Genomic DNA, 55,415 nt, shown 5'->3' with positions numbered 1-55,415 from the left:
CCAAGGGAACGACTGTGCTCGTTTTCGAGGACGTGCATTGGGCGGATAACGCGACGCTCGATCTCATCCGATATCTCGGCCGGCGCATCTCCGTGCTTCACGCCATGCTGGTGCTCAGCGCGCGCAGCGACGAACTGGTCGCCGACCATCCGCTCACGCATATAAGGGGCGACCTGCCGGCGGCATCACTGACCCGCATATCGTTGAAGCCGCTTTCGCCCCAGGGGGTCATGACCCTCGCCGAGCAGTCGGACCGCGCCGGCGCAGATCTTTACCAGATCACGGGGGGCAACCCCTTCTTCGTCTCCGAGCTTCTGGCGAGCAGCGAGGCGGAACCGGGACATGTTCCGGATTCGATACGCGACGCGGTGTGGTCGCGGCTGTCGCGCCTGACGGGCGGCGAGCGCGAGGTGCTGGAGATGATGAGCATCGAGCCGGGCAGCGTGGAGCCGTGGCTGATCCGCGCCCTTCTCGGCGCCAAGGCGGACGCGCTCGTCGACCGCTGCGTGGCCCGCGGATTGTTGCGGCGGGACGCTCTCGGCGCCCTGACCTTCCGCCACGAGCTTGCCAGGCAGGCGACGCTCGAGCGGCTGTCGCCCAGCCTTCAGCGGTCGCTTCATGGCAAGGTGGAGGCAGCGATAGCAGGGCTTCCGGCGGCGCAGGCAAGCGCCCAGCTTGCACGCCGGGTGCACCACGCCGCCGCCGCCGATAACGGGGCGCGGGTCCTCGACCTCGCGCCGCAGGCAGCAGAGCAGGCTGCGCGCCTGGGCGCGCATCGTGAAGCCGCCGCGCATTTGGCGACGGCGCTCCGATACATCGCGCAGGCGCCGCCGGCCGAGGCCGCTCAGCTTTACGAATCCTGGGCCTACGAGGCCGGACTGGCGCTGCAGGTCTATGACACGATCATCGAGGCGCGGCACAACGCTATTCAGATCTGGCGCGAACATGGCCGTCCAGACAAGGTCAGCCTCAACCTGCGCAGCCTTTCGAGGCTGCATTGGCGCCGCGGCGAGGGCGAGCAGGCGGAGCACTTCGCCAACGAGGCGGTGAGCGAGGTGGAGAACCTGCCGCCCGGGCCGGAACTGGCGATGGCCTACAGCACCTGCTCGCAGTTGCATATGCTGCACTATCGCTTCGACGAGGCGATTGAGTGGGGCCTGCGCGCGATCACCCTGGCCGACCGGCTGGGCGAGGTCGAAACGCGCGTCCATGCCTTGAACAATGTCGGCACGTCGCTTTTGTTCGACGACAGACCGGGCGGTCGCGAACGAATGGAGGAAAGCCTGGCGCTCGCGCTCGAGCACGGGTTCCACGACCATGCGGCGCGAGCCTACACCAACTATGCCGAATATGCGGTAGTGTCCAAGGACTTCGCGCTCGCCGAGCGGCTGCTCTCCGAAGGCATCGTGTTCGCCGCCCGGCATGACCTCGATTCGCCGGCGCAGTACCTGCTCGGCAGGCAGGCACAGCTTCGCATGGAACAGGGCCGCTTTCGCGACGCCGAGACCATAGCGCAGGGCGTGATGAAACTGGAACGCCTGCCGGTGGTCATGCACCTGCCGGCGCTCACCGTGCTTGGCAGGGTGCGCGTGCGGCTGGGCGAAGGAGGCGGCCCTGCCCTGTTGCAGCAGGCTCTGGAGGAGGGACTGCCGACCGGCGAACTGCAACGCATCGTGCCGGTCCGTATGGCGCTGACAGAGGCCGCCTGGCTTGCCGAGGACCGCGCGGCCGGCCACGAGCAGCTGACGGCGCTGGCCGCGATGGACCTCGCCAATTTCCGCCCTTCCGACCTCGGTGAACTGGCTGTCTGGTGGCGGCGATGCGGGATGGAGGAGCCGCTGCCGGCGCCGACGACACGCATTCCGTGGCGGCGCGCGGTCGAACTTGGCGGCGATCCGTCGACAGCGGCCAAGGAATGGGAGCGCCTGGGCCTCCCCTACGAGGCGGCGCTTGCGCTGATGCAGGTGCGGGGTGCCGATGCCCCGACGGCCTTGGCGAGCGCCGTGACAAGGCTGGAGGCGATCGAGGCGCGCCCCGCCGCGATGCTGGCACGCAAGCTGGCGCAGCGCCTGGGCATCGCCGGCCGGCTGCCGAAGATGCGCCGGGGGCCGTACACGGCCGCCCGCCAGCACCCGCTCGGCCTGACGCAGCACGAGCAGCAGGTGCTCGCGCTGATCGCGGAGGGCAAGAGCAACAAGGAGGTCGCCCGGACCCTGTCGCGATCGCCGCGCACGGTCGAGCACCAGGTTTCGGCAGTGCTCGGCAAATTCAACGCCGCCAACCGGATGGAAGTGCTGCTCAGGCTGCGCGGAGAGCCGTGGCTGCTCTCCACCGCCGCACCCTGATCCCGCGAAATTAGGATGGCGACAGCCGAAATTTGGGTGATCGTACCGATGTGCGCGAAGACGGCGGCGCGTAGGCTCAAGTCGGCTGATATCCCAGGCAGGGCGCCTGTCCGGGAGTTCGCTGAACCGAAGGGAGAGATAGCGATGACCAGACGTTTTAGCGCATTTGCATTTGCGCTGCTCGCTGCAACGGGTGGCGCGGCGGCATCGGAACTGGTGCCGGGCAGCGGCCACAGCATCCAGCTCGGCAGCTTCAGCGGCGCCGTCTATTACACGATCGAGCAGGACGGCTACCGGGTCGTCGCGACCATGGCTTCCGGGGCCGAGCAGCAGCCGGTCCGCGTCGTCTCCACGCTCGCGGCGGGCCAGCGCATGATGATCTCCGTGCCGCAGGCCGTCGGCCAACCGTCGATCGATTTCGAAATATTGCGCGACGGCAAGGCGCTGCTCGTCAGCGACCCGAACTTCGTTCCGGCCACCGCCGCGGAGAACGACCTGACGCTGGATAGCGCGGAGCCGGTCAAGACGTCCGCCACCGCGCCCTGAATCGGGCGGTCGGCACAGTTGGGGGCGCCCATTCCGTCGTCCTGGGTAGCTTGCTGCAGACGGTTGTCCTGGCTTCCGCTGTCCTGAGCTTCGCGGCCGGCGTAGGCGCGGCGGGGCAGGATGTCGCCGGAAAGTTCTACAGGGTCGTGGACGGCAAGGTCGATGCGCGGACCTATAACGGTTTCAGGCGTTATCATGCGGGCTGCGACCGCTGCCACGGCCCTGACGGCGTGGGGTCGACCTTCGCGCCGTCCCTGGTCAGCCGGCTGCCCGATATCGAATCCTTCCGGCGCGCCGTGCTCAGCGGTCGTGCCGACGGCGGCTCGGTGATGAAAGGCTTCGCCGGCGACCCCAACTTCGCGCCCTATGTGGACGATATCTATGCCTATCTGCAGGCCCGCGCCGACGGCTCGCTCGGCCGCGGCCGGCCTGGCAGACTGCAGCCGTAGAAAGCCGTTTCGCCGCGACTGCCACGCCCCGGCCGCGGCAGTGCGGACTATGCCGCCAATGCGCCCGACTTCTTGGCCGTCCAGGTGGCGATGTAGTCCATCAGGCCGGGGTTGAGGCAGTCATAGGGTTCGAGCCCGATCGACTTCAGCTGGCCGCGGATGCCGGCCATGCGGCTCGGGTCGACGCCGGATTCGATGATCGACGACACGAAGGCGGCAAAGCCCGGCGGCGACCAGCCGTCCTCCTCGAAGCGCTCCGGATGGATGAAGGACAGGCCCTTGAAGGGATGGTCGCGCTCGACCGGGCCGTACATGTGCACGCCGCAGCCGGTGCAGGCATGGCGCTGGATCAGCGCGGCCGGGTCGACCACCTTCAGCTTGTCGCCGTTCTCGGTGACGGTGACGTCGCCGGTGCCGGCAACGGCAACCACCGAGAAGATCGCGCCGTCCGGCTTCCAGCATTTGGTGCAGCCGCAGGCATGGTTGTGGGCGATCTGGCCCTTGACCTTCACCTTCACCGGATTGCTGGTGCAGAGGCAAACCAGCGTGCCGCCCGAGAAGCTCGCGCTTTCCTTCGGCAGGCCGTTGTCGATCGAGTGATGCAGTTTTTCCGCCATTCCTACTTCCTCCCATGTTGACCACAGAGGTCGCGGGCATGATGGCCCGCGGCCGGTGGCATTGCTTCAGTAAACCACGACGCTGCGGATCGACTTGCCCTCATGCATGAGGTCGAAGCCCTTGTTGATGTCGTCGAGCGTCAGCGTATGCGTGATCATCGGGTCGATCTGGATCTTCTTTTCCATGTACCAGTCGACGATCTTCGGCACGTCGGTGCGGCCGCGCGCGCCGCCGAAGGCGGTGCCCATCCAGCTGCGGCCGGTGACCAGCTGAAACGGCCTGGTCGCGATCTCCTGGCCGGCGCCGGCAACGCCGATGACGACCGACTTGCCCCAGCCGCGATGCGAGGCCTCCAGCGCCTGGCGCATCACCTTGGTGTTGCCGGTGCAGTCGAAGGTGTAGTCGGCGCCGCCGATCTGGTCGGCGCCGCGCTTGGTCATGTTGACCAGGTACGGCACGATGTCGCCGTCGATCTCCTTCGGATTGACGAAATGCGTCATGCCGAACTTCTCGCCCCAGGCCTTCTTGTCGTTGTTGACATCGACGCCGATGATCATGTCGGCGCCGGCAAGGCGAAGCCCCTGGATGACGTTCAAGCCGATGCCGCCGAGGCCGAAGACGACCGCCGTGGCGCCCTGCTCGACTCGTGCCGTGTTGATGACCGCGCCGATGCCGGTGGTCACGCCGCAGCCGATGTAGCAGATCTTGTCGAAGGGGGCGTCGGGATTGACCTTGGCGACCGCGATCTCGGGCAGCACGGTGAAGTTGGAGAAGGTCGAGCAGCCCATATAGTGAAACAGCTTTTCGCCATTGACCGAGAAGCGCGAGGTGCCGTCGGGCATCAGGCCTTGCCCTTGGGTGGCGCGGATGGCGGTGCACAGATTGGTCTTCCTCGACAGGCAGGACGGGCACTGCCGGCATTCGGGCGTGTAGAGCGGGATGACGTGGTCGCCCTTCCTGACCGAGGTCACGCCCTTGCCGACATCGACGACGATGCCGGCGCCCTCATGGCCGAGGATGGCCGGAAAGATGCCTTCCGGATCGGCGCCCGAGAGCGTGAACTCGTCGGTGTGGCAGATGCCGGTCGCCTTGACCTCGACCAGCACCTCGCCGTCGCGCGGGCCCTCGAGGTCCACCTCCATGATCTCCAGCGGCTTTCCGGCGCCAACGGCAACTGCGGCTCGCGTTTTCATGAGGCATTCCTCCCAAGGCAGTCGAAGAATTCCGTGCTCGGCGGGCTTGAGGCTCGCTCGCAACAAATGTCCGTTTTCTGGCCGTCGTGAGGTCGCGATAATCGAACGATCCACCTCATAAGTCTATTCTACCAAGGTACCCCGGCCCGCAACCGCGTCGAGGCAGCCGCGCTATGGACGCGGCGCTGATCTTGAAGATCAGTTCGGAGCTTTTTGCGCACGTTCGGGAAGCCGTGACCCGTTTGGTCGCCGATCTCCCTGGCACGGGCAAATTGGACTAAAGCAGAAGCGACGAGCCAGCCTGCAAGGTTTGATAAATCCAGCACTTCCGCTAAGTTCGCCACGGGCACCTTGGCTTGGCGCCGGTCCGACACGATCGGGCTTCTGCGCAAGAACGGGTATGGCTATCGATGACGAGCGCGGTGCCGAGCACTCTTGCGGCCTTTTTGTGCTTTCTTTTCCTGACCGCCAACATTTCCGGGGCGGCAGGCCAGGAAGAGGCGGGCAAACAACCGACGGCAACGGCCGGGGCTGAAAAAAAGATCACTGAAATCAAGATCGGCTACCTGCGGGCCTACGCCCCGCGACTGACGCTTTCCCTGCTCGACGTGCCGCCGCGTGACGAAGGCGTCGCGGGTGCCAATGTCGCTATCGGCGACAACAACACGACCGGGAAGTTCATCAATCAGAAGTTCAGCCTGGACGTTGCCGAGATAAAGCCGGAATCCGACGCGGTTCAGGCATTCGGCGACCTCATCGCCAAAGGCGATCGCTATGTGGTCGCCGACCTCTCGGCCAAGCAGTTGCTGTCGATCGCCGATATCGCACGCGACAAGGGCGTGCTGATCTTCAACATCGGCGCCACCGACGACAGGCTGCGCGAGGAGGACTGTCGCATAAACGTTTTCCATATCGCGCCGACGCGCAGCATGCTGGCCGACGCGCTGGCGCAGTATCTCATGGTGAAGAAATGGCCGAACTGGGTGCTGCTCTATGGTTCGCATGAGCAGGACCATCTCTATGCCGACGCGTTGCGCCGCGCGGCAACCCGTTTCGGCGGCCAGATCGTCGCCGAGAAGGAGTTCAAGGACACCGGCACAGCCAGGCGTACCGACACCGGCGCCACGCAGATCCAGCAGCAGATCTCCGTCTTCACGCAGGATCTGCCGGAGCACGATGTGGTGCTGGTCGCCGATGAGAGCGAGGTGTTCGGGACTTACGTCCCCTACCGCACCTGGACGCCGCGGCTTGTCGCAGGCACGGCCGGTCTCGTGGCATTGTCATGGCACCCCGCCAGCGAGCAATGGGGCGGCATCCAGATGCAAAGTCGCTTCCTGAGGACGATGGGCCGGCGAATGCTGTCCAAGGACATGTCGGCCTGGACGGCCGTGCGGGCCGTCGGCGAAGCCACCACGCGCACGAATGGCGACGATCCGAAAAAGATCAGCGATTACATCCGCTCGGACGATTTCTCGGTCGCCGCCTTCAAGGGACAGAAGCTGACCTTCCGCAAATGGAACCTCCAGCTTCGCCAGCCGATCCTGCTTGGCGATACCAAGTCGGTCGTCTCGACCTCGCCGCAAGAGGGCTATCTCCACCAGGTTTCCGAGCTCGACACGCTCGGCGTCGATCAGCCGGAGACGAAATGCGCCCTTAAGTAGAAAGCAATCGGGAGGAATTTCGGTGCAAGGACGAGCTTGTGCACTCGCCATTCTCGCGACCGGCTTCATGGCGGGTCCGGCGTGGGCCTATACGGCCTATGTCTCCAACGAGAAGGACAATACGATGACCGTCGTCGATACGGCGACCATGCAGGTGGTAAAGACCGTCGACGTCGGCCAAAGACCGCGCGGCATCACCATTTCGCACGACGGCAAGTTCATCTATCTGTGCGCCAGCGACGACAATATGATCCAAATCATCGACACCGCGACGCTGCAGGTCGTTGGCACGCTGCCCTCCGGCGACGATCCCGAATTGTTCGTGCTTTCGCCCGACGGCAAGACGCTCTACGTCGCCAATGAAAACGACAATCTGGTCACCGCGATCGACGTCGACAGCAAGGAAGTCAAGACCGAGATTCCGGTTGGCGTCGAACCGGAAGGCATGGCCGTCAGCCCGGACGGCAAGACCATGGTCAACACCTCGGAGACCACCAGCATGGCGCACTTCATCGACACCGAGAGCCATGAGGTAACCGACAACGTGCTGGTCGACACGCGCCCGCGCTTCGCCGCGTTCAAGCCCGACGGATCGCAGATCTGGGTAAGCGCCGAAGTCGGCGGCACCGTCAGCGTCATCGATAACGCCAAGCGCCAGGTCGTGAAGAAGATCAGGTTCGCGATTGCGGGATTGAGGGCAGAAACCATTCAGCCGGTAGGCATCGCCATCAGCGCCGACGGCAAGAAGGCCTATGTCGCGCTCGGCCCGGCGAACCATGTCGCGGTGATCAACACGCAAAGCTACGAGGTGGAAAAGTACATCCTCGTCGGCCAACGCGTCTGGCATCTGGACTTCACCCCCGATCAGAAAACACTGATCACCACGAACGGCAATTCCAACGACATCACTTTCATCGACACTGCGACCGACGAGCCGGTTCAGTCGGTCACCGTCGGCCAGCAACCCTGGGGCGTGGTCATATCGCCCCAATAGAGCGCAGTCGGGAAGCCGAGGACCTGCAACTGAAGCCAAAGGCAATCGAGCGCGCTAGATAAAGGGCACGGCCTGAAGGAGCCATCCATGCAGCATGTCAGGACGGGGGCAGCGGGAGATGAAGTGGCGGCGCTCGACGTCGCCGGCGTCAGCCATTCCTATGGTCCCAAGCGGGCGCTCAACGACGTCACTTTTTCGATCGCACCGGCGACTTTCACTGCCCTGCTCGGCCTCAATGGTGCCGGCAAGACAACTCTGTTCTCGTTGATCAGCCATCTCTACAACACGCGCCGGGGATCGATCCGCATCTTCGGCCATGACGTCAGCCGTGCTTCCGGCGAGGCGCTCAGGCGTGTCGGCATCGTGTTTCAGGCACGTACGCTCGATCTCGACCTCAGCGTCTACCAGAACCTCTCCTATCACGCCTCGCTGCATGGCATCAGCGGACGCGAAGCCCGGCAGCGTATCGCCACTCTGCTTGAAACGGTCGACATGCAGGGTCGCGAGCATGACAAGGCCCGTTCTCTCTCCGGCGGCCAGATGCGGCGCATCGAAATCGCCAGGGCGCTGCTCCACCGCCCTTCCTTGCTGCTGCTCGACGAGGCGACGGTCGGTCTCGACATCCAGTCGCGCGCGGGCATTCTTGCCACCATCCACAAGCTGGTCGAAACCGACGGCATCGGCGTGCTTTGGGCCACCCATTTGATCGACGAGGTTGACGACGGCGACCACGTCGTCGTGCTGCGTCAGGGCGACCTGGTCGCCAAGGGCAAGGTGGCCGACGTCGTCAAGGCAAGCGGCGCGGGTTCGATCGGCGACGCCTTTTCGAGGCTCAGCCGCAGCGAAGCGGCCGGCATTGCGGAGATCTCGCCATGAGCGCTTCCGCAATGCCGGAAAAGGTCGCCGCCGTCACGCCGGCGACCTCCGGCGCGTTCGGCCTTCGTCACTATCTCATCTGCCTGAAAGGTGTCGTCGTACGGGAATGCCTGCGCTTCCTGCATCAACGCGAGCGCTTCATCTCCTCGCTGGTTCGACCGCTCGTCTGGCTGTTCATTTTTGCCGCCGGATTCCGCCAGGTGCTCGGCGTCTCGATCATCCCGCCCTACAAGACCTACGTGCTCTACGAAGTCTACATCACGCCCGGCCTGTGCGGCATGATCCTGCTGTTCTCGGGCATGCAGTCTTCGCTGTCGATGGTTTACGACCGCGAGATGGGCAATATGCGCATCCTGCTTGTCAGCCCATTTCCGCGTTGGTTCCTGCTGCTGTCGAAGATGCTCGCCGGCGTTGCCGTTTCGATCGCGCAGGTTTACGCGTTCCTGATCGTTGCCTGGTTCTGGGGCGTCAAGGCGCCGCCGCTCGGCTATTTGTTCGTGCTGCCGGCGCTGTTCCTGTCGGGCATGATGCTTTGTGCGCTCGGCATGCTTTTGTCCTCGATGATCAAGCAGCTCGAAAACTTCGCCGGCATCATGAACTTCGTCATCTTTCCCGGCTATTTCGCTTCTCCGGCGCTCTACCCTTTGTGGCGTATCCAGGAAGCGAGCCCGCTTCTTTACAAGCTCTGCCTCGCCAACCCCTTCACCTATGCCGTCGAACTGATCCGCTTCGCCTTCTACGGGCAGGTCGATTGGGTGTCGCTGGGTGTCGTGGCCGGCTGCACGCTGCTGTTCCTGGGAGGCGCCATCATCGCTTATGACCCTTCGCGCGGCCTGATGACCCGCAAACAGGGCACGGGAGGAAACGGTTGATGGAACGGATGGGCCTTGTTCGCAGCCTGGTTGCGGCTGCCGTGCTCCTACCGCACGCCAGCGCCATGGCCGCGAATACCGATCCGGACTGGCCCTGTGTGCAGCGCAAGGTGCCGCAACTCTCGCTCGGCCAGGTCTGGAACGGACCGGACCTTCCACCAGCGGCGAAGGACTGGTCGGAGGACCCTTCGGTCTCCGCTTTGGTCGAGGAGGTGGCGGCTCGCAGGCTGCCGATTGCAGACGCGCAGAAGAAGATCAGGGATTTTGCGGCCTCGGTGCCGGCCGAGCAGCTTGCGCCGAAAATGGCGATGCTCGAGCAGGGCATGTTCGACCACATGGACGCCGAGCGTTCGCACGTGATTTCCGGCATTTCCCGCTACGCCCACAGGCAGCTCGAAATGGCAGCCGAATTGCGCAAGCAAGCGTCCGATGTCGATGCCTTGCGTGCAAAACCCGACGCGGATCAGGACGAGGTCGAGCGGCGGACAGACCAACTGAATTTCGCCACGCGAATCTTCAACGAGCGAGCGCAATCGCTGACTTACGTCTGCGATGTGCCGACGATAATCGAGCAGCGGCTTTATCAGCTGTCCAAGACTGTCTCGGAAACGCTTGCCCCGAAGAAATAGTCCGTCAGGATCCCCGGCCGGGCAGCACACGCCAGCGCTGAACGACATAGCCAGGATGTGTCTCCAGCCAATGGGCGACCAGCGGCTGCGCCTGCATGAAGGCCACCCCGGGATTCATGGCCAGGCCGTCCGCCATTTCCTCGCGTTGCTCGCAAGTCTGCGGCGCCGCCGTCATGCAGACCATCATCACGATCGTATAAAGCATTGCCCCTTCCCCTTCGAATTCCCGAACCCCACGCCCGGGCGCATAGCGATTTGCATGCAGGGTTGGCTGCCCATCCGTCTAGCCGCGAGTGTGAAGCGCCTGCCCCTGCCCTTCTATGCAGCAACATAACATGAGGGCCGGCCGACCACCATCGGCGGCGACGATTGTCCACGCCCCTTCTCGGATCTTTTCGCATGATCGCGGTGGCCGATATATGAGGCGTTTCACTCCGGTCGTTTTCCGGTTGCCATCGCTTGTTGCCTCGGTGCTGCTTCATTCGCTTCGGCGTGTGGATACAGTTTGCCGAACAGGGGCAGGTATGTTGCGCCCCTGCGCATCAGGAAATCGTTGAAGGTCGCCATCGCCGGCGAGATCACGTGATCGGTGCGCATCACCGAAAACCATTGCCGGCGGATCGGCATGCCGACCACGTCGAGAATGACGAGCCGGCCCGCTTCCGTTTCCGCGGCAATGGTGTGGGCGGAGATGAAGGCGATGCCGAGACCTGCCATCACCGCCTGCTTGATCGTCTCGTTCGAGCCCATCTCGACGCCGAGATCGTCGATCCGGCCAGGCACGTCGCTCAGGAATATCTCCAGCGAGATGCGCGTGCCCGAGCCCGGCTCGCGAATGATGAAATGCTCCTCGGCGATCCTTTGCTTGGAAATGTCGCGTGCCGACGCCAGCGGGTGTTCGGGCGGCGCGATGATGACCAGCGGGTGATCGCCGAAGACCGAAGCGCGCACCGAGACTTCCTTGGGCGGACGGCCCATCAGCGCGATGTCGATGTCGTGGTTCTTCAAACTATCGATCGTTTCGGCGCGATTGCCGATGGCAAGCCGCATGTCGATGTCGGGATGCTCCTTCATGAAGCCCGCCATGAGCCGCGGCGCGAAATATTTGGCGGTGGAAACGACGCCGAGCCTCAGGCTGCCGGTGCGCACGCCCTTGATGGCGTCCATCTCGTCGTCGAGCAGACGAAGCCGCTCCTCGATAGCCTGCGCCGCCTCGACGAAGGCCAGCCCTGCGGCGGTGGGACGCATGCCGTCCGACGTCCGGTCGAACAAGGCCAGCTGGAACTCCTCCTCCACCTGTCGCAACTGGATCGTCACCGCTGGAGGAGAGAGGCCTAACACCTTGGCCGCGCTGACGATTTTCCCGTGGCTGACGATTGCCTGAACGGTCTTGAATTGCTTAAGCGTGAGGTTCCTCATGCGACATACTAAATTATTTTTACTGCTCAGGTAAAGTTATTGAATTTTACTTAGCGCAGATCGTTTGGTTTCATCTCCCCATCCGGCCTCGAGGGATACGGCCGGACCGGGAGGCTACGATGCCAGCGGCAACGCTCGATGCTTTTCTGAACTCCTATCTCGGCGGCCCGCTTGACGAACGCCGCTCCGCGGTCGTGGCCACCGTCCGTCAGCTGACGCAGGCCGCCACCAAGGTCCGCAATGCCATCAACCAAGGGGTGCTCGGCACCGCTTTTGGAGGGACCCGCGGCACCAATGCAGACGGCGATGTCCAGACGGATCTCGACATCTTCGCCGACGAGATCTTCCTCGACGCAATGCGCCACGCTCCGGTCGCGCTCTATGCATCCGAGGAGCTGGAGCAGCCGGTCCTGCTCGACAGGAAAGCCCCCCTCGCCGTCGCCATCGACCCGCTCGACGGCTCTTCCAACATCGACACCAACGTGTCGATCGGAACGATTTTCTCGCTCCTCCCTGCGACTGGCGCGCCGGACGCCAATCCGGCCGCCTCTTTTTTGCAGGCGGGCGTGCGCATGCTGGGCGCCGGGTTCTTCATCTACGGGCCGCAGCTGGCTCTCGTTCTGTCGCTCGGCAGCGGCACGCACGTCTTCGTGCATTCGACGAGGCTGGGCACCTTCGTCCAGGCCTACGAAAGCCGGATCATCCCGGAGCGCACCCAGGAGTTCGCCATCAACGCCGCCAACTACCGCCACTGGGACGAGGCCGTGCGCCTCTATGTCGACGACTGTCTGGAAGGCACCGAAGGCCCACGGGAGAAGGACTTCAACATGCGCTGGATCGCTTCGCTTGCCGCCGACTGCTATCGCATATTGATGCGCGGCGGCGTGTTTCTGTATCCCGGCGACCAACGCAGGGGCTACCGCCAAGGCCGCCTTCGGCTCGTCTATGAGGCCAATCCGATTGCCTATCTGGTCGAACAGGCGGCCGGCGCGGCGACCGATACGATTACCCGCATCCTCGAAATCGAACCCGAGAGCCTGCATCAGCGCATACCCGTGGTCTTCGGATCCGCGCGCGAAGTCGCGCGGATCGCCCGCTACCACACCGAACCCAGCGCGATCGGCGAGCGTGCGCCGCTGTTCAGCCGCCGCGGACTTTTCAGGGCTTGAGCTGCATCATGTCGGCAAGGCATCCCATCATCACCATCACCGGATCGTCGGGCGCTGGCACAACCTCGGTCAAGCGCATCTTCGAGCTGATCTTCCGGCGCGAGAACATCGAGGCAGCCTTCATCGAAGGCGACGCCTTTCATCGCTACGACCGCGCGGCCATGAAGGTGGAGGTGGCCAAACAGGAAAAGGCAGGCAACCCGAACTTCACCCATTTCCATGCCGAGGCCAACGAGCTCGGGATCCTCGAGGGGGTTTTCGAGGAATATGGCCGCCGGGGAACCGGACGGACCCGCACCTATGTCCATGACGAGGACGAGGAGAAGCTATACGGCACGCCGCCCGGCAATTTCACCGAATGGCGCGAATTCGCCCCGAGCGACCTGCTCTTCTACGAAGGCCTGCATGGCTGCGTCGTCACCGACAAGATCGACCTGGCCAGGCATGCGGATCTCAAGATCGGCGTGGTGCCGGTCATAAATCTCGAATGGATCCAGAAGATCCATCGCGACCGCGCTACGCGCGGCTATTCCACCGAAGCGGTGATGGACGTGATCCTGCGCCGCATGCCGGACTATGTCCGCTATATCGTTCCGCAATTCTCGCAGACCGCGATCAACTTCCAGCGCGTGCCGATCGTCGACACGTCAAACCCGTTCATCGCACGCTGGATTCCGACCCCTGACGAATCGATGCTGGTCATCCGCTTCGCCAATCCTCGCGGCATCGATTTCCCTTACCTGCTTTCCATGATCCACGACTCCTTCATGTCGCGGCCGAATTCCATAGTGGTGCCGGGCAACAAGCTCGACCTTGCCATGCAGCTGATCCTGACGCCGCTCATCCTGCAATTGATCGAACGCAAGAAACGTGTGTCGTGAGGAGGACGCCATGACCAGCCTGGCAGCATTGAAGTCCGTCGCCACCGCAGTCTCCGAGCGCGACATGGCGAACGCAATCCGCGCGCTGGCCATGGACAGCGTGCAGAAGGCCAATTCCGGACATCCGGGCATGCCGATGGGCATGGCAGACGTCGCGACGGTACTGTTCGGCCGCTTCATCAACATCGACCCGACAACGCCGGACTGGCCTGATCGCGACCGCTTCGTGCTTTCAGCCGGGCACGGCTCGATGCTGCAATATGCGCTGCATTGCCTGCTCGGCTACGAAGATATGCCGATCGAGGAACTGCAGCGGTTCCGTCAACTGGGCAGCCGTACCGCCGGACATCCGGAGAATGGTCACGCGCTTGGCATCGAGACGACCACCGGTCCGCTCGGACAAGGCATTTCGACCGCTGTCGGCATGGCGCTGGCGGAGCGCATGCTAGCCGCCCGTCACGGCGCCGATCTCGTCGACCACTACACCTACGTGATCGCAGGCGACGGGTGCCTGCAGGAAGGCATCAGCCACGAGGCGATCGATCTCGCAGGCCATCTTAAGCTCGCCCGCCTGATCGTGCTTTGGGACGACAACGCGATCTCCATCGACGGACCGACCTCGCTGTCGACATCGATGGATCAGCCAACCCGGTTCAAGGCAGCCGGATGGCTTGTCCAGTCGGTGGACGGCCACGACATGGAGGCAGTCGCCGCGGCAATCGAGACCGCGCGGCAGTCGGATCGGCCATCTCTGATCGCCTGCCGCACGGTGATCGGCAAGGGCGCGCCCAACCTGGGCGGTTCGGAAAAGACGCATGGCGCGCCGCTGGGCGACGCGGAGATTGCCGCGACGCGGCAAAACATCGGCTGGGACTACGCGCCGTTCGAGGTGCCGGACGATATCCTTTCCGCATGGCGCGAGACTGCCGAGCGCGGGCAAGCGGCTCGGCGCGCCTGGCAGCAGCGGCTTGCCGCCTCGCCGCGGCGCGAGGCCTTCGAGCGCGCGATCGGCGGCAGATTGCCCGATGCCGTGTTCGAGGCCCTTGCCGCCTTCCGCAAGGAGAATGCCGAGAAGGCGACCAAGGTTGCAACGCGCAAGGCCTCCGAAATGGCGCTTGCCGCGATCAACGGCGCCACCGAGCTGACGATCGGCGGCTCCGCCGACCTCACGCATTCGAACCTGACGATCACCAAGGGCATGGATCGCATAGCGCCCGGCGACTATGCAGGCCGCTACATTCACTACGGCATCCGCGAGCACGGCATGGCCGCGGCCATGAACGGCATCGCGCTGCATGGCGGCTTCGTGCCCTACGGAGGCACGTTCCTCTGCTTCGCCGACTATGCTCGCGGCGCGATACGGCTCTCGGCGCTCATGAGCCAGCGCGTCGTCTATGTGATGACGCATGATTCCATCGGTCTCGGCGAGGACGGCCCGACCCATCAGCCGATCGAGCACCTGGCGATGCTGCGGGCGACACCGAACCTCAACGTCTTCCGTCCGGCCGACATCATCGAAACAGCGGAGTGCTGGGAGCTGGCGCTGAAGAGCGCGACGCGGCCGAGCGTGCTTGTGCTCTCGCGCCAGAACCTGCCGATGCTGCGCCAGGCACACAGCGACGAAAACCGGTCCAGTCGCGGCGCCTACGTCTTGCGCGAGCCGTCCGCGCACCGCGCTGTGACACTGATCGCCACAGGGTCGGAGGTCGAGATCGCCGTTGCCGCCGCCGAACGGCTGGAGACCGAACACGGCATCGCCGCCGCGGTCGTCTCGATGCCTTGCTGGGAACTGTTCGAGGAACAGGATGCCGACTACCGGAAGTCCGTCCTCGGCTCTGCGCCGCGCGTCGCGGTTGAGGCCGCCGCCCGTCTCGGCTGGGATCGCTGGATCGGCGACACGGGCGCTTTTGTCGGCATGACCGGCTTCGGCGCCAGTGCTCCCGCCCCGGACCTCTACCGGCATTTCGACATCACGACCGAAGCCGTCGCCGCGGCGGCGCTGAAGCTCATCATCTAGGAGGACGGACAATGGCCCGCATCACCCTTCGCCAGCTCCTCGACCATGCCGCCGAGCGCGGTTACGGCGTGCCGGCATTCAACATCAACAACATGGAACAGGGCCTCGCCATCATGGAGGCGGCGAGCGCTTGCGACGCGCCGGTGATCATCCAGGCCTCGCGCGGCGCCCGCTCCTATGCCAACGACATCATGCTGGCCAGGATGATGGAGGCGCTGACCGAGATCCATCCGGCCATTCCGCTGTGCATCCATCAGGATCACGGCAACAACGAAGCCACCTGCCTTTCGGCGATCCGCTACGGCTTCACCTCGGTGATGATGGACGGGTCGTTGATGGCGGACGCCAAGACCCCGACGAGCTACGACTACAACGTCGCCATCACCGAACGCGTCGCGCGCATGGCGCATTGGGTCGGCGCTTCCGTCGAAGGCGAGCTCGGCGTGCTCGGCTCGCTGGAAACCGGCCAGGGCGAGGCCGAGGACGGTCACGGCGCGGAAGGCGCGCTGTCGCACGACCAGCTCTTGACCGATCCCGATCAGGCGGTCGACTTCGTGACCGCCACCCGCGTCGATGCGCTGGCGATCGCCTGCGGAACCTCCCACGGCGCCTACAAGTTCACGCGCAAGCCGGACGGCGATATCCTGGCCATGCAGGTGATCGAGGCGATCCACGAGAAGCTGCCGAACACGCATCTGGTCATGCATGGTTCGTCCTCCGTGCCGCAGGAACTGCAGGACATCATCAACAACTATGGCGGCGAGATGCCCCAGACCTTCGGCGTTCCGGTCGAGGAGATCGAGCGCGGCATCCGCCACGGCGTGCGCAAGGTCAACATCGACACCGATTGCCGCATGGCCATGGCCGGGCAGTTCCGCCGCGTCGCGACGCAGGATCCGCGCGAATTCGATCCGCGCAAATTCCTGAAGCCCGCCATGGGCGCCTTGCGCGACCTTTGCCGCGATCGTTTCGAACGCTTCGGCACCGCCGGCAACGCCTCGAAGATCAAGGTCATCGCCATGGACGAGATGGCGAAACGCTATGCCGCGGGAAAACTCGACCCGCAAATCGCAACCGCGAAAGCCGCCTGAGCGGCGGTCCGCCAAAAAAGGAAAGGACCGGCACCATGCCCAACAGATCCGAAACCGTGACCGGCAAGGACCGCTACAGGTCCGGTGTCATGGAATACAAGAAGATGGGCTATTGGGAGCCCGACTACGAGCCGAAGGACACCGACATAATCTCGGTGTTCAGGATCACGCCGCAAGACGGTGTCGACCCGATTGAGGCCGCGGCAGCCGTCGCCGGCGAATCCTCGACCGCAACCTGGACGGTGGTCTGGACCGACCGGCTGACGGCGAGCGAAAAATACCGCGCCAAGGCCTATAGGGTGGACCCGGTGCCGAACGCGCCCGGACAGTATTTCGCCTATATCGCCTACGACCTCGACCTGTTCGAGCCGGGTTCCATCGCCAATCTTTCGGCATCGATCATCGGCAACGTCTTCGGTTTCAAGCCGTTGAAGGCGTTGCGGCTCGAAGACATGCGTTTTCCCGTCGCCTATGTGAAGACCTTCCAGGGTCCGGCGACCGGCATCGTCGTCGAGCGCGAGCGCCTCGACAAGTTCGGCCGCCCGCTGCTCGGCGCCACCGTCAAGCCGAAGCTCGGCCTGTCGGGCCGCAACTACGGGCGCGTCGTCTACGAGGCGCTCAAAGGCGGGCTGGATTTCACCAAGGACGACGAGAACATCAACTCGCAGCCTTTCATGCATTGGCGCGAGCGCTTCCTCTACTGCATGGAGGCGGTCAATAAGGCACAGGCCGACACGGGCGAGGTCAAGGGCACCTATCTCAACGTCACCGCGGCCACCATGGAGGACATGTACGAACGGGCCGACTTCGCCAAGGAGCTCGGCTCCAACATCGTCATGATCGACCTTGTGATCGGCTACACGGCAATCCAGTCGATGGCGAAATGGGCGCGCAGGAACGACATGATCCTGCACCTCCATCGCGCCGGCCATTCGACCTACACGCGCCAGAAGTCGCACGGCGTCTCCTTCCGCGTCATCGCCAAATGGATGCGGCTTGCCGGCGTCGACCACATCCATGCCGGCACCGTGGTCGGCAAGCTGGAGGGCGACCCGGCGACGACAAGGGGTTACTACGACATCTGCCGCGAGGACCATAACCCGATGAAGCTGGAGAACGGCATCTTCTTCGACCAGCACTGGGCATCGCTCAACAAGCTGATGCCGGTGGCATCGGGCGGCATCCATGCCGGCCAGATGCATCAGCTCATCGACCTGCTCGGCGAAGACGTCGTGCTGCAGTTCGGCGGCGGCACCATCGGCCATCCAATGGGCATCGCCGCGGGTGCCACCGCAAACCGCGTTGCCCTCGAATGCATGATCCTCGCCCGCAATGAGGGTCGCGACTATGTGCGGGAAGGACCGCAGATCCTGGAGAACGCAGCCAAAAGCTGCCTGCCGCTGAAACAGGCGCTCGAGACCTGGAAGGACGTGACCTTCAACTATGCCTCGACCGACACGCCGGACTTCGTTCCGGTGGCTACGGCAGCCGAATAAGGAGAACCGTCATGCGTATCACCCAAGGGGCCTTTTCCTTCCTGCCCGACCTGACCGACGACCAGATCCGCGCGCAGGTGCAGTATTGCATCGACAACAAATGGGCTGTCAGCCTCGAGGTCACCGACGACCCTCACCCGCGCAATGTCTATTGGGAGATGTGGGGTCACCCGATGTTCGACAATCCCGACGCGGCGGCGCTGATGATGGAGCTGAACGCATGTCGCAAGCTCTATGGCGACCGCTATATCCGCGTCGTCGCCTTCGATTCCTCGCATGGCTGGGAATCGGTCAAGCTCTCCTTCATCGTAAACCGCCCGGCCGAGGAACCCGGCTATCGGCTCGAGCGGCAGGAGGCCGCAGGCCGCATGATCCGCTACACCACCAGGCCCTATGCCGCCGACAAGCCGGCTGGAACGAGGTACGGCTGATCATCGCGACAAGAGGAGAATGCCATGTCGGCGCCAGCCCTGGCCGAAACGGAAGTGCCTCAGAATGCCGTCCCGACGGCGATCGACCTGCGCGAGGAATTCGAAACTTCCGGCGTCAAGGACGTCCTGGCCGAGCTCGACCGCGAGCTGATCGGGCTCGCCCCGGTCAAGAGACGCATCCGCGAGACGGCGGCGCTCCTGCTGGTCGAGCGGGCCCGCCGCCGCATGGGCCTCGCGCACGAGACGCCGACGCTGCATATGAGCTTCACCGGCAATCCCGGCACCGGCAAGACGACCGTCGCGCTGCGCATGGCCGACCTGCTGCATCGGCTGGGCTATATCCGCAAGGGCCATCTGGTTTCGGTGACGCGCGACGACCTGGTCGGCCAATATATCGGCCACACCGCGCCCAAGACCAAGGAGATCCTGAAGAAGGCGATGGGCGGCGTGCTGTTCATCGACGAGGCCTACTATCTCTATCGCCCCGAGAACGAGCGCGATTACGGCCAGGAGGCGATCGAGATCCTGCTGCAGGTGATGGAGAACCAGCGCGACGACCTCGTGGTCGTCCTCGCCGGCTACGCGCAGCGGATGGATCGCTTCTTCGAAAGCAATCCGGGATTCCGCTCACGCATTGCCCACCACATCGACTTTCCCGACTATTCCGACGACGAGCTTCTCAGGATCGCGGAACAAATGCTCAACCAGCAAAATTACCTGTTCGACGCCAAGGCAACCGCCGCAATGGCCGATTACATCGCACGCCGCCGCGCGCGGCCGCATTTCGCCAATGCCCGCTCGATCCGCAATGCGCTCGACCGCGCACGGCTGAGGCAGGCCAACCGCCTGTTCGAGAGCAGCAAGGGACCGCTCGACGCAAAGGCGCTGTCCACGATCTCGGCCGAGGACATCACCGCCAGCCGGGTGTTCGCGCTAAATCTTGGCGAAGGAGAAAGCAAATGACCGCAAAGACCATCATCGCCCCTTCCGTTCTGTCGTGCGATTTCTCGCGGCTCGGCGACGAGGTCGAAGCGGTCGCGCGGGCAGGCGCCGATTGGATCCATCTCGACGTGATGGACGGGCATTTCGTGCCCAACATCACTTTCGGCCCGCCGGTGATCAAGACAATCCGCGATCGAACGGACAAGGTCTTCGACTGCCATCTGATGATCGCGCCGGCCGATCCCTATCTCGCTGCTTTCGCCGAGGCCGGCTGCGACATCATTACGGTGCATGCCGAGGCCGGGCCGCATCTCGACCGTTCGCTGCAGGCGATCAGGAGCCTCGGCAAGAAGGCCGGCGTGTCGCTCAATCCGTCGACGCCGGAAAGCGTCATCGAATATGTTCTCGACCGGCTCGATCTGGTGCTTCTGATGACGGTCAATCCGGGTTTCGGCGGCCAGGCCTTCATCTCGGCGGTCCTCGACAAGGTCAGGCGTGTCAAGGCGCTTGTCGGTCAACGTCCGATCGATATCGAGATCGACGGCGGCGTCACGCCAGAGACAGCTCCCCTGGTCACCGCGGCCGGCGCGAATGTGCTCGTCGCAGGGTCCGCCGTCTTCAAAGGTGGCACCGAGGCTGCCTATCGCGCCAATATCGGCGCGATCAGACAAGCGGCCGACGGAGCGATCCGGCGAGCCGCGTGACCTGCTTGGTCGGAGGATGACATGGCGGCAATCCCACCTGTCTGCGATTTCGGCTGGCAAGCTGTCGATGCCTTCTTGCCCGGCATCGACGGGAAATCGCATTCGATCCTCGGCCAAGCCGGACCCAACGGGCTGGTCGTCGCCTTCATCTGCAATCACTGCCCCTATGTGAAGGCGGTGATTTCACGCATCGTGCGTGATGCCGACGACCTCAAGGCCGAAGGGATAGGCTTCGTCGCAATCAACTCCAATGATGCCGACGCCTACCCGGACGATTCCTTCGACAACATGAAGCTCTTCGCCAGGGCGCACGCGTTCACCTTCCCGTATCTCCGCGACGAGTCGCAGGCAGCGGCGCGCGCCTATGGAGCCGTGTGCACCCCTGATTTCTTCGGCCTCAACAGCGAGCTGACGCTGCAATATCGTGGCCGGCTGGACGCATCGCGGCGGGACGCCGGACCGCCGGGCCTGAGGCGCGATCTGTTCGAGGCGATGAAGCAGGTTGCCCGAACCGGTGACGGACCGCTTGACCAGATCGCTTCGATCGGCTGCTCGATCAAATGGAAGGATGCCGCATGAACGTCGGCGCAAGCAGGCCGTTTCGGCCGCAGAGGGCGATCCTTTTTGATCTCGACGGCACGCTGATCGATTCGGCGCCCGACATAACGGCGGCCGTCAACGAGCTGCTGGCCGGCCGCGATCTGGCGCCGCTGCGTGTGGGTCAGGTCAAGGCAATGATCGGTGGCGGCGTCACGAAGTTGGTCGAGCGGGCCTTCGCAGCCTCGGGGTCACCGCTTCCCGGCAGCGCGCTCGAGGAGGCCAACCGCGACATGGCGCCGATCTACCGCAGGCATCTGACCGGCCTGACGAGGCTGATGCCTGGCGTCAGGGAGGTGCTCACGCACTTCCACCTGAACGGAACGGCCATGGGCGTTGTCACCAACAAGCCGCAATTGGCGACTCGCGAAATCCTGCTGCATTTCCACTTGACGGATTATCTCGGCGCGATCGTCGGCGGAGATGCGGTGACATGCCTGAAACCGGCGCCTGATGCCCTGCTGCTGGCGCTCGACCAGCTTGGGGTCGAACCCGCCGACACGCTGATGGTGGGAGACAGCAGCAGCGACGTCGGCGCCGCGCGCGCCGCCGGCATGCCCGTCGTTTTGCTGCGCGGCGGCTACACCCAGGTCCCCGTCGAAGAGCTTGGCGCAGACCTTGTCTGCGACAGCCTGCTCGATCTGCCTTCCGCGATGCAGAGGCTGCGCGTGCCGCTGCTTGATCCCGCAGCGTCGATTATGGCGGTCGCCGGTCGATCGTAAATCGAACGGCCGGCGAAGCCGTTGCTTCGGGAATTGCCCTTACTTCGAGAACTGCTTGAGATAGGCGATGACGTTGGCTACGTCCTTGTCGTCCTTGAGGCCGGCAAACGCCATCTTTGTGCCTTTCACCATGGCCTTTGGATCGTGGAGATACGTCGTCAGCGTTGGTTCGTCCCATTTGACGCCGGACTTTCCGGCCGCAACCATGGCCTGGGAATAGCTGAATCCCGGATGCGTGCCGGCCGTTCGACCGATGACGCCGTTCAATGACGGGCCGACTTTGTTCTGGTCCTTGTCCGCGACGTGGCAGACCTTGCATTTGGTGAAGACCTTCTCACCCGCCGCGGCATCCTGCGCATGAGATTGGTTCGTGATGGAAGTCACCAAGGATACGGCGGCGAAAAATGTGATAGCGCGCATGGCATTCCCTCGTTGATCGTCAACATGCCCCGGTTGATTTGCATGCCATTGCTTTGATGAAGTCAACCATACGAAAGTCCAGAGCACTCCGGCACCGAAGCGACCCGCCTTGTCCTTTCGCCTTTGTTGACGGCCTTAGGGCGAACGCGTAGCTTCAGGTCATTCCGGATTCCATGGGCACCTCGGGAACCCGGCAGGCTGATTGTCCAGGCTGAGATTTACCCAGGCAGTGGGGCGGGCAGGATTTCGCCAGAGCGGGCGTTTTTGCACGCAAGAGGTGCCGGATGAATATGGTCGACCTCGTATTGACGGTTTGCCTGAGTGCCAATCCTGGCGATTGCCAAGACGAGCATCTCTATTTCGAGAGCCGTGGCTCTCTGTTCCAATGCATGATGCTGGCGCCCAGCGAAATCGCGAAATGGTCGCAGGAACACCCGACCTTCAAGGTCAGGCGCTGGAAATGCGCTTTCCCGACGAAGGACAAAGCGATCTGACCGAAGCCCCTGGTTTGTTGCAGTCCCGGGAGGGAACTTCATGATTTCGCGGCGGGAAACGCTCCGTTTGGGGGCTCTTGGAACGGCCGCGATTCTTGGCTCACACCCCATTGCCGCCTCCGCCGCGTCCAAGGTTCGCATTGGCGTGCTGAAGTTCGGCACGGTGAGCTGGGAGCTTGATACGCTGAAGGAACACAAGTTCGACGCGGAGAACGGGATCGATCTGGACGTTGTCTATTTTGCCGGTGAGGACGCGACCAATGTCGCGATGCTGGCCGGCGCGATCGACATCATCGTGACCGATTGGCTCTGGGTCTCGCGCCAGCGCTCGGACGGCGGCGACGTCACATTGGCCCCCTATTCGACGGCCGTCGGGGCGATCATGGTGAAGGACGCTTCGCCGATCCGCTCGATCACCGACCTCAAGGGAAAGAAGATCGGCGTCGCCGGCGGCGCCCTCGACAAGAGCTGGCTGCTGATACAGGCGCTGGCCAGGCGCGATCACGGCCTCGACCTGCCGGCGATCAGCGACGTCGTCTTTGGCGCGCCGCCGCTGATCTCGGAAAAGGCAATCCAGGGCGAACTCGATGCGGTGCTCAATTTCTGGCACTTTTGCGCCCGGCTCGAGGCCAACGGCTTTCGTCGGCTGATCGGCGCCGACGATGCGGAGAAGGCGCTCGGAGCTTCGGGCCCGGTATCCGCGCTCGGCTATGTATTCCACGACAGATGGGCGAACGAAAATCCGCAAGCCGTCCGCGGCTTCCTCAAGGCTTCCACGCAGGCCAAGGATCTGCTGGCCAAGTCCGACGAAGAGTGGCTGCGCCTTGCGCCGATTGTCCGCGCGGAAGGCAAGGAACTGGCAAAGCTGCGCGACCGCTATCGAGAGGGCATCCCCAGGCGGCCGGTCGCCGAGGAAGCGGCCGATGCCGGCAGGCTCTATAGTGTGCTGGCCGGGATCGGCGGCGAAAAGCTGGTCGGCAGTTCGCCTGAGATGGCACCGGGCACGTTCTGGCAAGAGCCGGCGAAATGACCGCAAGCGACTCCGGCGATCGCACGCCTGGCAACACGGCTGACATTTCCAGCCGTCCCGGCCCTCGAGCGACGCTGATGCCCGCGCTGACGGTGACGATCTCCCTGCTCGGGCTTTGCCTGCTGTGGAGCCTGGCGGCGAATGCCTGGCCGAGCCGTGCCTTTCCGGGGCCGGGACAGGTCTGGCAGGTATTGCTGAGAGAGGCGGCGAGCGGCGATCTTTTCTACCATCTCGGCGCAACGCTGGGCCGGGTTGCCGCGGCATACGTCGTCGCGATGATTGTCGGCTCGGTGATCGGCATTCTCCTCGGCAGCTATCGCGGCGCGGACCGGTTCTTCAATCCCTGGGTAATTCTGTTCCTCAATATCCCCGCGCTGGTGATCATCGTGCTTGCCTACATCTGGTTCGGCCTCAACGAGGTGGCTGCGATAGGCGCGGTTGCCGTCAACAAGATCCCGAATGTCGTGGTGACCATGCGCGAGGGCGCCAGGGCGCTGGACCCGAGTTACGCCGAAATGGCGGCTGTCTACCGCTTCGGTCCCCTCGACCGCGTTCGCCATATCCTGCTGCCGCAACTGCAGCCCTATCTGGCCGCGGCCTCGCGTTCCGGCATCGCGCTCATCTGGAAGATCGTTCTGGTGGTCGAACTGCTCGGCCGCTCCAATGGTGTGGGCTTCCAGATCTATCTTTACTTCCAGCTTTTCGACGTCGCCGCCATTCTTGCCTACACGCTGGCATTCGTGGCGGTGATGCTCGTCGTCGAACTTCTTCTGGTGCAGCCCGTTGAACGACATGCAACCCGCTGGCGCCGTCGCCCCGCTTAGGGTCGACATCGCCGAAAAGACCTTCAGGTCCGCGCAAGGCGTCTCGGTCACGGCGCTCAAGAACCTTTCGTTCGAGGTCCGGCAAGGCGAATTCGCTTGCCTGCTCGGACCGTCGGGCTGCGGCAAGACCACGACGCTGCGTATTCTGCTTGGGCTCGACAGGCAGTTTTCCGGATCCTTCCAGCTGCCTGAAGGCGGCTCGAACCGCATAGCCGCCGTGTTCCAGGAACCCACCCTGCTGCCGTGGCGGACGGTGGAGCAGAATGTCAGGCTGGCACTGCCAAAAGGCCTGCGAGCGAAAAATCTCGACGGGCTGTTCGACACTCTCGGCCTCGCCGGCATGCGCTCGCTCTATCCGGCCGAACTTTCGCTCGGTCTTGCGCGTCGGGCAGCGCTTGCGAGGGCCTTCGCGACCGAGCCGGCGATGCTTTTCCTGGACGAGCCCTTCGTGTCGCTCGATGAACGCACCGCCGAACGGCTTCGGCACATGCTTGTGACCGTCTGGTCGGCGCGACCTACGACCGCCCTGATGGTGACGCACAATCTGACCGAGGCCCTGATGCTGTCGGATCGCATCATCGTGCTCGCGCCCAGGCCCGCGCATGTGCTCGGCATTTTCGACGTAAGGCTGCCCAGGCAACAGCGCAGCCCGGAGGCGACGAGCGACCTTTTGCGGTCGTTCCATCAGCAATTTCCAGGTGTGACCTGATCGCCCTGCAACGGGCGAATGCTCTTGAGGAGCACTAAAACGGCCGACACGCATAAATAGCGCGTCGCGACGAAACCGATTCAGGCCACGCACTTTGAGTCTTGTTTTGATTTATGCCGTTCACCCAAAACCGCTGCGCACTTTTGGGCGACCTGGCATTAGAGCATGATCCCGAAAAGTGGGAACCGGTTTTCGGAGCAAGATCATGCTCCAACAAAGAGTTAGACCATGATGGCGATTCAACGAAACGCCATCGCGGTCTAGAAGCAACGCACGTCGGCTTCCGCTTGAGCGCGCTTCAACTCCGTTCGCGCGGCTTTCGCCGGCGCGCTTTCGCGAAACAGGCCTGCATTTTCGCCCGTCGTCAGAGACATGCTCTTGAAGGTCTCGGCCCGCTCGTAATGGTCGTACGGGAGGATTGAGGCGATGACATCGATCGAACAGGAACAACTCTCCAACGCCTGACGCGTCTGGCCATTCGTCTGCATGCAGCCGAGCACATAATCTACGACCGTCGCCGTCGGGTAGTCTCCCGCAACGCCGGCCGAATTTGCAAGGACCGGTGTCGGTGTAAGGAGGAGCGGCAGGATCGAAAATCCAACATATCTGATCATGAGAATTCCTCCGGTTGCCGGGGCGCGGTGCATCGAGACTGCATTACCCGCGCCAGTTGGCGACATGCCGAAAGCCCGGTCAACCTCTCATCGCCTCCATATAGGACCAAAGGAGGAATGCCCGGCCCCTCGCCAACAGCGTTTCGGGGCATCTGCATGACCCATCCCGCATCCATCTTTCTAGGTTTTTCCCACAACTCGCTCACTACCGATAGCCAATAAGAGCCGTCGCTAACACGGTCGCTAAAATATGTCGAAATAAATCCAACTGCTATCACATAGATAATACATCGAAGTAAGATTCTTCAATTTTTATTTTCCGATCACCGCCATTCTGCGGCCTGGCATCGTGAAAAGTTTCTATTATTCTTCTATATATTGCGGTGCAACAATAAATATTGCAGTGCAAAATTTTCGGAGGGGTTTTTCCTTGCCTGGCATTTTGCAATGACATAGCCTTACCTCGTTTCCGGCTTCAAGGACGCCGCTGTAATTCGGGAGCGGCGGCAGTCTTTCGTAGGCCAACTGGGCGGGTGCAGGGCTAGGCTAGGTAGGTAGAGGTCAGAAATGTACCTCTTCTGAACTGGTCTAGGTCGTGACACGCTGCCGGAAATACTTCCCACGATGAATCGCATGTACTGGCTCTTGCGAGCTTGAATATCGATTTCTTGTTATCAACCTGGGAGGATTTTAATGCGCGCACTTACGCAAGCTACCTACATCGCAACGACCACCGCGCTACTGTCGTTAGGCGCGCTCTATACGGCGTCAGCCAACGAAGAACTCGCGAAAATGGCCAAAAGTCCCAAGGACTGGGTGATGCAGACGGGTGATTACGCCAACACCCGTTATTCGACACTCAAGCAGATCACCAAGGAGAACGTGAAGAACCTGCAGGTCAAGTGGACCTTCTCGACCGGCGTGCTGCGCGGCCATGAGGGCGGCCCGCTAATCATCGGCGACGTGATGTATGTTCACGCGCCGTTCCCGAACACCGTCTACGCGCTCGATCTCAACAAAGACGGAAAGATCCTCTGGAAATACGAGCCCAAGCAAGACACGAACGTCATTCCAATCATGTGCTGCGACACGGTCAATCGCGGTGTTGCCTATGCGCCTGCAGATGGCGACCGCCCGGCGTTGATCATTCTCAACCAGGCCGACACCACCGTCGTGGCGCTCGACGCCAAGACCGGCAAGGCTGTCTGGTCAGTCAAGAATGGCGAAAACACCGACGGCGGAAAAGGTGAATCCGGCACGTCGGCGCCCGTGGTCGTCAAGGACAAGGTTCTCGTCGGTGTCTCCGGCGCGGAATTCGGCGTCCGCGGCTGGCTGGCCGCCTACGATCTGAAGGACGGCAAGCTCGCCTGGAAGGCTTATTCGGAAGGTCCGGATGCAGAAACCCTGATCGATCCCGAGAAGACCACGCAGCTTGGCAAGCCGGTCGGAAAGGACTCCGGCACGAACACCTGGGAGGGCGAGCAGTGGAAGACCGGAGGCGGCACGACATGGGGATGGTATTCCTATGATCCCAAGCTCAACCTCGTCTACTACGGCACCGGCAATCCCTCGACATGGAACCCGGTTCAGCGCCCCGGAGACAATCGCTGGTCGATGACTATCTTCGCCCGCGATGCCGATACCGGCATGGCCAAATGGGTCTACCAGATGACCCCGCATGACGAATGGGACTTTGACGGCGTCAACGAGATGATTCTCGTCGACGGCATGGAGGTCAAAGGCAAAAAGCATGACGTGCTGGTCCATTTCGACCGCAACGGTTTCGCCTACACCATGGATCGCGCCTCCGGCGAGCTTCTCGTTGCCAAGAAGTACGATCCGGCGGTGAACTGGGCGACTGAGGTCAACATGGACCCCAAGAGCAAGGAGTATGGCCGTCCGCAGGTCGTGGCCAAGTATTCGACCCAGCAGAACGGCGAAGACACCAACTCGACGGGCGTCTGCCCGGCAGCGCTTGGAACCAAGGACCAGCAGCCGGCCGCCTATTCGCCGAAGACCGGGCTGTTCTACGTGCCGACCAACCATGTCTGCATGGACTACGAGCCATATAAGGTGAGCTACACGGCCGGCCAGCCTTATGTGGGCGCCACGGTGTCGATGTACCCCGCGCCTGGCGGTGACGGCAACATGGGCAACTTCATTGCCTGGGATGCTGCCAAGGGCGAGATCGTCTGGTCGAAGCCCGAGCAGTTCTCGGTGTGGTCGGGCGCGCTGGCGACCGCCGGCGACGTCGTCTTCTACGGAACGCTCGAAGGCTACATCAAGGCAGTCGATGAGAAGGGCAAGGAACTCTACAAGTTCAAGACCCCGTCCGGCATCATCGGCAACGTCACGCCCTTCGAGCATGACGGCAAGCAGTACATCGCCGTTCTGTCCGGCGTCGGCGGATGGGCCGGCATCGGCCTCGCCGGCGGATTGCTGTCACCCGATAACGCCGCTGCCTGGCATGGCGCCGTCGATCAGGGCCGCGCTCAAGGCGATCAGGCCGCAGTCGTTGGAACCGCCGGTCTCGGAGCAGTCGGTGGCTACGCAGCTCTTGCCGACTACACGACGCTGGGCGGCCAGCTGACCGTCTTCGGTCTTCCGGACTGATATCCGGAAACGGCCTTAGAGACCGAAGGCCTGAAAATACGAGAGCCCGGATCGCCCGGAGATTTCCGGGCTCTCGATTTGACGCGCACCCCAAACATCGATCTATGCCGCGGCGCGACGGCACACCCTTTGTCCTTGGCAAAAGAAGGAAGCGTCTGAATGTCTGTTCGCATTGCAATCTCCGTTCTCGCCCTGGCTCTTCTGCCTCTGGCCGGCTCAAGTCTGGCGCGGGCCGAGGACAGCGCCGAAAAAGCCAAGGTGGTGAAGGAAGAGGGCGGCAAGTATTTGGACGCGGATGGAAATCCAACCTACAAGATCGAAAACGGGACCGTGGATTGGTATACGTTCAGCGGTTATCGCCGCTATCACTCTGACTGCCATGTCTGTCACGGACAGGACGGAACAGGCTCGAGCTACGCGCCGGCCCTGGCGAACAGCCTGAAAAACATCGACTACCCCACTTTCCTCTCGATCGTCGCCCAGGGCCGCAAGAATACTGGCAGCGGCAAGGAAAACGTCATGCCTGCCTTCGGCGACAACAAGAACGTCTATTGCTACCTGGACGATCTCTACGTCTATCTGCGCGCCCGCGCCGACGGCGCGGCACCCCGCGGCAGGCCGCCCAAGCACGAAGACAAGGCTCAGGCGGCCAAGGATGCCGAAAAATCCTGCATGGGGGGATGAAGTGACCGCTCGCGTTGCACCGAAGCCGCGCATTGTCTTGCTGATCCTCGGCGCACTCGCCATGCCGCCGTCGAACGCCCAGGCGCAAAGCGCAGGCCTCGGAGCAGCGGGCGAACTGGTCGACCCAGATACGCTGCGCGTCTGCGCCGATCCTTCGAACATGCCGTTCACCGACCAGAACGGCCAAGGTTTCGAAAACAAGCTGGCTGAGCTGGTCGCCAGGAAGACGGGAAGGAAGTCGGTCGCCTACACATGGTTTCCAACCGTCATCGGCTTCGTGCGCAACACGCTTGCCGCCAACCGATGCGACGTCATCATGGGCTATGCCCAGGGTGATGAGCTGGTTCAGAACACCAACGCCTACTATCGTTCCTCCTATGTGCTTGTGCATCCGAAGGGCGACGACCTCGAGGGTGTCGAGACGATCGAGGATCCGAAACTCACCGGCAAGAGGATTGGCGTCGTCGAACGCACGCCGCCGACTGCCAACATGGCCGCCAACAAACTCTTGCGAACGGCAAAAATCTACCCGCTGGCCGTCGATACGCGCGTCACTCCGTCGATGGGAGAGGTCGTGATCAAGGACATGCTTGCCGGCAAGATCGACGCAGCGATCCTGTGGGGACCGATGGCAGGCTACTATGCCAAGCAACTCAAGGCGAATGTTGAGATCGTGCCGCTGGTCAAGGAAAGGACCGGCTCGCGCATGTCCTACCGCATCACCATGGGGGTACGTCCATCCGACCAGGAATGGAAACGCACGCTCAACAAAGTGATCCGGGAGAACCAGGCAGAGATCAACAAGCTCCTGCTCGACTACAACGTGCCGCTGATCGACGAACATGACAACGCGATCACGGCGACGCCGGGGTGAGCTTGATCGGCGCGAAATTTGGAGAGGCGATGGAGGAAGGAACCGATCTTCGAGGCAGATAGTTTTCTTTAGTTGTTTGAGAACCCGGTGTTTCATTTGTCCATTTGTGAAGTGATGGACGAGCCATTGCATTGCCCGCAATGGCACCAACGACATGACCCGCCCCCTTCGGGCCGGCAAAAGAGGAGAATGCCATGAAGAAGAAGAGCTGGAAGAAACCGACCATGTGCCAGGTTGCTGCGGGCTTCGAAATTTCGCGGTATCTGCCTGCTGAAATTCCTCCCAGGAAGTAGGCCGCAAGGGTGCATGTCCCTGACAACAGGGGCATGCACCCAGTTGCATGTCAGGGCTTTGCTGCAGGAAACGCGGACGCGAAGCCGTTACCGCCGAGAAGCCAGTCAAATGGGCTGCGGAGCAGGCATTTGCCATGCGCGTAAAGATCATCGGATCGGCGGCCGGAGGCGGCTTTCCGCAATGGAATTGCAACTATCGCCTGAGCCGCGCGGCTCGCGCCGGGATTTCCGGCGTGCATTCGCGAACCCAATCATGCATTGCCGCGTCGGCGGACGGGGCAGGCTGGGTTCTCTTCAACGCGTCGCCCGACATTCGCCAGCAGATTGCGCAAACGCCTGAACTGCAGCCCGCAGCCGACGCGCCGCTGCGCTCGACGCCGATCCGCGCGGTGGTGCTGACCAACGCCGACGTGGACCATATCGCCGGTCTGCTTAGCCTGCGTGAGCGACAGCCTTTCGCAATCTATGCAACGGCACAGGTGCTGGCGACGCTGGAGGCGAATTCGATTTTCAATGTTCTCGATCCGGCGATCGTGCCGCGGCGCCTCCTGGCGCCAATGGAGGACCTGGCGATCCGCGATGCGGACGGCCACGAGACCGGTGTGGTCGTCGACGCCTTTCCCGTGCCCGGCAAGATCGCGCTCTATCTCGAGCAAAGAGGCGATCCTAGCGCCGATTTCAGCTCCGACACGGGCGACACGATCGGGGTTCGCATCGCCGGCACCGGCAGTCGCGGCGCTGTCTTCTACATCCCGGGCTGCGCGCGCGTCGATGCCTCGCTGCGCACTCGTGTGGCCGATGCCGCCTGCCTTCTGTTCGACGGCACCGTCTACACGGACGACGAGATGATCATTGCCGGCGTCGGCCAGAAAACCGGTGCGCGCATGGGGCACATCGCGATGTCCGGAGAAGCGGGTTCGATTGCCGGCCTGGCCGATGTGAAGATCGGCCGCCGTATCTTCGTCCATGTCAACAACACCAATCCTGTTCTCGACGAGAATTCCGCCGAACACGCGGCGGTCAAAGCGGCTGGTTGGGAAGTCGCCGGCGATGGGATGGAGATGGAATTTTGAGCGATTTCCAAGGCGCGGCCAGAGGTGGCCTGTCCAAGAGCGAGCTCGAGGCCGTGCTGCGGCAGGTCGGTGCAGAACGCTATCACAACCGCCATCCTTTCCATCACAGAATGACCAGCGGCGACCTGTCGAAAGCCGAAATGCAGGCCTGGGCGCTGAACCGCTATTGCTACCAGGCCGTCATTCCGCGCAAGGACGCCATGATCCTGGCACATGCCGACGATCCGGCGTTTCGCGCCGCCTGGCGCAGACGCATCGAGGACCACGACGGCGGGGACGGCTGGAGCGGCGGCATCGCGCGCTGGCTGCATCTGGCAACCTCGCTCGGGCTCGATGCCGAAGACGTCAAGAGCGAAAGGCTGGCGCTGCCGGCGACCCGTTTCGCCGTCGGCGCCTATCTCTCTTTCTGCACGAACCGGACGCTGCTCGAGGCGGTCGCGTCGTCGCTGACCGAGATGTTCTCGCCGACCATCATCGGCGAGCGCGTGCCGGCGATGCTGGCGAAATACGACTACATCACCGAGGATACGCTGGCCTATTTCAGCCGGCGGCCCGAGCAGGCATCGCGCGATGCCGACTTCGCCCTCGCCTACGTGCTGGGCCACGCCGATACGGCGGAGCGCCAGCAACAGGCGATCGATGCGCTTGTGTTCAAATGCGACATACTCTGGGCCATGCTCGACGCGCTTCAACATGCCTATGGCGCGCCGGGAAACATACCGCCCGGCGCGTTCCGCCCGGAGGCGGTCTGATGATGGCGCTGCGCGAAAGGGCCATCGTGTCGCTGCAATCGGTGCCATCGCTGCCCAAGCATGTGCGCATACAGTACGACCCCGTGCGTCAGGCCTTCGCCGTGCTTTCGCCGGAAAAGGTATTCTGGCCGAACGAGATCAGCCTCGACATATTGCGCCGGTGCGATGGGCGGTCTAGCGTCGGCCACATCATCGCCGATCTTGCCTCCGACTATGACGCCGATCAGGAGGCCGTGGCGGCCGACGTCATCGCCTTCCTGCAGGAATGGTCGGACAAGCTTTTGGTGAAGCTATGAGCGAGCCCATTCTCCCTCCGATCGGCATGCTGGCGGAACTGACGCATCGCTGCCCGCTGCAGTGCCCTTATTGCTCCAACCCGCTCGAATTGCTGAAAGCCAATCGCGAGCTCGACACTGAGACCTGGCTCGATCTCTTCTCGCAGGCCGCCGATCTCGGCGTTCTGCAGGTGCATCTGTCCGGCGGCGAGCCGACGCTGCGCCGGGACCTGGAGCAATTGATCGCCGGGCTTTCGGCTCGCGGTGTCTACACCAACCTCATCACCGCCGGTATCGGCATAGCCGAAGGCCGCATCGAGGCGTTTGCCGAAGCCGGGCTCGACCACCTGCAACTGAGCTTTCAGGGCGCCCGGCCGGCAACTACCGATCGCATCGGCAACCATCGGGGCAGCCACGAAAAGAAGCTTGAGACGGCACGCCGCGCGCGGGTGATCGGCCTGCCGCTTACCATCAATGCGCCAATCCACCGTCACAATATCGAGGAAGTGCCGGAGTTCATCGATCTTGCCCTTTCGTTGGGTGCGGAGAGGCTCGAGATCGCCAACGTCCAGTACGCCGGCTGGGCGCTGGCCAATCGCGATGCGCTGATGCCCGAACGCGCCGCGGTCGACCGGCAGGCGGACATCGTCGCGGCGGCGCGCGAAAGGCTTACCGGCATTATGAACATCGATTTCGTTCCGCCGGATTATTTCGCCATCTATCCCAAGCCGTGCATGGGCGGCTGGGCGCGCGACGCCTTCATGGTGACGCCCGATGGCACCGTGCTGCCGTGCCACGCCGCGCAGACCATTCCTTCGCTTCGCTTCGAGCGCTTCGGAGAGCGCTCGCTTGCCGCGATCTGGACCGATTCACCGGCATTCAATGCCTTCCGCGGCACCGAGTGGATGCAGGAGCCGTGTCGAAGCTGCGAGCGTCGCGAGGTCGACTGGGGCGGCTGCAGATGTCAGGCGATGGCGATTGCCGGCGATGCCGCGGCAACGGATCCAGCCTGCGTCAAGTCGCCGATCCACACTCGCATGGCGATGCTGATCGACGCCGCGTTGGCGGAGGCCACGCCGGTGGCAGATGAAAATGGCGCGGAAAATTTCATTTTCCGGCGGATAGGCGCCACAACTCGGCCGGACGTGCCCGACCACCCGCCAGTTCACCAACCACCGTCGATGGCGACTTTGCGGAGCCGCTGATCATGTCGGATGTCGTTGAGGCTGGCGAACCGCATGAATCGGCAATGCGGCTCGGGCGGCCGCTGTGGAAAGTCCTTTGAGCGTGGAGCCAAAATCCGGTTCAAGATTGAAGGCATGATTTGCCTGGTGGAGTCGCATCCATGGCATCGATTCAATAACCAAAGGGTCGTTGGATCCACCAGTTTCGATATTTTCGCTCGTCGGCAAAGGAACTCGGAAGACCTACAACAAAGGCAGATTGACGAATGAAGGCAATTGTTGTGACGGACCAGGCCTCTGGAACAGCCGGAATGAGGCTGGTGGAGCGGCCGGAGCCGCAGGCGGCGATAAACGACGTGGTCGTTCAGGTTCATGCGTCGGGATTCGTCCCGACGGAGCTAGCGTGGCCCTCGACCTGGACCGATCGCCTCGACCGTGACCGGACGCCGTCGATCCCCGGACACGAGCTGGCGGGGGTGGTGACCGCTCTCGGCTACGGCACAGCAGGACTGTCGCTGGGACAGCGGGTGTTCGGCCTCGCCGACTGGTATCGTGACGGCACCCTGGCGGAGTATATAGCTATCGAGGCACACAACCTCGCGCCGCTGCCCGGCGACGTCGACTTCACGGTGGGGGCTAGCCTGCCGATCTCGGGACTGACCGCATGGCAGGGGCTGTTTCAGCATGGCCGTCTTCGGGCGGGGCAGAGCGTCCTCGCCCACGGCGCGGCCGGCGCAGTCGGTTCGATGGTGGTGCAACTCGCGCGCGAGGCCGGCGCCTACGTCATCGGAACCGGGCGCACCGCCGACCGTCAGACGGTACTCGACTTCGGTGCGCAGGAGTTTGTAGACCTCGAGAACGACCCTCTGGAAGACGTCGGCCGCGTCGATCTGGCGTTCGATGTCATAGGCGGCGACATCCAGAAGCGCTCTGCAGGCCTGATTCGAGCCGGAGGAACACTGGTGTCGGTCGTCGGCCCACCAGAGGCGCGGCCCGACGACGGCCTGGCGGTCGACTTCGTTGTCGAGTCCGACCGTACCCAACTGTGTGAGATCGTCCAGCGGGTGCGGGACGGACGACTGCGTAAGAATATCGGCAGCATCGCGACCCTCGACGATGCGGTCGCCGCCTTCAACCCGACCGAGCGGCGCAAGGGGAAGACGGTCATCCGCGTTCGTCCGTAAACGGCACGCGCCTATCGTTGCAGGCGGCCGGCCGGCACCATCCAGAACCCTTCTTAAGCTATTGATTTCATTAATTATTTCGCGATTTGTATCAGAAATCTTCCTGCATTGTTCCGTATGGTTCTGCGACCTGCCGCGCAGCCGAATTTCGCTCCGATATGCTTCCTTAACGCCAATTTCGGATTCCAGGCATCCGAACAAGGGCTCGCTCGCGCCGTTTCTTAGGCTAAGATTGTTCCAACTGGCGGGAGGTCCGTTCCTTGCGAGAAGAGCAACGCAGGCTTGCGGCGATCTTGGCTGCCGACGTGGCAGGTTACTCGCGGCTGATGGCGGCCGACGAGTCGGGAACGCTGGGACGGCTGAGGCGGCTCCGAGCTGAGGTATTCGAGCCCAAAATCGCCCGGTTCCACGGACGCATCGTCGGCTCGGCCGGGGACAGCCTGCTGATCGAGTTTGGGAGCGCGGTTAACGCCGTGCAGTGTGCGATCGAGCTGCAGCGCGAGCTGGGCGGCGAGAACGAAGGGCTCCCCGAAAACCGGCGTATGGCGTTCCGTATGGGCGTAAACCTCGGCGACGTGATCGTCGAAGACGACACGATATACGGAGACGGTGTGAACATCGCGGCACGGCTTGAAAAGCTCGCGGAGCCTGGTGGCGTTTGCATCGGGCGCGCCATTTACGATCAAGTAAAAGGCAAACTCGAATACGTCTATACGGATATCGGCGAGCAACGGGTTCACAACATTGCGGAGCCGGTGCGCGCTTACCGTGTCATGTCCATTGAGCAATCCCCCACCAGCTCGTCCGTGCCGTCGGCCAAGGATGATGCGCTTCCGTTCCGCAACCGACCATCGATCGCCGTGCTGCCTTTCACCAACATGAGCGGTGACCCGGAGCAGGAATATTTCTCCGACGGCATCACCGAGGACATCATTACGGACCTCAGCAAGGTCGGGGCGCTGGCAGTCACCGCGCGCAACACGACCTTTACCCTCAAAGGCAAGTCGATGGATGTCAGCGAAGCGGCGCGGCAATTGCGCGTTTCGCATGTGCTGGAAGGCAGCGTACGCAAGGCGGGTAGTCGCGTTCGCATCACCGCACAGCTGATCGACGGGATGAGTGGGCACCATGTGTGGGCCGAGCGCTACGACCGTGATCTCAACGACATATTTGCGCTCCAAGACGAGATCGCCCGGGCCATCGTCGATGCCCTGAAGATCCGGCTGATGCCGGCCGAGTATGCTGCCATCGGCAAGCGCACGACCGAGAACGTCGAAGCCTATCAGTATTACCTCATGGGACGGCAGCATTTCTTGCGCCTGGGCCGTCGCAATCACCTTTCCGCCCGACGCCTCTACCAGCGGGCGCTCGAGATAGATCCCGAATACGCGCTGGCGCGGGCCGGGCTGGCGCTAGCTGAAGGCATGTTGCTGAGATCCGGAGATCCCAGCGCAAACCTTATCACCTTGAGCGCCGAGGCGCAGCGCGCGCTGGCTTTGGACTCGACGCTGGCGGAAGCTCACGTGGCCCACGCGATGGCGCATTTCCAGAAGGAGCAAATCGAGCTCGCAGGCGCCGCCTGCCGGCGAGCAATCGCGCTCGATCCCGATCTCTACGAGGCGCACAGGACCCTGGGCGATGTGCTGCGCATGGAGCGCAAGTTTGCAGAGGCCGCGGCCGCCTACGAGAAGGCGGCGGAGGTTGATCGCAACAGCTATGGTGCGATGTGCATGCTCTGGGATTGCCGCAAGACCCTGGGCGACGAGGAGGAAGCCCACAGGCTTTCAGGGGAGTTGCTCACCCGCATCGAGAAAGCCATGCAGCTCTATCCGGACGACGGGGCAGCCTATGCCTATGGTTGTTACATCCTCCACAATCTCGGCCTGGACGAACGCGCCGTGCAGTGGGCCGAGCGCGCGATCACCATCGACCCGGAGGACTATAGCAGCCACTACAATGTCGCGTGTTTCCTGGCGGCGATCGGCGCCATCGAAAAGGCGATCGACACGCTGGAGCACTGCGTGCCGCAGCTTGGATTGCAGCAAGTGCACTGGATGGCGCAGGACGTGGATATGAATCCTGTGCGCGATCATCCGCGTTATCGGGCGCTGATCGAGCGCCTGGAGGTCAGTTTGGCGAAGGCAGAAGGCCAATCAGGAAGCGGAACCGAAGGGCGGCCTTCCGGAGGTTAACGCATGTCGCGCAAAAGTGTGCAGCGGTTTTGCGAAAACGACATGCATAAAAACAAAGACCTAAAGCGCGTCGCCTGGATCCGTTTCATCGCGACGCGCTTTTAGAGTCATTTCCCGCTCGGGACTGCGAGACGGCTTTGGGTCATGACATCCGATTCCGAAAGGCCGTGTCGCGCTGGTCGGTGACGCTGCGCCGCCGAGCGACGCAAGCCGCATGAGGGATCACAAGCCCCACACCACAGCCTGTTTATGGCGCTTGGTCAGGTGCTTCAGCGATTGAGCACAATGCAGATAGATATATATCTGTTTCATTGCCGAGGTTTTCTATGAGCGAGCAAAATCGATATTCCTGGCGGGAGCGCATGACGATCCTCGGCGATGTCGAGGCGTCATCCTTCCTTCCGTGGATCGAGCGTCATGCCGCCAAGCTCGGGCTCGCGCAGGCCATATGCGTTGCCGGTCCCGATCGGATTGAGCTCGACGTCGCCGGTCCGGCCGAACTGATCGATATGATGGAGATGGGGTGCTTCCTTGGACCAATCGATGTCTGGGTCGAGACCATTCGCCGGACGCCGATCGACAACGAATCGAGCTAGTGTTTGAAGCTCGCTGCCCTGCCCGGGAGACGGGATGCCCCTTTTTTAGGCATTATTGTCAGTGAGGAAATATTGTGCAAACGTGACCGGGCTTATTAGCAAATCCCTTGACCGCGAAGCTGTGCTCGGGAAGATGCTGATGTCATTTGAAAGTTGACGTATGCCACCCTATCCGACCGGCTCATGGATGCCAGTTGCCCTCTCTGCAGACTTGCCGGCGGGAACCGTGATGCCGGCGCTATCCCCAGTCGGACCGATTGCCCTTTGGCGCAGCCGCTCCGGCCGCACGGCGGCCTTTGCCGACAGATGCCCTCATCGCGGCATGCGGCTTTCCCATGGCTTCGTGCGCGGTGAGGCACTGTCCTGCATCTATCACGGCTGGAGCTATGCCCGGGCGGGAAACTGCCTGCGCATCCCGGCCCATCCGGGGCTGGCGCCGCCGGAGACGATTCGCGTCGCGACCCAGGCGGTCGAGGACAGCGGCGGGCTCATATGGATTTCCGTCGGCGAAGCCGCTGCCCTGCCGCCGCGGCTCGACGGCCTTGCCCCGCTGCGCTCCATGATGGTGGAGGCGGACGTCGCGGCGCTGGAGGCGGCCGCGGGCGCGAAGGCCAACGACGGCCTGCTCGACCATACCCACGATGGCCGGACGCTGCGGCTGCTGCTTGCCCCCGAAGGGGAAGCGCGGACGCTCATGCATGTTCTGGTGGGCGAGGACGCCAATCCGACCGAGCGGATCGCCGCGTCGCGGGCCGCCGAAACGCTGCGACGGGCGGCCGAGGGCATTCGGCGCGGCAGGGCCGTCCAATGACCCGCAGCGCAATGATCGACGAATGGTATCCGGTCGGCCTCGCCAGCCAGCTCGATGCGCAGGGGCGCAAGACGGCCCTCATGGGCGAACCGATCGAGGTGCGGCTCGGCGACGACGGAAACGCCAAGGTCACCGGCGGCAACGGACGCGCCCTGCCGGTCTGCGTGCGCTATGGCCATGTCTGGGCGTCGCCCGGTGATCCGCAGAAGGCGCTGTTTGCGATCCACGAGGCCGATCAGCCCGGCCGCCGGCTTGTCGATGTCGGAGTGGTGCGCGTGCGCTGCTCGCCGTTGCGCGCGGTGGAGAACTTCCTGGACATTGCGCATTTTCCGTTCGTCCATACCGACATATTGGGGGCCGAACCGCATACGGAGGTCCAGAACTACAAGGTCGAGATCCGCGAGGACGAGGACGAGGTTTGGGCGACCCAGGTTAAGTTCTACCAGCCGCAGGCCGCCAAGTCGGCGGAAGGCGGCATAACCACGGAATACATGTATCGCGTGCCTGCGCCGACCTGCTCGATCCTTTACAAGACCTGTCCGCCGCGCCCGGGCGAATGGGACGTCATCACGCTTTTCGTGCAGCCTCTTGCCGAAGACCTGTGCGACGTGTGGCCATGGATGGCGCTGTTCGACGACGAGACGCCCATGACGGACCTGATCCATTTTCAGCAGACGATCTTCGTCCAGGACCGGTCGATCCTTGAAAACCAGATTCCGGGGCTGCTGCCGCTCGATCCCGGCATGGAGATTCCCACGCGAGCCGACCTGACGTCGGTTGCCTACCGGCGTTGGCTGAAACGCCATGGCTACACCTACGGCGCGCAACTGGTGGCGCAATGAAGCTCTACGACTACGTGCTGTCGCCGAGCTGCTACAAGGCGCGCCTGATGGCTGCGCTGGCCGGCGTGAAGCTCGACATCCGGCCCGTCGACTTCCATCCCGGTGCCGAGCATCGCGGTCCCGAACTTATGGCGCTCAACCCGGCGGGTTCGATCCCGATCCTGGAGGATGGCGACCTCATCCTGACCGAATCCTCGGCCATGCTTGTCTACCTCGCCGCGAAGGCGGCACCGCAATGGCTGGGCAACGATACGGCCGGAGAGGCGGCGCGCGTCCAGCAATGGCTTTCCTTCTCGCATCGGCTGACCGCCAGCCTGGGGGCGGCGCGCCTGCATGAGATGCTGCTGCGTCCGGGCAATATCGATGTCCTTCAGGGACAGGGGACAACGGCCCTGCGGGAGCTGGAAGCCGGCCTCGTCGAACAGCATATCCGCGGCCAGCGCTTCCTCGCGTCGGACCGGCCGAGTGTCGCCGACATCGCCTGCTTTCCCTATGTGGCGCTGGCGCCGGACGGCGGCGTCTCGCTCGATCCCTATCCCGTGATCCGGCTGTGGTCGCGGGCGATCCGCGGTCTCGACGGCTTCATCGAGATGCCCGGCATCCACCGGCTGCACGAGCTCAGACCCGAGCCCGTCCCAGGCGAGGCCTGACGTGGCGGGCTATCTGTTGAAGAACTGCGCTGCGGTCATCGTGGACGATGGCAACGGTCCGCGCGTCCGTCGCAATGTCGATGTGTTGACCGACGGCCCGGCGATACGGGCCATCGGCGAAGGCCTCGACAAGGGGGAGCTGCCTGTCGGGACCGTCGCGCAGGATTCTGCCGGCTGGTTCGTCTATCCCGGCCTCGTCAACACCCATCACCACTTCTTTCAGTGCTTCGTGCGCAACCGCGCCGATCTGGACTGGACGAAGCTATCGGTCATCGAATGGCTCGACCGCATCTATCCCATCTTCTCGCGGCTGACCGAGGAGTGCTTCTACCACGCATCGGTCACGGCCATGGCGGAGTTGATAAAGCACGGCTGCACGACGGCGTTCGACCATCAGTACTGCTTTCCGCGGCATGCCGGCAAAAGGCTGATCGACCGACAGTTCGAGGCGGCCGAACTGCTCGGCATGCGCTTCCATGCCGGACGTGGCGGCAACACGCTGCCGAAATCGGAAGGCTCGACCATCCCCGACGCCATGCTGGAAACGACGGACGAGTTCATCGCCGACTGCGCCCGGCTGATCGGCGCCTACCATGATGCCGGTCGCTTCGGCATGCGCCAGGTCGTCGTCGCGCCCTGCCAGCCGGTCAACTGCTATCGCGAGACATTCGTGGAATCGGTGGCGCTGGCGCGCGACCGCAAGGTGCGCATGCATACCCATGTCGGCGAGGGCGAAAGCCCGGTCATGCAGGCCCGCCATGGCCTGCGCACCGTGGACTATTGCGCGGAGATAGGCTTCTGCGGGTCAGATGCCTTCTATGCCCATTGCTGGGAGCTGACCCACGACGAGCTGGGCAAGATGGCCGCCAGCGGCACCGGCGTCGCGCACTGCCCGGAGCCGGTCTATCTCGTCGGCGCCGAAATCACCGACATACCGGCGATGTCGGCCCTCGGGCTCATTGTGGGCTTGGGTTGCGACGGCGCCGCCTCGAACGACAATTCCAACCTGATGCACTGCATCCATTCCGCCTACATGCTGCAATGCCTGTCGGCGTCGACACGTGACCATCCGGTTCCGCCGCCGGCCGATTTCCTCGGCTATGCGACAACCGGGGGCGCGGCGCTGCTCGGGCGCGGCGACATCGGCAGGCTGTCGCCCGGCATGGCCGCCGACCTGTTCGCCATCGACACGCGGCGCATGGACTATGTCGGCACGCGGCACGATCCGCTGAGCCTGCTGGCCAAGGTGGGCATCGGCACGCCGACCGACATGACGATGATCAACGGCCGCATCGTCTGGGCCAAGGGAGAATTCCCGGGGCTCGACGAGGCTAGGCTGTTCGCGCAAGCCGAGGCGGCGCTCGCGACCGTGGAATTCTAGAAGCCAAAACCAAAAGCAAGGGGAACCGACATGCTGACAAATCTTACCCGCAGAAGATTGATGAAGGGCGCTGCCGCTACCGGGCTCGTCGCCGCGGTGGGTAGCCGCGCGCTTGCCGCCGACGAACCGCTGGGCATCGTGCTTGTGGTCCCCTCGCCGGTCGGCGACGTCGGCTGGGGCCGTGCGCTGGCCGACGGGCTCGAGCCGGTCAAGGCCGCCTACGGCGACAAGGTGAAGGTCACCATTATCGAGAACATTCAGGAAGGCCCCGACGCCGACCGCATCATGAACAAGGCGGTCGCCGACGGGAACAAGTTCCTGATCGCCGGTTCCTTCGGCTACCAGAACGGCGCCCTGCAGATCGCGCGCCGCAATCCCGACGTCACCGTGCTGCACGCTTCCGGTTTCCAGGTGGCGCCGAACTTCTCGCCCTTTGCTGCCCAATATTCCCAGGGCACCTACCTGATGGGCATGGCGGCGGCCGCGCGTTCGAAGACCGGCAAGCTCGGCTCGGTCTCCGCCTTCGCCATTCCCGAGCTGATCACCTCCATCAACGCTTTCACGCTGGGGGCGCAGGCGGTGAAGCCCGATGTCGAGGTTTCGGTCGTATGGGTGAACTCCTGGTTCGATCCGGCCAAGGAGCAGGAAGCCGCCAAGGCGCTGCTGGCGCAGAAATGCGACGTCATCTTCTCCAACGCGCAGGACACGCCTTCCGTCGTAGCGGCCTGCGAGGAGGCCGGCATCCCCGCCTTCAACCTCAACTCGTCGATGAAGAAATACGCGCCCAAGACTTATCTCGGCTGCGTGGCGACCGATTGGTCGCCCTTCTTCAAAGCCTCGGTCGATGCCCACCTTGCCGGTACCTTCAAGGGAGCCAACGCCTTCTTGGGTGTCGGCGACAAGGTCGTCGAAGTCGTCGATTGGAACCCGGGCATCCCGGCCGACATCATGACCAAGATCAAGGAGGTTGAAGCCAAGATCGCCGACGGCAGCTTCTCGCCCTTTGCCGGTCCGATCGCCAAGGCCGACGGCAGCGAAGGCGTCCCCGCCGGCAAGACAATGACCGAGGCCGAGATCGTCGCCATGGACTGGCACGTCAAGGGTGTCACCACGCCACTGCCCAAGTAATCCATGACCGCCCCGCTTCTGTCGCTGCGCGGCATCTCCAAGAGCTACGGCCAGATCCATGCCAATCGGGACATCGATCTGGACGTGGCTCCGCGCTCGATCCACGCGATCCTAGGAGAGAACGGGGCGGGCAAATCGACGCTGATGAAGCTGATCTACGGCGTCGAGCAGCCGGACGCCGGAACGGCGAGCTGGAAAGGAGAGCCCCTTGCGCTCGCGTCCCCGGCGGATGCGAGACGCAAGGGGATCGGCATGGTCTTCCAGCATTTCTCGTTGTTCGAGACGCTGACGGTGGTGGAGAACATCCGGCTGGTCGTGCCCGGGAAAAAATCGGATCTTGCGCAAGGCATCTGCAAGCTCGGCCGCGACTTCGGCCTGGAGGTCGATCCACTTGCCCACGTGCACGCGCTCTCGGTCGGAGAGCGGCAGCGGGTGGAAATCATCCGCTGCCTGATGACCCGACCGCAGCTCCTGATCCTCGACGAACCGACCTCCGTCCTGCCGCCGCAATCGGTGGACAAGCTTTTCGAGACGTTGCGGCGGCTGCGCGACGGCGGCGTGTCGATTCTGTTCATCTCGCACAAGCTGGAGGAGATCCGCGCGGTCTGCGACCGCGCGACCATCCTGCGCGGCGGGCGCATCACGGGCCATGTGGATCCCCGCAACCACGACGCGCACGACCTCGCCCGCATGATGATCGGCCGCGACATGCCGCAGCCCATGCCGGCGCTTGCGCATTCCGGCGGGGAAAAGCGCCTTGAAATCGTCGGCCTAGAGCATCGGCCGGACGATCCCTTCGCCGCGACGCTTTCCGACGTCAGCCTGACGGTCCGGGCGGGCGAGATCCTCGGTATCGCGGGCATATCGGGCAACGGGCAGAGCGAGCTCGCGGCGCTGATCTCGGGCGAGACGGTGCTGCCGCGGGAAAAGTCACAGCGTATCTTCATGATGGGAAGGGACGTCGGCCCACTCGATGCGGCTGCCCGCCGGCGGCTGGGCTTCGCCTTCGTTCCGGAGGAACGGCTGGGCCGCGGCGCGGTGCCCGAAATGTCGCTCGTCCTCAACAGCCTCCTGACCGCCCATCCCTCCGGCCTCTTGAAACGCGGCCTCGTCGACACGGCCCGCGCGAAGGCTTTCGCCGACGACTGCATCCGGCAATACGACGTGCGCACGCCGGGTTCCGAAACGGAGGCCGGGGCGCTTTCGGGAGGCAATCTGCAGAAGTTCATCGTAGGCCGCGAGATCATGCTGTCCCCGAAATTGCTGTTCGTGGCGCAGCCCACCTGGGGCGTGGACATCGGCGCCGCATCCGCCATCCGCCGGCGCCTTGTCGCGCTGCGCAACGAAGGCATGGCCATCCTGGTCATCTCGGAGGAACTGGAGGAACTGTTCGAGCTCTGCGATTCGATCCAGGTGATCCATCAGGGCCGGCTGAGCCCGCCGCTGGTGACGCGCGACACCAAACCCGAGGAGGTCGGCCGCTACATGATCGGTGCGCAATCGACGGCCGAAAAGGTCCCCGCATGAGCGCTCTGTCCCGGCCGTTCCTTCCCGTACTGGTTCGCCGGGAACACGCCTCGCTTGCAATCAAGCTGGTCGCCCCGCCCACCGCGCTCGGTCTGGCTACGCTGCTCAATCTCGGGCTCTATCTCCTGATGGGCCGCGATCCGGTCGCCGTTTTCCACGCGATGCTTCTGGAACCCTTCCTGTCCTGGGCCTCCTTCTCGGAAGTCCTGCTGAAGATGGGGCCGCTGCTGCTGATCGCGCAGGGGCTTGCCATCGGCTTTCGCGCAAAGGTCTTCAACATCGGCGCCGAGGGCCAGTTCATCCTCGGCGCGATCTTCGCATCGGCCATTCCCATTTGGCTCCCGCAGGCGACGGGCCAGTGGATTTGGCCCGCCATGCTCGTCCTCGGCGCACTGGGCGGCGCGCTTTGGGCCTCGCTCACCGCGTTCTGGCGCGTGCGGCTCAACGCAAACGAGATTCTCGTTTCGCTCATGCTGGCGCTCGTTGCCGCGCAGGTACTCAACTATCTGCTTCTCGGTCCCTGGAAGGACCCGGCCGGCTTCAACTTCCCGCAGTCGGTGATGTTCCAGTACGACGCGATGGTGCCGATCCTGATCCCCGGCACCCGCGTCAACGTCTCGCTGCTTGTCGCCTTCGCGTTCTCCCTCTCGGCCTGGGTCTTCATGCAGAGGAGTTTCGCCGGCTACAAGCTGCAGGTCGGCGGCCTCGCGCCGCGCGCGGCCGGATACGCCGGCTTCAACGAAGGACGCGCGATCTGGCTTTCCCTCCTCATCGGCGGCTTCGCGGCAGGCCTCGCCGGGGCGGCCGAGGTGGCCGGGCCGCTCGGCCAGTTGCAGCGCTCCATCTCGACCGGCTACGGCTATGCGGCCATCATCGTGGCCTATCTCGGTGGCCTTCACCCGATAGGCATAGTTTTTTCCGCGCTGCTCATGGCGGCCCTCTATATCGGTGGCGACAACGCCATGGTCTCGGCAAACCTGCCAGTCGCCGCGGTCCGGGTTTTCCAGGGCAGCCTGCTGCTCGCCTATCTCGTCGCCATCGCCTTCGTCCGCTACCGGCTCGAATGGCGCCATGCCGCTCACGGAAGCGCTCCATGAATGCTCTCGAGTTCATCGTTGCCGGAATGCTGGCGGCGGCCACGCCGTTCCTTTTGGCGGCGCTTGGGGAAATGGTGGCCGAGCGGGCCGGCGTCCTCAATCTCGGCGTGGAGGGACTGATGGCCCTGGGGGCGGTCATCGCCTTCATCATCGTCTATCACGGCGGCGGTCACCTCCTGGGTTTCGTCGCCGCGGGCCTCGCCAGCACGGCTCTTTCCCTTGTCTTTGCCGTCATTGCGCTGGGGTTCCGCGCCAACCAGGTCGCGGTGGGTCTCGCCATCGGCATACTCGGCCAGGGCCTCTCGGCACTGTTCGGCAAGAGCTATGAGAGCCTCACGGTCAAAGGCCTACCGAAGCTTTCATTGCCCTGGCTTTCAGATATCCCGGTCATGGGCGGCCTCTTCGTCGAGGACGTCGTGGTGTGGCTCTCGCTTGCTGCGACCGTCGCCATCTGGGCGATATTCGCCTACACCAAGACCGGCCTTGTCGTGCGCGCCGTCGGCGAGAATCCCAAGGCGGCCCGGGCGCTCGGCTATCCGGTAATCGCCGTGCGTTTCGCCGCGGTCGCTTTCGGCGGCGCGTTGGCGGGTTTCGCCGGTGCCTACGCGGCCGTGGTCTACACTCCGCTCTGGGCCGATGGCATGATCGCCGGGCGCGGCTGGATCGCGATCGCGCTCGTGGTCTTCGGCACTTGGCTTACCAGCCGTATCTTCCTCGGTGCTTGCCTCTTCGGCGCCGTGTCCCTCGCAAGCCTCGCAGCCCAGACAACTGGGCTCGACGTTTCCTCGCAACTTCTATCGAGCCTACCTTTTCTCGTGACAATCGTCGTGCTGGGCATCATTTCTTCGAACCGGCGTCTGCTCAAGCTCAACGGCGTGGCTTCGCTGGGAGAGCCTTTCGAACAATAGTGTCGCTCGCCGCCCCCGCGCGCAATAACGCGACATCTGAGCGCAGATCGCACCGTCCCTGGGGCATGAAGGGCTGCGCGCAATCCTCAAGACCATGCCTTAAAATGCCGAGCTGATCCCGGGCCAATCCTGCCGGCAATGCCAGCCTGACCGACACCGCCTTCGTCCGACGTCACATCAATTCCTGCTACTTCACGATGGTGGCGGCTGGGAGGCCGGCAGAGGTGCCGGCTTCAAAAACGATGAACGCAACGCACCAACGCCGATTGCTAATCGCCGATGGGCAACGTTTTCTACAGGAAATCAATACGTTAGCGGCTGGTTCGCCAACCCATTTCCTTCGTATTCTCTCGTATGGTCTGGCGAGCCCGATGACCGAAACGAAGAGTGATTTGAAGCGCCGTACTATGCGCAATTGAACCCTGCTTAGGGTGATAGCTCCCTCTTTTGGAAGTTTCACTGGACGAGGCCGGGCATGATGCTTTGTTCTGACTGAAAATCGCCCAGCCAGCTCGCGCGGGCATGGATCACGTTCAACCACGCGCGCCCGATGAGATATCGCAGCACCAAATTGTGCTGCTCTAGGTAGTTTCCCCTAGGGACATAACCGAATTTCGGAATTCCCGGATTCGCGCGATTGCTGTTGTCACGGATCAACGGGGAAGACAGCCATGTATGCTCAAGCGAATGCCCAGATCGAACTGCCGCAGCATATCCCGCACCATGCCTCCGCTCTCGTCTTCGAGGGTGCGCCGGTGCAGCCGGTCAGCTTCTTCCCTGCAGGCGCGGAGATCTATGCCCAAGGCGAGAAGGCGGGCGCTCTCTATCAGGTCGAATTCGGCGCCGTCCGCATCTACCGCCTGCTTGCCGACGGTCGCAGGCAGATCAGTGCGTTCCATCTGGCGGGAGAAACTTTCGGTTTCGAAGCAGACGCCACTCACCATTTCTTCGCCGAAGCGATCAACGCAACCGGCGTGCGGGTCTTTCGCGCTCCCTCAGGCATGGACGTGTCCCGGCAGCTCCTGCCCCTTGCCCTCAAGGGCCTGACCCGTGCGCAGGAACATCTTCTCGTGCTTGGCCGTCAGAACGCCATCGAGCGCGTTGCGGCATTCCTGATCGAAATGTCTGAGCGTCAGGGCGGGCTGCGGCAGGTGGAATTACCTATGTCGCGGAACGACATCGGCGACTATCTCGGCCTCACCATCGAAACCGTCTCGCGGGTCCTCACCCGCCTCAAGGAGAAAGCCGTGATCCGCCTGCTCAGCCTGCGTAGCATCGAAATCCTCAAGCGGGAAACCCTGCTGGCGATGGGGGAATGAAACCATTGGGCCAATCGCCCCTGCATCGATCTAGGAAGGGACGGCAATGAAAAGCACGCTTACAACTCACACCGGATTTCGCTTCGAAGCGCGCCGTGCAGGTCCTGATGACGAGCCACTCGTCGCCGAATTCTTCACCCATGTGACGCCGGAGGATCTGCGCTTCCGCTTCCTGGGAGCCGTGCGGCAAGTTTCGCATGAGCGGCTGGTGGCGATGACCCGCTCAGATGATCCGCATATCCATAATTTCCTGGCCTTCTCGACCGAGGGAATGCTGATAGCGGTGGCGACGCTTGCCGCCGATCCAGCCGACCGGTGTGGCGAGGTCGCCATCTGCATTCGCGAGGATCGCAAGCATCTCGGCGTCGGCTGGGAGTTTCTCGCCTATATCGCGCGATACGCCGATGAGCAGGGTATCGAGACGATCGAGTCGATCGAGAGCCGCGAAAATCGCGCGGCTATCGAGCTCGAGCGCGACATGGGCTTCACCGTCGCAACGGATCCCGATGACCCGACGCTCGTCCTGGTTCGGCGGAAACTCGGTGCCAAGCCACCGGGCTAAGTCCCAATATCCTGCCACGGGGCAGATCAGACCGTTTCGAGGTGAGGAGTTCCATAGCCACCGCACGTTCCTCGTCGGCAGGAATGACAAGAACCCCGACGCGGGAATTCGGGGCGCTGACCAACGCTTCGCCGCCGCGATTCAAACCGTCATCGATAACAAGCCATGCGGCGGCCTCGCAGATCCTTTGACGGATTTGAGGCGCATGCTCGCTGATGCCCGCGGTGAACACGAGTGTGTCGAGCCCTCCAAGCGCGGCTGCGAGCGATCCGATCTCACGCCCGATACGGTAGACGAAGAGATCGATGGCACGACGTGCCGCGGCATCTTTCGAGGCAAGCAGCGTCTGCATATCGCCGGAAATGCCGGATATCCCCAGCAAGCCGGAACGCTCGTAAAGCAATTCGGTCAATTGATCGGGCGACAGCTTCCGGTCCTGCAGGAGATGCAGGATCACGCCGGGATCGATGGCGCCGCAACGCGTGCTCATGAGAAGACCGTCGAGCGTCGAAAACCCCATGGTGGTGGCCGTGCTTGCCCCTGCCATCATGGCGCACAAGCTCGCTCCACTGCCGAGATTGTTCACGACCGGTCGGTGTCAAGATCGGCCGCCATCGCTCTAACCGGCGAGGAATGAGCGGGCTTTGATCCATCGCAAACACCAGACCAGGAGAAGGCGCCTCCAAAACGCACGTCAGGATGCGGCCTCGTTGAGGAGCAAGAGAGCGCGTCTTTGCTTCAGAGCAACGAACAGGTCGGAAAGCTCAGGCAGGAAGTCTGTTTGCAAATGCGGACAATCGGCATGAAACGCAAATTGAACGACGATACGACGATGGACGGGATCATGCGCGAGACGCCGGCGGCAATCCGCGTCGTGCTCCAGCATGGAATGCTCTGCGTCGGCTGCCCGATCGCTTCCTTTCACACCGTTTCCGAAGCGGCGCGCGAGCATGATCTCGACGAGGACCAGCTTCGCCGTGACCTGCAGGCGGCTATCGACGCCGGTGGAGCGGGCTAGCTCTTGGTCGCGCGGCCTTCGGCGATGACAAGCAGCCGATGCGGCTCGACCACGACCACCCTTTGCCGTCCGCTCTTGACGAGCCCCTGGTCCTCCCAGGCGGAAAGCAGCCGGCTTACCGTATGAAGCGTGGTGCCCGTCATTTCCGCGACGTCCTGGCGTGAAATCGGGAAGTCGATCAGAATCCCTTCCTCGGTCTTTTTCCCCGACTGCTTGATAAGCTTGAGCAGCGCATGCGCGACGCGCTGCTCCACCTGTTCGGTGGACATCTCGATGACGCGCGCATGCGCATCCTGCAGCCTGCTCCCCACCGCCTTGTAGGTATTGGCGCTGAAGCTCGGAAAGCTCGCCGCGAATGTGGACCAGAGCTGGCTTGGCCAGGCAAGCACCACGCAGTCGACAGCCGCGATGGCGTTTGCCGGATAGGTCGTCCGACCAAGCGCACTGGCGATCCCCATCAACTCGCCCGGGCTGATGTATCGCACGGTCACCTCGTGCCCATCCGCGGTCGATTTCACCACGCGCACATGGCCGTCGAGCAGCAGGAAAAAGGAATGCGCCTCCTGCTCCTGCTCGAACACCGGCTGATCCTTGGCGATCCGAATGGACCTCGCTTGCCCGATTATGCGATCGAGATCCGCGGCAGCGATCCCCTCGAAGAGGGACAGCCCGGCAATCAATGATCGATCAAGGCTCGCCAACCGCCTTTCCTCCCCAACTTCAACGGCGCAACGCGCTCGGACCCCTGCCCGACTGTGTCACGGACGACCGCCCGTCGACAAGTGAAGCCTCTTGTCGCTGCGGCCCGGCAATCATTCGCTTGTTTGCGCTGAGGCAAATTCCATCCTTCAGGGCCGGGATAGAAGTGGCCGGCAGGCGCCTTGCCTGTTTTTTGATGAGGCATGTCATGGCAATTCCACGGACGCGGCCAAGCGCCTATCCGGCAATTCTCTCCTACGGGTTCCGGCCCTTTTTTCTGCTAGGCTCGCTGCAAGCCGCGTCCGCGATGCTTTTGTGGCTGCCCCTCTATTACGGCAAGCTCGAAACCTTCAGCACCTTCCTGCCTGTGGACTGGCATATTCATGAATTGCTTTTCGGCTACCTGCCGGCTGTCGTGACCGGTTTCCTGCTGACTGCAATTCCGAATTGGACCGGCCGACTTCCCGTTCAGGATTTTCGCCTGCTGGCGCTCGTGCTGCTCTGGATCGCGGGGCGTGTCGCCGTGTTCTTTTCGGCGGAAACGGGATGGCTCCTGGCCGCAGCCCTAGACTGCTGTTTTCTTCTCGCGGTGGTCGTGGCCGCCGCGACGGAAATCATCGCCGGGCGAAACTGGCGCAACCTCAAGGTGCTGCTGCCGGTAGCAACTCTTTTTGCCGCGAATGTCCTGTTTCACGCCGAAGCGCATTACCAGGGTGTCTCCGACATCAGCCGGCGCCTGGGCTTGGGAGCGGTTGTCGTCCTCATCATGGTCATCGGCGGGCGCATAATTCCGAGCTTCACCCGCAATTGGCTGGTTCGCGACAGGCCGGGCCGGCTCCCGACGCCGTTCGGCAGGTTCGATGTCGGAACGATCGCGCTGTCCGCTGTCGGCCTCGCTGCCTGGAGCTTTTTCCCCGACACCATTGCAACCGGCGTGTTGCTGGTCGTCGCCGCGGTCTTCAACGCTGTTCGACTTGCCCGCTGGGCCGGCGACCGCACGCTGTCCGACCCGTTGGTATTGATCCTGCACCTTGCATTCGCCTTTGTTCCGCTTGGCCTGCTGCTTGCCGGACTGGCCGCCTTCGCTCCAGGAAGGATCCCCCCGGTTGCCGGTATTCATACGTTTGCCGTGGGAGCGATTGCCTGCATGACCCTTGCCGTCATGGCGCGGGCCACCCTCGGCCACACAGGCCGTGAGTTGAAGGCAAGTGCCGGAACATGCGCGGTTTTCGTTGCGATCCTCATTGCCGCCCTTCTGCGCGTGGCCGCCGCTGTCGCGCCTGCCGAGGCAATTCTCCTCCACATGTCGGCGGCGTTCTGGATTGCCGCTTTCGCCGGCTATGCGGTGTTGTTTGGCGGGTTTCTCATGCGCCCTCGCCTGCGCGCACGCGCCATGAATCCTTCTTGAGGAACATGCTTGAGGAACAGGCGGGCGAGGCCTGGCCGTCGCTCGATCTTCTCGCCGCGTATTCGTCGAACAATTTGCGCCAGCGCAAATCGCGAGGTCGCCCGACGATCTACAAGGACGCAACGGTCGATGCCGTGATGAAACAGAGAAAGGAACTCTCCAATGAAACTGCCCCTGATTGCCGCGGCGATCGCCTTGCTCTCAAGTGTCGGCGCTGCAAATGCCGAAGAACATGTCGTCCAGATGCTGAACAAGGGCGAGAAGGGCGCGATGGTCTTCCAGCCCGACTTCGTCCGGGCCGCACCCGGCGACACCATCAAGTTCGTGCCGACCGACAAGAGTCACAATGCCGAGATCATCAAGGGAATGATCCCGGAGGGCGCCGAAGCCTTCAAGGGCAAGCCGAGCGAGGAGATCACGGTGACCCTTACCAAAGAGGGCGTCTATGGCGTGAAGTGCGCTCCCCATTACGGCATGGGCATGGTGGCCCTGATCCTCGTCGGCAAGCCTGTCAACCTTGAAGCGGCGGAAGCCGTCAAGCAGATCGGCAAGGCAAAGCCAGTCTTCGCCGAGCTCTTCGCTGAAGCGACCAAGACCGCTTCGAACTGATCCGACAGCATGCGAGGCTGCCTCCGGCAATGGCGGGCTGGAGGCACTGGCCGGACAGACCACGGGAGAGGTCTGTCCGGCCATTTTCAATTTCGCGATTTGGCCACCGCCGCAATCTTGATTGTCGGGACGCAAGTGACTTCGGCAAATCCCTGCCAAAGTCAAAATTCATTGGTCCAGATTTGCGCAAACGCAAAGACGCTCCGTACAAAGACACTATCCTGCCTTCATCGAAACCGTTGAAGTCGAGGAGATGAAAATGCTTACGAGACGCGAAGCTTTGCTGGGTTCTGTTCTTACCGCCGCCGCCATCGCCACCATTGGCTCCGCGCCGGTGATGGCGGCCGCGAAGGATGTGGCCGGACTGCCGCGCGAGAAGGTGACTCTGGTCGCGCCGCCTTTCGTGCACTCTCAAGACCAGGTGGCCAAGGGCGGCCCCAAGGTGGTCGAGTTCGCCATGACGATCGAAGAGAAGCCGGTGGTCATCGACGCCGACGGCACGCAGCTCAACGCCATGACCTACAACGGCTCCATTCCGGGCCCGCTCATGGTCGTGCATGAAGGCGACTATCTCGAGCTCACGCTGATCAATCCCGACACCAACACGCTCGCCCACAATATCGACTTCCATGCCGCGACCGGCGCGCTCGGCGGCGGCGGGCTGACGCTGATCAATCCGGGCGAGCAGGTGACGCTGCGCTTCAAGGCAACGCGGCCGGGCACGTTCGTCTACCATTGCGCGCCCGGCGGAGCGATGATCCCCTGGCACGTCGTGTCGGGGATGAGCGGAGCGGTGATGGTGCTGCCGCGTGACGGCCTGAAGGACGAGAAGGGCAAGCCGGTCCGCTACGACCGCATCTACTATATCGGCGAGAACGATTTCTACATCCCGCGCGACGAGCAGGGAAAGTTCAAGAAGTACGAAACGGCCGGCGACAACTACGACGATACCGTGAAGGTAATGCGCGGCCTGATCCCGACGCATGTCGTGTTCAACGGCAAGGCCGGATCGCTGACCGGCGAAAACGCCATGAAGGCAAAGGTCGGCGAAACGGTGCTGATCGTCCATTCCCAGGCCAACCGCGATACTCGTCCGCATCTGATCGGCGGCCACGGCGACTTCGTCTGGGAAGGCGGCAAGTTCGCGAACCCGCCTGCCAAGGATATGGAGACCTGGTTTATCCGCGGCGGATCGGCGGGTGCTGCGCTCTACACGTTCCGGCAGCCGGGAATTTACGCCTACGTGAACCACAACCTGATCGAGGCAGTCGAGCTCGGTGCGACCGCGCATTTCATGGTCGACGGAAGCTGGGACGACGATCTGATGATGCAGGTCGAGCCACCAAAGGCGATAGCTTCATAAATGGGAAGGACAATCGCCGTGCAACCCACCATTACCGCGGGCGAGCTGCATTGGCAGGCGGAGTCTTCGGCATGTCTTTCGACCCTGTCTTCACATTCGGAACAATCGCGGCTGCCGCCCTCATCGGACTGGGCGTCAGCCACGCGATCGATGGCATCTCTCCGCATGCCGGCAGTCCGGCTGCGGTCAGCGAACTGGTGGTTCTGACACCTGGCTCATTCAATCACCCGCAGCCCGGCGAATTCCTCAAGGACGACCATCCCGCGCCGGCGCCCGTCTTGAAGGAGACCATCGATGCGCCGCTGCAAATCATGAAGTTCCAGGTGAGCGCATTGGACTATGAGCGTTGCGTTGCGGAGGGCGCCTGCAAGCCCGCCGACCCGCGCCTTGTCGGTGACCTCCCTGTGACAGGCGTCAGCTTCATCGACGCGCAAGCCTATGCGAACTGGCTGTCGGCGCGAACGGGTGAAACGTGGCGGCTACCGACCGATGTGGAATGGGCCTACGCCGCGGGCGAGAGGTTCCGGGCCGACATAGAAGGCGGCGAAGGCGACCCTGCCGATCCGGCGAGGCGATGGCTCACGCAGTATCGCAACGAAGTAGCGCTCGGGCGCAAACCAGATCCCGAGCCGCGGCCGCGCGGGTCCTTTGGCCTCAACTCAAAGGGCATTGCGGACACTGCCGGCAATGTCTGGGAGTGGACATCGACATGCTATGCGCACGCGACGATATCCAGCGGTGGCATTGCCAGCTCGATCAGCAATTGCGGCGTGCATGTTGTGGAGGGTTTTCACCGCACTTACATGTCGAACTTCATCCGCGACGGCAAAAGCGGCGGTTGCGCGGTCGGCACGCCGCCCGACAATCTGGGCTTCCGCCTTGTTCGCGATCGCGGCAGCTTCGTGCAGGCCCTTCGTCGCCTGGGCTTGACCTGATTGCCTAGAGCAATTCCAGGAAAGTGCGTAACGGTTTTCCGTCCGGAATTGCGTAAAAACAAAGAGATAGAGCGGTTCGGCGTTTCCGTGAAACGCTGAAACGCTCTAGAGAACAAGGAATATGAATGACCTCGAAGTCCGTCCTGCTTGGCAGCGTTCGCCCTGCCCCCGAACAGCCTTTGGCGCGTCCCGGCGTCGATCGGGCATCGATAGGGGCACTGGTCCGCAAATTCTACTCCAGGGTGAGAAAAGATGAGCGGCTCGGCCCGATTTTCGCCCGTGAAATCGTTGGCGATTGGGAGCCCCACCTGGAGAAGATGACCGACTTCTGGTGTTCCGTCATCTTGAAGAGCGGCGACTATCAGGGACGCCCGGTGCCGGCACACCTGAAGCTCGAGGATGTCACCGAAGTCGACTTCGAGATCTGGTTGGCTCTCTTCCGCGAGACGGCGGCAGAGCTGTTCGCGCCCGAAACCGCTGCGGTGTTCGTCGAGCGGGCGGAACGCATAGCCGCGAGCCTGAAGCTCGCTATGTTCTTTCGCCTTGATCGTGCCGCGCCCGCGCGCGGCCGGTAAGGCGCCAGCAGAGTAGCCGGACCGGCAGGTTTGATCTTGCGCAAGGAATACGGTGCTTCGGGCCGTAGTGTCGTCGAATGATCCTCAATCTTTTCGTCGGCACGATCGTCATCAGCCTGACGGTGCTGATCCACACTTTCGGACTTATCGCCATCACTCATGCGATGGCGCGCCTTGTGGCGCTCTTCCGCATGCACGGCCACCGCAGCCGGGTCATCGCAATGATCACGGTCGTGATGGGCCTCTTTACGGTCATGACGGCGGAAGTCTGGCTATGGGCGGGAATGTACACGCTGCTCGGGATCCTGAACGACTTCGAGACGGCGCTTTACTTCTCCACCATCACGTTTTCGACGGTCGGCTATGGAGACGTGGTGCCGGCCCATGGCTGGCGCGTGCTGGCGGCTCTGGAGGGCATCAATGGGTTTCTGCTGATCGGCTGGTCGACCGCCTATCTGATCGCGGCCGGCACCCGTGTCGGCCCATTCAGGATCGGCGAGCATTTTTGATCCGCGGCCTAGGGCGTGTTGAGATTCAGGTCAGGCCGAGCCGAAAATGGTGGTTTCCGAGAACCGGAGCGGAGCGTACTTGAAGTACGTGAGCACCGGAAGCGCAGGAAACCGGCATTTGCAGGTCGGCATCACCAGAATATCAACACGCCTTAATGCATGTCGCCCAAAAGTGCGCAGCGGTTTTGGGCGAACGACATGCATAAAACAAAGACTCGCTCAAACGGCCACCGAATGCCTGGCGCTTCCATTCCTGAGATATTTGTCAAATTTCGCCGCCACCGTTCTGACCAGCGGACGGCTTTCCTCCGGCACGACGAAGTTTTCGCCTTCGAGCCGGAGAAGCTCGCCCTGGCTGCTGATAGCCAGGCGGCTCGCCTCGCAGAGCAGCTTTTGGCCGACAGCTCCAAAGCGGTCGACCAGGTCCACCGCCGAGAAAGCGAATTGGCACATCAGGCGCTCGATGACCCAGCCTCGCGCCTGATCATCGACGCTGAGTTTGATCCCGCGGGCTATCGCCAGTTGTCCGGAGTCCACGGCCCTTTCATATTCACCGGTCGCGACGATGTTCTGGGCGTAGCCCTGCCGATATCGACTTATCGAGGAGGGAC

Annotated in this window: 59 protein-coding genes (2 of these 59 running past the window's edge); 49 read left to right on the top strand and 10 right to left on the bottom strand. The window is 62.9% G+C overall.

Going from position 1 to position 55,415, the window contains the following annotated elements; translation table 11 throughout:
• The 3 genes from EJ071_RS17690 to EJ071_RS17680 form a co-directional block, all read left to right on the top strand.
• A protein-coding gene (locus EJ071_RS17690) for an AAA family ATPase (protein ID WP_348628161.1) crosses the window boundary here: on the top strand, positions 1-2,345 show its 3' portion. It extends 370 nt beyond the left edge of the window; 2,345 of the gene's 2,715 nt are visible here — the last part of the coding sequence; its start codon lies beyond the left edge, outside the window; its stop codon occupies positions 2,343-2,345.
• A 144-nt stretch (positions 2,346-2,489) separates the two neighbouring features.
• On the top strand, positions 2,490-2,891 hold the full coding sequence (locus tag EJ071_RS17685; protein WP_245460281.1) for a hypothetical protein: 402 nt from the start codon (positions 2,490-2,492) through the stop codon (positions 2,889-2,891).
• A gap of 50 nt (positions 2,892-2,941) precedes the next feature.
• Positions 2,942-3,340 carry a cytochrome C gene (locus EJ071_RS17680; protein WP_245460280.1) on the top strand — a complete coding sequence of 133 codons (399 nt, stop codon included), beginning with the start codon at positions 2,942-2,944 and terminating at the stop codon, positions 3,338-3,340.
• 47 nt (positions 3,341-3,387) lie between these two features.
• Here the strand turns inward: EJ071_RS17680 and gfa are convergent, their stop codons facing one another.
• Positions 3,388-3,957: an S-(hydroxymethyl)glutathione synthase gene (gfa, locus tag EJ071_RS17675; protein WP_126098992.1), complete on the bottom strand. Its 570-nt coding sequence runs from the start codon at positions 3,955-3,957 to the stop codon at positions 3,388-3,390.
• A gap of 66 nt (positions 3,958-4,023) precedes the next feature.
• Positions 4,024-5,151: an S-(hydroxymethyl)glutathione dehydrogenase/class III alcohol dehydrogenase gene (locus EJ071_RS17670; RefSeq protein ID WP_126098991.1), complete on the bottom strand. Its 1,128-nt coding sequence runs from the start codon at positions 5,149-5,151 to the stop codon at positions 4,024-4,026.
• Positions 5,152-5,561: 410 nt separating this feature from the next.
• Between EJ071_RS17670 and EJ071_RS17665 the strand changes: the two genes are divergently transcribed.
• From EJ071_RS17665 to EJ071_RS17645, 5 genes are all read left to right on the top strand, one after another.
• Positions 5,562-6,812 carry an ABC transporter substrate-binding protein gene (locus EJ071_RS17665; protein ID WP_126098990.1) on the top strand — a complete coding sequence of 417 codons (1,251 nt, stop codon included), beginning with the start codon at positions 5,562-5,564 and terminating at the stop codon, positions 6,810-6,812.
• 67 nt (positions 6,813-6,879) lie between these two features.
• Positions 6,880-7,806 carry a PQQ-dependent catabolism-associated beta-propeller protein gene (locus EJ071_RS17660; RefSeq protein ID WP_245460342.1) on the top strand — a complete coding sequence of 309 codons (927 nt, stop codon included), beginning with the start codon at positions 6,880-6,882 and terminating at the stop codon, positions 7,804-7,806.
• An 87-nt stretch (positions 7,807-7,893) separates the two neighbouring features.
• On the top strand, positions 7,894-8,682 hold the full coding sequence (locus EJ071_RS17655) for an ATP-binding cassette domain-containing protein (RefSeq protein ID WP_126098988.1): 789 nt from the start codon (positions 7,894-7,896) through the stop codon (positions 8,680-8,682).
• Positions 8,683-8,693: 11 nt separating this feature from the next.
• On the top strand, positions 8,694-9,554 hold the full coding sequence (locus EJ071_RS17650) for an ABC transporter permease (RefSeq protein WP_189521550.1): 861 nt from the start codon (positions 8,694-8,696) through the stop codon (positions 9,552-9,554).
• Complete coding sequence (locus EJ071_RS17645) at positions 9,554-10,183, top strand: hypothetical protein (protein WP_126098986.1); 630 nt, start codon at positions 9,554-9,556, stop codon at positions 10,181-10,183. Before EJ071_RS17650 ends, EJ071_RS17645 begins: the two co-directional genes overlap by 1 nt.
• 4 nt (positions 10,184-10,187) lie before the next feature.
• On the opposite strand, the gene EJ071_RS17640 is transcribed toward EJ071_RS17645, so the two are convergent.
• Complete coding sequence (locus EJ071_RS17640) at positions 10,188-10,388, bottom strand: hypothetical protein (protein WP_126098985.1); 201 nt, start codon at positions 10,386-10,388, stop codon at positions 10,188-10,190.
• Between the two features lie 224 nt (positions 10,389-10,612).
• Complete coding sequence (locus tag EJ071_RS17635) at positions 10,613-11,602, bottom strand: LysR family transcriptional regulator (protein ID WP_126098984.1); 990 nt, start codon at positions 11,600-11,602, stop codon at positions 10,613-10,615.
• 119 nt (positions 11,603-11,721) lie between these two features.
• Here EJ071_RS17635 and EJ071_RS17630 point away from each other — a divergent pair, with 119 nt between their 5' ends.
• The 10 genes from EJ071_RS17630 to gph are packed head-to-tail and all read left to right on the top strand — an operon-like array spanning position 11,722 to position 21,652.
• Complete coding sequence (locus tag EJ071_RS17630) at positions 11,722-12,771, top strand: class 1 fructose-bisphosphatase (RefSeq protein ID WP_126098983.1); 1,050 nt, start codon at positions 11,722-11,724, stop codon at positions 12,769-12,771.
• Positions 12,772-12,779: 8 nt separating this feature from the next.
• On the top strand, positions 12,780-13,652 hold the full coding sequence (locus tag EJ071_RS17625; RefSeq protein ID WP_126098982.1) for a phosphoribulokinase: 873 nt from the start codon (positions 12,780-12,782) through the stop codon (positions 13,650-13,652).
• A 10-nt stretch (positions 13,653-13,662) separates the two neighbouring features.
• Positions 13,663-15,669, top strand: a complete 2,007-nt coding sequence (gene tkt, locus EJ071_RS17620) for a transketolase (RefSeq protein WP_126098981.1) — start codon at positions 13,663-13,665, stop codon at positions 15,667-15,669.
• Between the two features lie 11 nt (positions 15,670-15,680).
• On the top strand, positions 15,681-16,760 hold the full coding sequence (gene fba, locus EJ071_RS17615; protein ID WP_126098980.1) for a class II fructose-bisphosphate aldolase: 1,080 nt from the start codon (positions 15,681-15,683) through the stop codon (positions 16,758-16,760).
• Positions 16,761-16,795: 35 nt separating this feature from the next.
• Positions 16,796-18,256 (top strand): form I ribulose bisphosphate carboxylase large subunit, encoded by a 1,461-nt coding sequence (locus EJ071_RS17610; protein ID WP_126098979.1) that lies wholly within the window; start codon positions 16,796-16,798, stop codon positions 18,254-18,256.
• An 11-nt stretch (positions 18,257-18,267) separates the two neighbouring features.
• A complete protein-coding gene (locus EJ071_RS17605) occupies positions 18,268-18,687 on the top strand; it encodes a ribulose bisphosphate carboxylase small subunit (RefSeq protein ID WP_126098978.1) in 420 nt (139 codons plus the stop codon).
• 24 nt (positions 18,688-18,711) lie between these two features.
• Positions 18,712-19,650: a CbbX protein gene (gene cbbX / locus EJ071_RS17600; RefSeq protein WP_126098977.1), complete on the top strand. Its 939-nt coding sequence runs from the start codon at positions 18,712-18,714 to the stop codon at positions 19,648-19,650.
• Positions 19,647-20,333 (top strand): ribulose-phosphate 3-epimerase, encoded by a 687-nt coding sequence (rpe, locus tag EJ071_RS17595; protein ID WP_126098976.1) that lies wholly within the window; start codon positions 19,647-19,649, stop codon positions 20,331-20,333. The genes cbbX and rpe overlap by 4 nt, the downstream gene beginning before the upstream one ends.
• Before the next feature lie 21 nt (positions 20,334-20,354).
• Positions 20,355-20,912: a thioredoxin family protein gene (locus EJ071_RS17590; RefSeq protein WP_126098975.1), complete on the top strand. Its 558-nt coding sequence runs from the start codon at positions 20,355-20,357 to the stop codon at positions 20,910-20,912.
• Positions 20,909-21,652: a phosphoglycolate phosphatase gene (gene gph, locus EJ071_RS17585; RefSeq protein WP_126098974.1), complete on the top strand. Its 744-nt coding sequence runs from the start codon at positions 20,909-20,911 to the stop codon at positions 21,650-21,652. Before EJ071_RS17590 ends, gph begins: the two co-directional genes overlap by 4 nt.
• Before the next feature lie 39 nt (positions 21,653-21,691).
• Here gph and EJ071_RS17580 read toward each other — a convergent pair whose 3' ends face one another.
• Positions 21,692-22,072: a cytochrome c family protein gene (locus EJ071_RS17580; protein ID WP_126102629.1), complete on the bottom strand. Its 381-nt coding sequence runs from the start codon at positions 22,070-22,072 to the stop codon at positions 21,692-21,694.
• Between the two features lie 284 nt (positions 22,073-22,356).
• Between EJ071_RS17580 and EJ071_RS17575 the strand changes: the two genes are divergently transcribed.
• The 4 genes from EJ071_RS17575 (at position 22,357) to EJ071_RS17560 (ending at position 25,129) form a co-directional block, all read left to right on the top strand.
• A complete protein-coding gene (locus tag EJ071_RS17575) occupies positions 22,357-22,566 on the top strand; it encodes a hypothetical protein (RefSeq protein WP_126098973.1) in 210 nt (69 codons plus the stop codon).
• Positions 22,567-22,606: 40 nt separating this feature from the next.
• Complete coding sequence (locus EJ071_RS17570; protein ID WP_126098972.1) at positions 22,607-23,596, top strand: ABC transporter substrate-binding protein; 990 nt, start codon at positions 22,607-22,609, stop codon at positions 23,594-23,596.
• A 77-nt stretch (positions 23,597-23,673) separates the two neighbouring features.
• The gene (locus EJ071_RS17565) at positions 23,674-24,420 is read left to right on the top strand and encodes an ABC transporter permease (RefSeq protein WP_126102627.1); all 747 of its coding nucleotides are present in this window, start codon (positions 23,674-23,676) and stop codon (positions 24,418-24,420) included.
• Complete coding sequence (locus EJ071_RS17560; RefSeq protein WP_126102628.1) at positions 24,389-25,129, top strand: ATP-binding cassette domain-containing protein; 741 nt, start codon at positions 24,389-24,391, stop codon at positions 25,127-25,129. Before EJ071_RS17565 ends, EJ071_RS17560 begins: the two co-directional genes overlap by 32 nt.
• A 260-nt stretch (positions 25,130-25,389) precedes the next feature.
• Here EJ071_RS17560 and EJ071_RS17555 read toward each other — a convergent pair whose 3' ends face one another.
• Positions 25,390-25,743 (bottom strand): hypothetical protein, encoded by a 354-nt coding sequence (locus tag EJ071_RS17555; protein WP_126098971.1) that lies wholly within the window; start codon positions 25,741-25,743, stop codon positions 25,390-25,392.
• Positions 25,744-26,436: 693 nt separating this feature from the next.
• On the opposite strand from EJ071_RS17555, the gene EJ071_RS17550 reads away from it, so the two are divergent.
• The 3 genes from EJ071_RS17550 to EJ071_RS17540 all read left to right on the top strand — a co-directional run bounded on the left by EJ071_RS17550 (position 26,437) and on the right by EJ071_RS17540 (position 29,914).
• The gene (locus EJ071_RS17550; RefSeq protein ID WP_126098970.1) at positions 26,437-28,356 is read left to right on the top strand and encodes a methanol/ethanol family PQQ-dependent dehydrogenase; all 1,920 of its coding nucleotides are present in this window, start codon (positions 26,437-26,439) and stop codon (positions 28,354-28,356) included.
• Between the two features lie 159 nt (positions 28,357-28,515).
• Entirely contained in the window at positions 28,516-29,040 is a 525-nt protein-coding gene (locus EJ071_RS17545; RefSeq protein WP_126098969.1) for a c-type cytochrome, methanol metabolism-related, read from the top strand.
• Between the two features lie 61 nt (positions 29,041-29,101).
• Positions 29,102-29,914 carry a substrate-binding domain-containing protein gene (locus tag EJ071_RS17540; protein WP_245460340.1) on the top strand — a complete coding sequence of 271 codons (813 nt, stop codon included), beginning with the start codon at positions 29,102-29,104 and terminating at the stop codon, positions 29,912-29,914.
• On the opposite strand, the gene EJ071_RS38550 is transcribed toward EJ071_RS17540, so the two are convergent.
• Positions 29,895-30,140 (bottom strand): hypothetical protein, encoded by a 246-nt coding sequence (locus tag EJ071_RS38550; RefSeq protein WP_189521504.1) that lies wholly within the window; start codon positions 30,138-30,140, stop codon positions 29,895-29,897. The genes EJ071_RS17540 and EJ071_RS38550 overlap by 20 nt on opposite strands.
• A 201-nt stretch (positions 30,141-30,341) precedes the next feature.
• On the opposite strand from EJ071_RS38550, the gene pqqB reads away from it, so the two are divergent.
• The 17 genes from pqqB to EJ071_RS17450 all read left to right on the top strand — a co-directional run bounded on the left by pqqB (position 30,342) and on the right by EJ071_RS17450 (position 47,688).
• Positions 30,342-31,280 carry a pyrroloquinoline quinone biosynthesis protein PqqB gene (gene pqqB / locus EJ071_RS17530; protein ID WP_126098967.1) on the top strand — a complete coding sequence of 313 codons (939 nt, stop codon included), beginning with the start codon at positions 30,342-30,344 and terminating at the stop codon, positions 31,278-31,280.
• Positions 31,277-32,032 (top strand): pyrroloquinoline-quinone synthase PqqC, encoded by a 756-nt coding sequence (gene pqqC / locus EJ071_RS17525; RefSeq protein ID WP_126098966.1) that lies wholly within the window; start codon positions 31,277-31,279, stop codon positions 32,030-32,032. Before pqqB ends, pqqC begins: the two co-directional genes overlap by 4 nt.
• Positions 32,032-32,328, top strand: a complete 297-nt coding sequence (gene pqqD / locus EJ071_RS17520; RefSeq protein ID WP_126098965.1) for a pyrroloquinoline quinone biosynthesis peptide chaperone PqqD — start codon at positions 32,032-32,034, stop codon at positions 32,326-32,328. The genes pqqC and pqqD overlap by 1 nt, the downstream gene beginning before the upstream one ends.
• Positions 32,325-33,512 (top strand): pyrroloquinoline quinone biosynthesis protein PqqE, encoded by a 1,188-nt coding sequence (gene pqqE, locus EJ071_RS17515; RefSeq protein ID WP_245460279.1) that lies wholly within the window; start codon positions 32,325-32,327, stop codon positions 33,510-33,512. Before pqqD ends, pqqE begins: the two co-directional genes overlap by 4 nt.
• 245 nt (positions 33,513-33,757) lie before the next feature.
• Positions 33,758-34,675 carry an NADP-dependent oxidoreductase gene (locus tag EJ071_RS17510; protein WP_126098964.1) on the top strand — a complete coding sequence of 306 codons (918 nt, stop codon included), beginning with the start codon at positions 33,758-33,760 and terminating at the stop codon, positions 34,673-34,675.
• A 260-nt stretch (positions 34,676-34,935) separates the two neighbouring features.
• Positions 34,936-36,867: an adenylate/guanylate cyclase domain-containing protein gene (locus EJ071_RS17505; protein ID WP_126098963.1), complete on the top strand. Its 1,932-nt coding sequence runs from the start codon at positions 34,936-34,938 to the stop codon at positions 36,865-36,867.
• A 326-nt stretch (positions 36,868-37,193) separates the two neighbouring features.
• A complete protein-coding gene (locus EJ071_RS17500; RefSeq protein ID WP_126098962.1) occupies positions 37,194-37,463 on the top strand; it encodes an acylphosphatase in 270 nt (89 codons plus the stop codon).
• Positions 37,464-37,623: 160 nt separating this feature from the next.
• On the top strand, positions 37,624-38,274 hold the full coding sequence (locus EJ071_RS17495; RefSeq protein WP_126098961.1) for a Rieske (2Fe-2S) protein: 651 nt from the start codon (positions 37,624-37,626) through the stop codon (positions 38,272-38,274).
• A complete protein-coding gene (locus EJ071_RS17490) occupies positions 38,271-39,116 on the top strand; it encodes an aromatic ring-hydroxylating dioxygenase subunit alpha (protein ID WP_126098960.1) in 846 nt (281 codons plus the stop codon). Before EJ071_RS17495 ends, EJ071_RS17490 begins: the two co-directional genes overlap by 4 nt.
• Entirely contained in the window at positions 39,113-39,766 is a 654-nt protein-coding gene (locus tag EJ071_RS17485) for a glutathione S-transferase family protein (RefSeq protein ID WP_126098959.1), read from the top strand. The genes EJ071_RS17490 and EJ071_RS17485 overlap by 4 nt, the downstream gene beginning before the upstream one ends.
• A gap of 1 nt (position 39,767) precedes the next feature.
• The gene (locus tag EJ071_RS17480; RefSeq protein ID WP_126098958.1) at positions 39,768-41,147 is read left to right on the top strand and encodes an amidohydrolase; all 1,380 of its coding nucleotides are present in this window, start codon (positions 39,768-39,770) and stop codon (positions 41,145-41,147) included.
• Between the two features lie 33 nt (positions 41,148-41,180).
• Positions 41,181-42,275 (top strand): BMP family ABC transporter substrate-binding protein, encoded by a 1,095-nt coding sequence (locus EJ071_RS17475; protein WP_189521549.1) that lies wholly within the window; start codon positions 41,181-41,183, stop codon positions 42,273-42,275.
• A gap of 3 nt (positions 42,276-42,278) precedes the next feature.
• Complete coding sequence (locus EJ071_RS17470) at positions 42,279-43,802, top strand: ABC transporter ATP-binding protein (protein ID WP_126098956.1); 1,524 nt, start codon at positions 42,279-42,281, stop codon at positions 43,800-43,802.
• Positions 43,799-44,899: an ABC transporter permease gene (locus tag EJ071_RS17465; RefSeq protein WP_126098955.1), complete on the top strand. Its 1,101-nt coding sequence runs from the start codon at positions 43,799-43,801 to the stop codon at positions 44,897-44,899. Before EJ071_RS17470 ends, EJ071_RS17465 begins: the two co-directional genes overlap by 4 nt.
• Positions 44,896-45,807: an ABC transporter permease gene (locus EJ071_RS17460; protein ID WP_126098954.1), complete on the top strand. Its 912-nt coding sequence runs from the start codon at positions 44,896-44,898 to the stop codon at positions 45,805-45,807. The genes EJ071_RS17465 and EJ071_RS17460 overlap by 4 nt, the downstream gene beginning before the upstream one ends.
• Positions 45,808-46,478: 671 nt before the next feature.
• Positions 46,479-47,126: a helix-turn-helix domain-containing protein gene (locus tag EJ071_RS17455; RefSeq protein ID WP_126098953.1), complete on the top strand. Its 648-nt coding sequence runs from the start codon at positions 46,479-46,481 to the stop codon at positions 47,124-47,126.
• Between the two features lie 46 nt (positions 47,127-47,172).
• The gene (locus EJ071_RS17450; protein ID WP_126098952.1) at positions 47,173-47,688 is read left to right on the top strand and encodes a GNAT family N-acetyltransferase; all 516 of its coding nucleotides are present in this window, start codon (positions 47,173-47,175) and stop codon (positions 47,686-47,688) included.
• On the opposite strand, the gene EJ071_RS17445 is transcribed toward EJ071_RS17450, so the two are convergent.
• Positions 47,612-48,238 (bottom strand): acetate/propionate family kinase, encoded by a 627-nt coding sequence (locus tag EJ071_RS17445; protein WP_126102626.1) that lies wholly within the window; start codon positions 48,236-48,238, stop codon positions 47,612-47,614. The genes EJ071_RS17450 and EJ071_RS17445 overlap by 77 nt on opposite strands.
• Positions 48,239-48,490: 252 nt before the next feature.
• Here EJ071_RS17445 and EJ071_RS17440 point away from each other — a divergent pair, with 252 nt between their 5' ends.
• Positions 48,491-48,706 (top strand): DUF1858 domain-containing protein, encoded by a 216-nt coding sequence (locus EJ071_RS17440; RefSeq protein ID WP_126098951.1) that lies wholly within the window; start codon positions 48,491-48,493, stop codon positions 48,704-48,706.
• On the opposite strand, the gene EJ071_RS17435 is transcribed toward EJ071_RS17440, so the two are convergent.
• Entirely contained in the window at positions 48,703-49,407 is a 705-nt protein-coding gene (locus EJ071_RS17435) for a Crp/Fnr family transcriptional regulator (RefSeq protein WP_126098950.1), read from the bottom strand. The two genes, EJ071_RS17440 and EJ071_RS17435, sit on opposite strands and share 4 nt — an antisense overlap.
• A 206-nt stretch (positions 49,408-49,613) precedes the next feature.
• Here EJ071_RS17435 and EJ071_RS17430 point away from each other — a divergent pair, with 206 nt between their 5' ends.
• The 6 genes from EJ071_RS17430 to EJ071_RS17400 all read left to right on the top strand — a co-directional run bounded on the left by EJ071_RS17430 (position 49,614) and on the right by EJ071_RS17400 (position 54,804).
• Positions 49,614-50,813: an NnrS family protein gene (locus EJ071_RS17430; protein ID WP_126102625.1), complete on the top strand. Its 1,200-nt coding sequence runs from the start codon at positions 49,614-49,616 to the stop codon at positions 50,811-50,813.
• Positions 50,814-50,975: 162 nt separating this feature from the next.
• Positions 50,976-51,422 (top strand): pseudoazurin, encoded by a 447-nt coding sequence (locus tag EJ071_RS17425; RefSeq protein WP_126098949.1) that lies wholly within the window; start codon positions 50,976-50,978, stop codon positions 51,420-51,422.
• Between the two features lie 259 nt (positions 51,423-51,681).
• Positions 51,682-52,785 carry a copper-containing nitrite reductase gene (gene nirK / locus EJ071_RS17420; protein ID WP_126098948.1) on the top strand — a complete coding sequence of 368 codons (1,104 nt, stop codon included), beginning with the start codon at positions 51,682-51,684 and terminating at the stop codon, positions 52,783-52,785.
• A 71-nt stretch (positions 52,786-52,856) separates the two neighbouring features.
• Positions 52,857-53,720, top strand: coding sequence for an SUMF1/EgtB/PvdO family nonheme iron enzyme (locus EJ071_RS17415; protein WP_126098947.1), 864 nt, complete (start codon positions 52,857-52,859; stop codon positions 53,718-53,720).
• A gap of 125 nt (positions 53,721-53,845) precedes the next feature.
• Positions 53,846-54,295, top strand: coding sequence for a group III truncated hemoglobin (locus EJ071_RS17405; protein ID WP_126098945.1), 450 nt, complete (start codon positions 53,846-53,848; stop codon positions 54,293-54,295).
• Positions 54,296-54,372: 77 nt separating this feature from the next.
• The gene (locus tag EJ071_RS17400) at positions 54,373-54,804 is read left to right on the top strand and encodes a potassium channel family protein (protein WP_126098944.1); all 432 of its coding nucleotides are present in this window, start codon (positions 54,373-54,375) and stop codon (positions 54,802-54,804) included.
• Between the two features lie 219 nt (positions 54,805-55,023).
• Here EJ071_RS17400 and hemN read toward each other — a convergent pair whose 3' ends face one another.
• A protein-coding gene (hemN, locus tag EJ071_RS17395; RefSeq protein WP_126098943.1) for an oxygen-independent coproporphyrinogen III oxidase crosses the window boundary here: on the bottom strand, positions 55,024-55,415 show its end. It continues 970 nt past the right edge of the window; 392 of the gene's 1,362 nt are visible here — the last part of the coding sequence; its start codon lies off the right edge, out of view; the stop codon is at positions 55,024-55,026.

Source organism: Mesorhizobium sp. M1B.F.Ca.ET.045.04.1.1, from assembly GCF_003952465.1.
Classification (GTDB): Bacteria; Pseudomonadota; Alphaproteobacteria; order Rhizobiales; family Rhizobiaceae; genus Mesorhizobium; species Mesorhizobium shonense.
Note: the sequence above shows the minus strand (reverse complement) of the source record. Positions and strands in the feature narration are given on the sequence as shown.

Excerpts from the sequence above, each read along its gene's own strand:
- EJ071_RS17685 (WP_245460281.1), top strand. The coding sequence starts at position 2,490 with ATGACCAGACGTTTTAGCGCATTTGCATTTGCGCTGCTCGCTGCAACG.
- gfa (WP_126098992.1), bottom strand. The coding sequence starts at position 3,957 with ATGGCGGAAAAACTGCATCACTCGATCGACAACGGCCTGCCGAAGGAA.
- EJ071_RS17670 (WP_126098991.1), bottom strand. The coding sequence starts at position 5,151 with ATGAAAACGCGAGCCGCAGTTGCCGTTGGCGCCGGAAAGCCGCTGGAG.
- EJ071_RS17665 (WP_126098990.1), top strand. The coding sequence starts at position 5,562 with ATGACGAGCGCGGTGCCGAGCACTCTTGCGGCCTTTTTGTGCTTTCTT.
- EJ071_RS17660 (WP_245460342.1), top strand. The coding sequence starts at position 6,880 with ATGGCGGGTCCGGCGTGGGCCTATACGGCCTATGTCTCCAACGAGAAG.
- EJ071_RS17655 (WP_126098988.1), top strand. The coding sequence starts at position 7,894 with ATGCAGCATGTCAGGACGGGGGCAGCGGGAGATGAAGTGGCGGCGCTC.
- EJ071_RS17650 (WP_189521550.1), top strand. The coding sequence starts at position 8,694 with ATGCCGGAAAAGGTCGCCGCCGTCACGCCGGCGACCTCCGGCGCGTTC.
- EJ071_RS17645 (WP_126098986.1), top strand. The coding sequence starts at position 9,554 with ATGGAACGGATGGGCCTTGTTCGCAGCCTGGTTGCGGCTGCCGTGCTC.
- EJ071_RS17640 (WP_126098985.1), bottom strand. The coding sequence starts at position 10,388 with ATGCTTTATACGATCGTGATGATGGTCTGCATGACGGCGGCGCCGCAG.
- EJ071_RS17635 (WP_126098984.1), bottom strand. The coding sequence starts at position 11,602 with ATGAGGAACCTCACGCTTAAGCAATTCAAGACCGTTCAGGCAATCGTC.
- EJ071_RS17630 (WP_126098983.1), top strand. The coding sequence starts at position 11,722 with ATGCCAGCGGCAACGCTCGATGCTTTTCTGAACTCCTATCTCGGCGGC.
- EJ071_RS17625 (WP_126098982.1), top strand. The coding sequence starts at position 12,780 with ATGTCGGCAAGGCATCCCATCATCACCATCACCGGATCGTCGGGCGCT.
- tkt (WP_126098981.1), top strand. The coding sequence starts at position 13,663 with ATGACCAGCCTGGCAGCATTGAAGTCCGTCGCCACCGCAGTCTCCGAG.
- fba (WP_126098980.1), top strand. The coding sequence starts at position 15,681 with ATGGCCCGCATCACCCTTCGCCAGCTCCTCGACCATGCCGCCGAGCGC.
- EJ071_RS17610 (WP_126098979.1), top strand. The coding sequence starts at position 16,796 with ATGCCCAACAGATCCGAAACCGTGACCGGCAAGGACCGCTACAGGTCC.
- EJ071_RS17605 (WP_126098978.1), top strand. The coding sequence starts at position 18,268 with ATGCGTATCACCCAAGGGGCCTTTTCCTTCCTGCCCGACCTGACCGAC.
- cbbX (WP_126098977.1), top strand. The coding sequence starts at position 18,712 with ATGTCGGCGCCAGCCCTGGCCGAAACGGAAGTGCCTCAGAATGCCGTC.
- rpe (WP_126098976.1), top strand. The coding sequence starts at position 19,647 with ATGACCGCAAAGACCATCATCGCCCCTTCCGTTCTGTCGTGCGATTTC.
- EJ071_RS17590 (WP_126098975.1), top strand. The coding sequence starts at position 20,355 with ATGGCGGCAATCCCACCTGTCTGCGATTTCGGCTGGCAAGCTGTCGAT.
- gph (WP_126098974.1), top strand. The coding sequence starts at position 20,909 with ATGAACGTCGGCGCAAGCAGGCCGTTTCGGCCGCAGAGGGCGATCCTT.
- EJ071_RS17580 (WP_126102629.1), bottom strand. The coding sequence starts at position 22,072 with ATGCGCGCTATCACATTTTTCGCCGCCGTATCCTTGGTGACTTCCATC.
- EJ071_RS17575 (WP_126098973.1), top strand. The coding sequence starts at position 22,357 with ATGAATATGGTCGACCTCGTATTGACGGTTTGCCTGAGTGCCAATCCT.
- EJ071_RS17570 (WP_126098972.1), top strand. The coding sequence starts at position 22,607 with ATGATTTCGCGGCGGGAAACGCTCCGTTTGGGGGCTCTTGGAACGGCC.
- EJ071_RS17565 (WP_126102627.1), top strand. The coding sequence starts at position 23,674 with ATGCCCGCGCTGACGGTGACGATCTCCCTGCTCGGGCTTTGCCTGCTG.
- EJ071_RS17560 (WP_126102628.1), top strand. The coding sequence starts at position 24,389 with ATGCAACCCGCTGGCGCCGTCGCCCCGCTTAGGGTCGACATCGCCGAA.
- EJ071_RS17555 (WP_126098971.1), bottom strand. The coding sequence starts at position 25,743 with ATGATCAGATATGTTGGATTTTCGATCCTGCCGCTCCTCCTTACACCG.
- EJ071_RS17550 (WP_126098970.1), top strand. The coding sequence starts at position 26,437 with ATGCGCGCACTTACGCAAGCTACCTACATCGCAACGACCACCGCGCTA.
- EJ071_RS17545 (WP_126098969.1), top strand. The coding sequence starts at position 28,516 with ATGTCTGTTCGCATTGCAATCTCCGTTCTCGCCCTGGCTCTTCTGCCT.
- EJ071_RS17540 (WP_245460340.1), top strand. The coding sequence starts at position 29,102 with ATGCCGCCGTCGAACGCCCAGGCGCAAAGCGCAGGCCTCGGAGCAGCG.
- EJ071_RS38550 (WP_189521504.1), bottom strand. The coding sequence starts at position 30,140 with ATGGTCGGTTTCTTCCAGCTCTTCTTCTTCATGGCATTCTCCTCTTTT.
- pqqB (WP_126098967.1), top strand. The coding sequence starts at position 30,342 with ATGCGCGTAAAGATCATCGGATCGGCGGCCGGAGGCGGCTTTCCGCAA.
- pqqD (WP_126098965.1), top strand. The coding sequence starts at position 32,032 with ATGATGGCGCTGCGCGAAAGGGCCATCGTGTCGCTGCAATCGGTGCCA.
- pqqE (WP_245460279.1), top strand. The coding sequence starts at position 32,325 with ATGAGCGAGCCCATTCTCCCTCCGATCGGCATGCTGGCGGAACTGACG.
- EJ071_RS17510 (WP_126098964.1), top strand. The coding sequence starts at position 33,758 with ATGAAGGCAATTGTTGTGACGGACCAGGCCTCTGGAACAGCCGGAATG.
- EJ071_RS17500 (WP_126098962.1), top strand. The coding sequence starts at position 37,194 with ATGAGCGAGCAAAATCGATATTCCTGGCGGGAGCGCATGACGATCCTC.
- EJ071_RS17495 (WP_126098961.1), top strand. The coding sequence starts at position 37,624 with ATGCCACCCTATCCGACCGGCTCATGGATGCCAGTTGCCCTCTCTGCA.
- EJ071_RS17490 (WP_126098960.1), top strand. The coding sequence starts at position 38,271 with ATGACCCGCAGCGCAATGATCGACGAATGGTATCCGGTCGGCCTCGCC.
- EJ071_RS17485 (WP_126098959.1), top strand. The coding sequence starts at position 39,113 with ATGAAGCTCTACGACTACGTGCTGTCGCCGAGCTGCTACAAGGCGCGC.
- EJ071_RS17470 (WP_126098956.1), top strand. The coding sequence starts at position 42,279 with ATGACCGCCCCGCTTCTGTCGCTGCGCGGCATCTCCAAGAGCTACGGC.
- EJ071_RS17465 (WP_126098955.1), top strand. The coding sequence starts at position 43,799 with ATGAGCGCTCTGTCCCGGCCGTTCCTTCCCGTACTGGTTCGCCGGGAA.
- EJ071_RS17460 (WP_126098954.1), top strand. The coding sequence starts at position 44,896 with ATGAATGCTCTCGAGTTCATCGTTGCCGGAATGCTGGCGGCGGCCACG.
- EJ071_RS17455 (WP_126098953.1), top strand. The coding sequence starts at position 46,479 with ATGTATGCTCAAGCGAATGCCCAGATCGAACTGCCGCAGCATATCCCG.
- EJ071_RS17450 (WP_126098952.1), top strand. The coding sequence starts at position 47,173 with ATGAAAAGCACGCTTACAACTCACACCGGATTTCGCTTCGAAGCGCGC.
- EJ071_RS17445 (WP_126102626.1), bottom strand. The coding sequence starts at position 48,238 with ATGATGGCAGGGGCAAGCACGGCCACCACCATGGGGTTTTCGACGCTC.
- EJ071_RS17440 (WP_126098951.1), top strand. The coding sequence starts at position 48,491 with ATGAAACGCAAATTGAACGACGATACGACGATGGACGGGATCATGCGC.
- EJ071_RS17430 (WP_126102625.1), top strand. The coding sequence starts at position 49,614 with ATGGCAATTCCACGGACGCGGCCAAGCGCCTATCCGGCAATTCTCTCC.
- EJ071_RS17425 (WP_126098949.1), top strand. The coding sequence starts at position 50,976 with ATGAAACTGCCCCTGATTGCCGCGGCGATCGCCTTGCTCTCAAGTGTC.
- nirK (WP_126098948.1), top strand. The coding sequence starts at position 51,682 with ATGCTTACGAGACGCGAAGCTTTGCTGGGTTCTGTTCTTACCGCCGCC.
- EJ071_RS17415 (WP_126098947.1), top strand. The coding sequence starts at position 52,857 with ATGTCTTTCGACCCTGTCTTCACATTCGGAACAATCGCGGCTGCCGCC.
- EJ071_RS17405 (WP_126098945.1), top strand. The coding sequence starts at position 53,846 with ATGACCTCGAAGTCCGTCCTGCTTGGCAGCGTTCGCCCTGCCCCCGAA.
- EJ071_RS17400 (WP_126098944.1), top strand. The coding sequence starts at position 54,373 with ATGATCCTCAATCTTTTCGTCGGCACGATCGTCATCAGCCTGACGGTG.